Source organism: Mesorhizobium sp. C395A (assembly GCF_030323205.1).
GTDB lineage: Bacteria > Pseudomonadota > Alphaproteobacteria > Rhizobiales > Rhizobiaceae > Mesorhizobium.
On record NZ_CP100473.1, the window covers coordinates 4416720 to 4474390 of the forward strand.

52 protein-coding genes and 1 tRNA gene (2 of these 53 cut by a window edge) are annotated in these 57671 nt (G+C 63.9%); 22 read left to right on the plus strand and 31 right to left on the minus strand.

Annotated elements, in window-relative coordinates:
• Positions 1–491 carry the 5' portion of a LemA family protein gene (locus NLY37_RS21590; RefSeq protein WP_023742186.1) on the minus strand. It extends 142 nt beyond the left edge of the window, so the window shows 491 of its 633 coding nt (coding positions 1–491); its start codon is at positions 489–491; the stop codon falls past the left edge of the window.
• A gap of 162 nt (positions 492–653) precedes the next feature.
• On the opposite strand from NLY37_RS21590, the gene NLY37_RS21595 reads away from it, so the two are divergent.
• The 6 genes from NLY37_RS21595 to NLY37_RS21620 all read left to right on the plus strand — a co-directional run bounded on the left by NLY37_RS21595 (position 654) and on the right by NLY37_RS21620 (position 6102).
• On the plus strand, positions 654–905 hold the full coding sequence (locus NLY37_RS21595) for a hypothetical protein (RefSeq protein WP_023742185.1): 252 nt from the start codon (positions 654–656) through the stop codon (positions 903–905).
• Between the two features lie 133 nt (positions 906–1038).
• Complete coding sequence (pdxY, locus tag NLY37_RS21600) at positions 1039–1923, plus strand: pyridoxal kinase PdxY (RefSeq protein ID WP_023668615.1); 885 nt, start codon at positions 1039–1041, stop codon at positions 1921–1923.
• Positions 1920–2684: a DUF429 domain-containing protein gene (locus NLY37_RS21605; RefSeq protein WP_023742184.1), complete on the plus strand. Its 765-nt coding sequence runs from the start codon at positions 1920–1922 to the stop codon at positions 2682–2684. Before pdxY ends, NLY37_RS21605 begins: the two co-directional genes overlap by 4 nt.
• 149 nt (positions 2685–2833) lie before the next feature.
• Complete coding sequence (locus NLY37_RS21610) at positions 2834–3478, plus strand: carbonic anhydrase (RefSeq protein WP_023681438.1); 645 nt, start codon at positions 2834–2836, stop codon at positions 3476–3478.
• Positions 3479–3545: 67 nt separating this feature from the next.
• Positions 3546–3959: a hypothetical protein gene (locus NLY37_RS21615; RefSeq protein ID WP_023742183.1), complete on the plus strand. Its 414-nt coding sequence runs from the start codon at positions 3546–3548 to the stop codon at positions 3957–3959.
• Between the two features lie 88 nt (positions 3960–4047).
• Entirely contained in the window at positions 4048–6102 is a 2055-nt protein-coding gene (locus tag NLY37_RS21620; RefSeq protein WP_023742182.1) for a M3 family metallopeptidase, read from the plus strand.
• A gap of 160 nt (positions 6103–6262) precedes the next feature.
• On the opposite strand, the gene NLY37_RS21625 is transcribed toward NLY37_RS21620, so the two are convergent.
• The 4 genes from NLY37_RS21625 to NLY37_RS21640 form a co-directional block, all read right to left on the minus strand.
• Entirely contained in the window at positions 6263–7738 is a 1476-nt protein-coding gene (locus tag NLY37_RS21625) for a M81 family metallopeptidase (protein WP_023742181.1), read from the minus strand.
• 71 nt (positions 7739–7809) lie between these two features.
• Positions 7810–8634, minus strand: a complete 825-nt coding sequence (locus NLY37_RS21630) for a carbohydrate ABC transporter permease (protein ID WP_023668609.1) — start codon at positions 8632–8634, stop codon at positions 7810–7812.
• Positions 8631–9500, minus strand: a complete 870-nt coding sequence (locus NLY37_RS21635) for a carbohydrate ABC transporter permease (RefSeq protein WP_023742180.1) — start codon at positions 9498–9500, stop codon at positions 8631–8633. The genes NLY37_RS21630 and NLY37_RS21635 overlap by 4 nt, the downstream gene beginning before the upstream one ends.
• A gap of 421 nt (positions 9501–9921) precedes the next feature.
• Positions 9922–11154: an ABC transporter substrate-binding protein gene (locus NLY37_RS21640; RefSeq protein ID WP_023737939.1), complete on the minus strand. Its 1233-nt coding sequence runs from the start codon at positions 11152–11154 to the stop codon at positions 9922–9924.
• A 178-nt stretch (positions 11155–11332) separates the two neighbouring features.
• Between NLY37_RS21640 and NLY37_RS21645 the strand changes: the two genes are divergently transcribed.
• Genes NLY37_RS21645 through NLY37_RS21655 form a run of 3 tightly spaced genes read left to right on the plus strand, consistent with a single transcriptional unit; the run spans position 11333 to position 14103 of the window.
• Positions 11333–12103: an SDR family NAD(P)-dependent oxidoreductase gene (locus NLY37_RS21645; protein WP_023737940.1), complete on the plus strand. Its 771-nt coding sequence runs from the start codon at positions 11333–11335 to the stop codon at positions 12101–12103.
• A 2-nt stretch (positions 12104–12105) separates the two neighbouring features.
• A complete protein-coding gene (locus NLY37_RS21650) occupies positions 12106–13173 on the plus strand; it encodes an ABC transporter ATP-binding protein (RefSeq protein WP_023742179.1) in 1068 nt (355 codons plus the stop codon).
• Positions 13174–13221: 48 nt separating this feature from the next.
• Positions 13222–14103 (plus strand): MurR/RpiR family transcriptional regulator, encoded by an 882-nt coding sequence (locus NLY37_RS21655; protein WP_023737942.1) that lies wholly within the window; start codon positions 13222–13224, stop codon positions 14101–14103.
• 117 nt (positions 14104–14220) lie between these two features.
• On the opposite strand, the gene NLY37_RS21660 is transcribed toward NLY37_RS21655, so the two are convergent.
• Both NLY37_RS21660 and NLY37_RS21665 read right to left on the minus strand, forming a co-directional pair.
• On the minus strand, positions 14221–14532 hold the full coding sequence (locus tag NLY37_RS21660) for a DUF167 family protein (protein WP_023742178.1): 312 nt from the start codon (positions 14530–14532) through the stop codon (positions 14221–14223).
• A gap of 13 nt (positions 14533–14545) precedes the next feature.
• Positions 14546–14836, minus strand: coding sequence for a YggT family protein (locus NLY37_RS21665; RefSeq protein WP_023668602.1), 291 nt, complete (start codon positions 14834–14836; stop codon positions 14546–14548).
• A gap of 148 nt (positions 14837–14984) precedes the next feature.
• Here NLY37_RS21665 and NLY37_RS21670 point away from each other — a divergent pair.
• Positions 14985–15060 (plus strand) — tRNA-Ala (locus tag NLY37_RS21670).
• A gap of 47 nt (positions 15061–15107) precedes the next feature.
• On the opposite strand, the gene NLY37_RS21675 is transcribed toward NLY37_RS21670, so the two are convergent.
• Positions 15108–17069 (minus strand): acyltransferase family protein, encoded by a 1962-nt coding sequence (locus NLY37_RS21675; RefSeq protein WP_084558987.1) that lies wholly within the window; start codon positions 17067–17069, stop codon positions 15108–15110.
• Between the two features lie 104 nt (positions 17070–17173).
• The gene (locus NLY37_RS21680) at positions 17174–17782 is read right to left on the minus strand and encodes a TetR/AcrR family transcriptional regulator (RefSeq protein ID WP_023742176.1); all 609 of its coding nucleotides are present in this window, start codon (positions 17780–17782) and stop codon (positions 17174–17176) included.
• Between the two features lie 107 nt (positions 17783–17889).
• On the opposite strand from NLY37_RS21680, the gene NLY37_RS21685 reads away from it, so the two are divergent.
• From NLY37_RS21685 to NLY37_RS21695, 3 genes are all read left to right on the plus strand, one after another.
• On the plus strand, positions 17890–18576 hold the full coding sequence (locus tag NLY37_RS21685; RefSeq protein ID WP_023742175.1) for a PspA/IM30 family protein: 687 nt from the start codon (positions 17890–17892) through the stop codon (positions 18574–18576).
• Between the two features lie 111 nt (positions 18577–18687).
• Positions 18688–18975, plus strand: coding sequence for a YiaA/YiaB family inner membrane protein (locus NLY37_RS21690; RefSeq protein ID WP_023668598.1), 288 nt, complete (start codon positions 18688–18690; stop codon positions 18973–18975).
• 91 nt (positions 18976–19066) lie between these two features.
• Positions 19067–22492: an acyl-[ACP]--phospholipid O-acyltransferase gene (locus NLY37_RS21695; protein WP_023742174.1), complete on the plus strand. Its 3426-nt coding sequence runs from the start codon at positions 19067–19069 to the stop codon at positions 22490–22492.
• A gap of 48 nt (positions 22493–22540) precedes the next feature.
• Here NLY37_RS21695 and NLY37_RS21700 read toward each other — a convergent pair whose 3' ends face one another.
• From NLY37_RS21700 to exbB, 12 genes are all read right to left on the minus strand, one after another.
• A complete protein-coding gene (locus NLY37_RS21700) occupies positions 22541–23755 on the minus strand; it encodes a hypothetical protein (RefSeq protein WP_023742173.1) in 1215 nt (404 codons plus the stop codon).
• Between the two features lie 52 nt (positions 23756–23807).
• Entirely contained in the window at positions 23808–24758 is a 951-nt protein-coding gene (locus tag NLY37_RS21705; RefSeq protein ID WP_031246270.1) for a hypothetical protein, read from the minus strand.
• Positions 24759–24886: 128 nt separating this feature from the next.
• Positions 24887–26668 (minus strand): ABC transporter ATP-binding protein, encoded by a 1782-nt coding sequence (locus NLY37_RS21710; protein ID WP_023742171.1) that lies wholly within the window; start codon positions 26666–26668, stop codon positions 24887–24889.
• A 187-nt stretch (positions 26669–26855) separates the two neighbouring features.
• A complete protein-coding gene (locus NLY37_RS21715; protein WP_023742170.1) occupies positions 26856–27800 on the minus strand; it encodes an acetamidase/formamidase family protein in 945 nt (314 codons plus the stop codon).
• Positions 27790–29385, minus strand: a complete 1596-nt coding sequence (locus tag NLY37_RS21720) for an ABC transporter substrate-binding protein (RefSeq protein ID WP_444849001.1) — start codon at positions 29383–29385, stop codon at positions 27790–27792. The genes NLY37_RS21715 and NLY37_RS21720 overlap by 11 nt, the downstream gene beginning before the upstream one ends.
• A 76-nt stretch (positions 29386–29461) precedes the next feature.
• Entirely contained in the window at positions 29462–30382 is a 921-nt protein-coding gene (locus NLY37_RS21725) for an ABC transporter permease (protein WP_023742169.1), read from the minus strand.
• 13 nt (positions 30383–30395) lie between these two features.
• The gene (locus NLY37_RS21730) at positions 30396–31298 is read right to left on the minus strand and encodes an ABC transporter permease (protein ID WP_023742168.1); all 903 of its coding nucleotides are present in this window, start codon (positions 31296–31298) and stop codon (positions 30396–30398) included.
• Positions 31276–31890, minus strand: coding sequence for an ANTAR domain-containing response regulator (locus NLY37_RS21735; RefSeq protein WP_023668589.1), 615 nt, complete (start codon positions 31888–31890; stop codon positions 31276–31278). Before NLY37_RS21735 ends, NLY37_RS21730 begins: the two co-directional genes overlap by 23 nt.
• Positions 31887–32981 (minus strand): transporter substrate-binding protein, encoded by a 1095-nt coding sequence (locus tag NLY37_RS21740; RefSeq protein ID WP_023742167.1) that lies wholly within the window; start codon positions 32979–32981, stop codon positions 31887–31889. The genes NLY37_RS21735 and NLY37_RS21740 overlap by 4 nt, the downstream gene beginning before the upstream one ends.
• A gap of 171 nt (positions 32982–33152) precedes the next feature.
• Positions 33153–34109 (minus strand): energy transducer TonB, encoded by a 957-nt coding sequence (locus NLY37_RS21745; protein WP_023742166.1) that lies wholly within the window; start codon positions 34107–34109, stop codon positions 33153–33155.
• Positions 34106–34564 (minus strand): TonB system transport protein ExbD, encoded by a 459-nt coding sequence (gene exbD / locus NLY37_RS21750; RefSeq protein WP_023742165.1) that lies wholly within the window; start codon positions 34562–34564, stop codon positions 34106–34108. Before exbD ends, NLY37_RS21745 begins: the two co-directional genes overlap by 4 nt.
• Before the next feature lie 6 nt (positions 34565–34570).
• A complete protein-coding gene (gene exbB / locus NLY37_RS21755) occupies positions 34571–35548 on the minus strand; it encodes a tonB-system energizer ExbB (protein ID WP_286440188.1) in 978 nt (325 codons plus the stop codon).
• Positions 35549–35891: 343 nt separating this feature from the next.
• On the opposite strand from exbB, the gene NLY37_RS21760 reads away from it, so the two are divergent.
• On the plus strand, positions 35892–36560 hold the full coding sequence (locus NLY37_RS21760; RefSeq protein WP_023742164.1) for a cysteine hydrolase family protein: 669 nt from the start codon (positions 35892–35894) through the stop codon (positions 36558–36560).
• An 88-nt stretch (positions 36561–36648) separates the two neighbouring features.
• On the opposite strand, the gene NLY37_RS21765 is transcribed toward NLY37_RS21760, so the two are convergent.
• On the minus strand, positions 36649–37605 hold the full coding sequence (locus tag NLY37_RS21765) for an LLM class flavin-dependent oxidoreductase (protein ID WP_023742163.1): 957 nt from the start codon (positions 37603–37605) through the stop codon (positions 36649–36651).
• Positions 37606–37763: 158 nt separating this feature from the next.
• Positions 37764–37919, minus strand: a complete 156-nt coding sequence (locus NLY37_RS21770) for a hypothetical protein (RefSeq protein ID WP_023670454.1) — start codon at positions 37917–37919, stop codon at positions 37764–37766.
• 233 nt (positions 37920–38152) lie between these two features.
• On the opposite strand from NLY37_RS21770, the gene NLY37_RS21775 reads away from it, so the two are divergent.
• Entirely contained in the window at positions 38153–38920 is a 768-nt protein-coding gene (locus tag NLY37_RS21775) for an SDR family NAD(P)-dependent oxidoreductase (protein ID WP_023686096.1), read from the plus strand.
• A 210-nt stretch (positions 38921–39130) separates the two neighbouring features.
• On the opposite strand, the gene NLY37_RS21780 is transcribed toward NLY37_RS21775, so the two are convergent.
• The 8 genes from NLY37_RS21780 to NLY37_RS21815 all read right to left on the minus strand — a co-directional run bounded on the left by NLY37_RS21780 (position 39131) and on the right by NLY37_RS21815 (position 48747).
• Positions 39131–40075: an ABC transporter permease gene (locus NLY37_RS21780; RefSeq protein WP_023687753.1), complete on the minus strand. Its 945-nt coding sequence runs from the start codon at positions 40073–40075 to the stop codon at positions 39131–39133.
• A complete protein-coding gene (locus tag NLY37_RS21785) occupies positions 40072–41127 on the minus strand; it encodes an ABC transporter permease (protein WP_023683937.1) in 1056 nt (351 codons plus the stop codon). The genes NLY37_RS21780 and NLY37_RS21785 overlap by 4 nt, the downstream gene beginning before the upstream one ends.
• 281 nt (positions 41128–41408) lie before the next feature.
• On the minus strand, positions 41409–42920 hold the full coding sequence (locus NLY37_RS21790; RefSeq protein ID WP_023742161.1) for an ABC transporter ATP-binding protein: 1512 nt from the start codon (positions 42918–42920) through the stop codon (positions 41409–41411).
• 172 nt (positions 42921–43092) lie between these two features.
• Entirely contained in the window at positions 43093–44118 is a 1026-nt protein-coding gene (locus NLY37_RS21795; RefSeq protein WP_023742160.1) for a BMP family protein, read from the minus strand.
• Positions 44119–44244: 126 nt separating this feature from the next.
• Complete coding sequence (locus NLY37_RS21800) at positions 44245–45192, minus strand: ABC transporter permease (RefSeq protein ID WP_023698400.1); 948 nt, start codon at positions 45190–45192, stop codon at positions 44245–44247.
• 2 nt (positions 45193–45194) lie between these two features.
• The gene (locus NLY37_RS21805) at positions 45195–46166 is read right to left on the minus strand and encodes an ABC transporter permease (RefSeq protein ID WP_023670462.1); all 972 of its coding nucleotides are present in this window, start codon (positions 46164–46166) and stop codon (positions 45195–45197) included.
• A gap of 1 nt (position 46167) precedes the next feature.
• On the minus strand, positions 46168–47685 hold the full coding sequence (locus tag NLY37_RS21810) for a sugar ABC transporter ATP-binding protein (RefSeq protein ID WP_023732918.1): 1518 nt from the start codon (positions 47683–47685) through the stop codon (positions 46168–46170).
• A gap of 48 nt (positions 47686–47733) precedes the next feature.
• On the minus strand, positions 47734–48747 hold the full coding sequence (locus NLY37_RS21815) for an ABC transporter substrate-binding protein (RefSeq protein WP_023670464.1): 1014 nt from the start codon (positions 48745–48747) through the stop codon (positions 47734–47736).
• Between the two features lie 204 nt (positions 48748–48951).
• Here NLY37_RS21815 and NLY37_RS21820 point away from each other — a divergent pair, with 204 nt between their 5' ends.
• From NLY37_RS21820 to NLY37_RS21850, 7 genes are all read left to right on the plus strand, one after another.
• Entirely contained in the window at positions 48952–51372 is a 2421-nt protein-coding gene (locus tag NLY37_RS21820) for a glucan 1,4-alpha-glucosidase (RefSeq protein ID WP_031246267.1), read from the plus strand.
• Positions 51373–51413: 41 nt separating this feature from the next.
• A complete protein-coding gene (gene gnd, locus NLY37_RS21825; RefSeq protein ID WP_023742158.1) occupies positions 51414–52427 on the plus strand; it encodes a phosphogluconate dehydrogenase (NAD(+)-dependent, decarboxylating) in 1014 nt (337 codons plus the stop codon).
• Positions 52428–52450: 23 nt separating this feature from the next.
• Positions 52451–53824, plus strand: a complete 1374-nt coding sequence (gene zwf, locus NLY37_RS21830) for a glucose-6-phosphate dehydrogenase (protein ID WP_023687745.1) — start codon at positions 52451–52453, stop codon at positions 53822–53824.
• 119 nt (positions 53825–53943) lie between these two features.
• Positions 53944–54648, plus strand: a complete 705-nt coding sequence (locus NLY37_RS21835; RefSeq protein WP_023704998.1) for an ROK family protein — start codon at positions 53944–53946, stop codon at positions 54646–54648.
• Between the two features lie 214 nt (positions 54649–54862).
• Entirely contained in the window at positions 54863–55327 is a 465-nt protein-coding gene (locus NLY37_RS21840) for a Ros/MucR family transcriptional regulator (RefSeq protein ID WP_023687743.1), read from the plus strand.
• A 133-nt stretch (positions 55328–55460) separates the two neighbouring features.
• Complete coding sequence (locus NLY37_RS21845) at positions 55461–56561, plus strand: pyridoxal phosphate-dependent aminotransferase (protein WP_023742156.1); 1101 nt, start codon at positions 55461–55463, stop codon at positions 56559–56561.
• A 158-nt stretch (positions 56562–56719) separates the two neighbouring features.
• Positions 56720–57671: the 5' portion of an MFS transporter gene (locus tag NLY37_RS21850; RefSeq protein WP_023730214.1), read on the plus strand. The gene runs 290 nt beyond the window's last position; only the first 952 of its 1242 coding nucleotides appear in the window; the start codon lies at positions 56720–56722; its stop codon lies beyond the right edge, outside the window.

Here is a 57671-nt window from a genome sequence, read left to right on the forward strand (position 1 = left end):
TAATCCTTGACCGCCAGGATGTAGTCGCGCCGCGCCACGGCGATACGGTTCTCGGTGCCTTCGAGTTGCGCCTGCAGCGCCAGGAAATTCTGGTTGGCCTTGAGGTCGGGATAGGCCTCCGACACCGCGATCAGCCGCGACAGCGCGCTGGTCAGCCCTGATTGCGCATCCTGGAACTTCTTGAGCGCTTCGGGGTCCTTCAGCGTTTCCGGCGTCACCGTGATCTGCGTCGCCTTGGCGCGCGCTTCGACCACCGCATTGAGCGTGTCCTTTTCATGCGAGGCATAGCCCTTCACCGTCTCGACCAAATTGGGAATGAGGTCGGACCGACGCTGATACTGGTTCAGCACCTCGCTCCATGCCGCCTTGGCGTTTTCCTCCGCCGTCGGGATGGTGTTGAAGCCGCAGCCGGCGAGCAGAGGCAGCACGACGGCCATCATCAGCACGGCCGGCAGACTGCGGAAAGGGAAGGCAAGGCGCTGGGCAAACATGGTGAGGTCCCTCGACAGAAGTTGCATGCGAAGCATTAGCACAATCCGCGCTCAAGAAAATGTCTGCCGCTGGCGCGCATTCCTGGCGCGCATTCATGCGCCGGCGAGGCCTGTGATTGATCGCGCGAACACGGTATGGTTGCCGGCAAACAGGACAGGATCATGGCGGAAGGCCGCGACGATGACAGCGAATCGCGCCGCATTATCGAGCGCGTGGCGAACGAGGGCGGCGTTGGCAGCGCATCGCTGGTGTCACGGGCAGCGAAAGGCGCGCGCGATCATGTTACCGCAGCCGAGGCCGACCGATCCGATCCGATCGAGGTCTGGGGCACCCGCATCGGTCGCGCACTTGGGCTCATCGTCGCCCTCGGCCTTTTGATCTGGCTCGTGTACTACGTCTCCCGGGGCAGCTAGAGCATGATCCTGAAAAGTGGGAACCGGTTTTCTCGGACAAACGGGAACCGTTTTGTCCGGAGATCATGCTCCAACCAAAGAGATAGATCAGGATGACGATTCAACGAAAAATTATCCGTATCTAGGATTTTCCATGAACAGCGAAAAAGCCGACGCGCCGCGCGCGGTCATCGTCATTTCCAGCCATGTCGCCCGCGGCTCGGTCGGTAACCGCGCCGCCGTGTTTGCGCTGGAGACGCTGGGCTTTCCGGTGTGGGCGGTACCGACGGTCATCTTGCCCTGGCATCCGGGCCACGGTCGCGCCACGCGCATCGTGCCGCCGCTCGACCAGTTCAAGGCGCTGATGGCCGATCTCGAGCGCGCGCCCTGGCTGGGCGAGGTGGGCGCGGTGCTGTCGGGCTATCTCGGCGAGGCCGGCCAGGCCGAGGCCGTCGCCTCGCTGGTTGCGGCGGTCAAGGCCAAGACGCCGGACGCGATCTATATATGCGATCCGGTGATGGGCGATTCCGGCGGGCTCTATGTGCCCGAGCCGACGGCCGCCGCGATGCGCGACCGGCTGATGCCGATCGCCGACATCGCCACCCCCAACCGCTATGAGCTGGAATGGATGGCCGGTGCGCCTTTGCCCGATCTGAAATCGGTGATCTCGGCCGCCCTCCATGCCGGACCGTCAACAATGCTGGTGACGTCGGCACAGTCGATGATGACCGGCGGCACCGGCAATCTGCTGCTTGACGGCACCCAGGCGCTGCTGGCCGAACACCGCCTCATCGACAAGCCGCCGAATGGCCTCGGCGACCTGACTGCGGCCGTCTACCTCGCCCGCATCCTGTCGGGGCAGCCGCCGATCAAGGCGCTGCAATCGACCACCGCCGCCGTCTACGAAATCCTGGCGCGAACCGCCAAGCGTGGCGGCGACGAGCTGCAGCTTGAAACCGATGCCCAGAGCCTGTCGCACCCGATGGCGATGGTGCAGCTGCGCCACCTCACGCATCCGGGGCGGGACCGCCGGGCGTGACGTCGACCGTGGTCGTCGGCGCCGACGGCTGCAAGGCCGGCTGGATCGCCGTCCGCCGCGATCTGGATGCCGCGCCGTCAGTCCGCGTCTTTCCCAGCTTTGCGGCCCTGCTCGACGCCTTGCCCGCCGATGCGACAGTGGCCGTCGACATGCCGATCGGCCTGCCGGACGTCTCGCAAAGAGGCGGGCGCGGGCCGGAGACCTTGGTACGGCCAATGCTCGGAGCACGGCAATCCAGCGTCTTCTCTATCCCGTCCCGCGCGGCCCTCTACGCCGACATCAGCGGCTTCACCACGGTCGAGGCCTGGTATGAGGCGCATCGGCGCGCCAGCGAGGTGGCCAAGGCGACCTCCGATCCGCCACGCGGCGTCTCGATCCAGGCCTTCGGCATCTTTGCCAAGATACGCGAGATCGACGCGCTGCTGATCGCACGTCCGCAACTGCGCCGCCGCGTCTTCGAATCGCACCCCGAAGTGGCCTTCTGCCGGCTGAACGGCGAAAAACCGATGACGCTGCCGAAGAAGATCAAGGGCGCAGTCAATCCTGCCGGGATGGAAGAGCGCAAGGCACTGCTCTGCCGGCACGGCTATACCAGAGCTTTCCTCGACCAGCCGCCGCCACGCGGTGCTGCCGCCGACGATTTCCTCGACGCAGCGGTGATGATGCTGATGGCCGGGCGCATCGCCGGCGGCGAGGCAAAGCCGTTTCCCGACCCGCCGCTTGCCGACCGTTTGGGCATTCCCCTGGCGATCTGGGCGTGAGGCAAGCGGCGAGCCATGCGTGCGGCATGGCGATTTGCGACGAAGCCATCCGCAATTCGGCATTGCCCGCGACGGGCATTTGCCGTTAGAGCCTTTCTAACTTGAAATGAGCTGCCGTCGCTAACCCCGAAAGGCTTCATCCCTAGCCCATGCCCCATCTCCCCGAACATCTTTGGACCGGCTACCGCAACTTCATGAATGGCCGCTATCTCACCGAGAGCGGACGCTATCGCGAGCTCGCCCGCGAAGGGCAGGCGCCCGAAACCATGATCGTTGCCTGCTGCGATTCCCGCTCTGCCCCCGAGGCGATCTTCGACGCCGGTCCGGGCGAACTGTTCGTCCTGCGCAATGTCGGCAATCTGGTGCCGCCCTATGCGCCGGACGGCGAGTTCCACTCGACCTCGGCCGCGCTCGAATTCGCCGTGCAGAGCCTGAAGGTGAAAAACATCGTGGTGATGGGCCATGGCCGCTGCGGCGGCATCCGCGCCGCGCTCGACACCAATTCGGCGCCGCTGTCGCCCGGCGACTTCATCGGCAAATGGATGAGCCTGATCGCGCCGGCGGCCGAAACCGTTTCGTCCAGCACGTTCATGACGGCAACCGAACGGCAGACGGCGCTGGAGCGTATTTCCATCCGCTATTCGATCGCCAATCTCAGGACCTTCCCTTGCGTCTCCATCCTCGAAGGCAAGGGGCGGCTGTCGCTGCATGGCGCCTGGTTCGACATCTCGACCGGCGAGCTCTGGGTGATGAACAAGGACACTGGCGACTTCGAGCGGCCGGATTTGACGTAGACCCATGATCCCGAAAAGTGGGAACCGGTTTTCGGATAAGGGCATGGTCAAACAAGAGGAGTCAAGAATGCGGGTTTGGCGTGCGATCGCTTTCGCCGTAGCGGCGCTGCTGATTTCGCTCGTCCCTGCCCGCTCCGATGACGGCGCCATTATCGACCGCTGGTATTCGGCGCTGCTGGTCGCCGATCGCACCGAATTGTCGGACCTGCTCGCCGACTATGTCCGCATCAAGCTCGACGATCTCGGCGTCGTGCAGTCGAAGCAGGAGTTCATCGCGTCGATCGACGAATGGAAGGGCGCGGTCGCCGGCGCCGCAATCCGGCATCGCGTCGAAAAGAGCGAGGCCGGCGTCACAACTGTCATCGCCTGCTATGATTTCCCCAACAATGACATGCTGATGCAGGAGACGTTCGCCGTCACCGGCAACCGCATCACCGCCAGTTCGCAAGCGGCGATCGCGGAAAATTGCGACGGCTTCTGACGCGGGCTTGAACGGCCGCGCTGTTGCGCCGCGCCAGTCATCGCCCTACATCGGTCAGCAAGCTCCGCCAATCATCGAAAGATCCCCCATGCCGTCCACGAAAACCGTCGATCTCGCCGCCCATCCGCTGACCAAATGGCAAGGGCCGCTCGGCCTGCCGGATTTTGCCAGCATCGGCGACGACGATTTCTCCTCGGTGTTCGACGCGGCGCTGAAGGCACATGAGGCCGAAATCGATGCGATCGCCGGCAACAAGGATGCGCCGACCATCGAGAATACGCTGGCAGCCCTCGAGCTCGCCGGTGAGCCGCTCGACCATGTCTCGTCGATCTTCTGGTGCCGGGCCGGCGCCCACACCAACGATGCGATCCAGGCGCTGGAACGCGATATCTCGCCGAAGATGTCGCGGCATTTCTCGGCGATCTCGATGAACGAGAAACTGTTTGCCCGCATCGACGACCTCTACCAGCGCCGGGAGACGCTAAAACTCGACGCCGAGACGCTGCGGGTGCTGGAGAAGACCTGGAAAGGCTTTGTGCGATCGGGCGCAAAACTCGACGCCGACGGCAAGAAGCGGCTGGCCAACATCAGCGAGGAACTGTCCTCGCTCGGCACCACTTTCGGCCAGAACGTGCTGGCCGACGAGCGCGACTGGGCGCTGTTCCTCGACGAGGCTGATCTTGCCGGCCTTCCGGACTTCGTGAAGAGTTCGATGGCCGAAGCCGCCGAGACGCGCGGCCAGAAGGGCCGCTACGCCGTCACTTTGTCGCGCTCAATCTATGAGCCGTTCACGACCTTTTCTGAACGCCGCGATCTGCGCGAGACCGCTTTCCGCGCCTTCACCATGCGCGGCCAGAATGGCGGCGCCAGCGACAACACCGCAGTGGTGCGCGACATGCTGAAATTGCGCGCCGAAAAGGCCAGGCTGCTCGGCTATGCCTCGTTCGCCGCGCTGAAGCTCGACGACACCATGGCCAAGACGCCGAAGGCGGTGCACGACCTCCTCGACCCGGTCTGGGAGAAAGCGCTGGAGAAGGCCGCCGCCGACCAGAAGGAGCTGGAGCGGCTGGCGACCAAGGCAGGCAGCAACGAAAAATTCGCCGCCTGGGACTGGCGCTTCTACCAGGAGAAATTGCGCGCCGAAAAATTCGCCTTCGACGAGGCGGAGCTGAAACCCTATCTGCAGCTCGACCGCATTATCGACGCCTGTTTCGACGTCGCCACCAAACTGTTCGGCATCACTTTCGAGGAGAAGAAGGGCATCGCCGCCTGGCATCCCGACGCGCGCGTCTTCGTGGTGAAGAACGCCGATGGCAGCGAGCGCGGCCTGTTCCTCGCCGACTATTTCGCCCGATCCTCGAAGCGCTCCGGCGCCTGGATGAGCGCGCTGAAGTCTGGCTACAAGCTTGGGGATGGCTCAAAGCCGGTGATCTACAACATCATGAACTTCGCCAAGCCGCCGGCCGGGGAAGCAGCGCTGCTGTCGGTCGATGAGGCCAAGACCCTGTTCCACGAGTTCGGCCATGCTTTGCACGGCATGCTGACCGACGTCACCTGGCCGTCGGTGGCGGGCACGTCGGTTTCCCGCGATTTCGTCGAACTGCCTTCGCAGCTCTACGAGCACTGGCTGACGGTGCCCGCAGTGCTGGAAAAGCATGCGCTGCATGTCAAGACCGGCAAGCCGATGCCGAAGTCGCTGCTCGACAAGATGCTGGCCGCCCGCACGTTCGGCGCCGGTTTCGCCACGGTCGAGTTCACAGCGTCGGCGCTGATCGACATGGCGTATCACGCGCGGCCGGATGCGCCGGCGGAACCGCTGCGTTTCGAAGCCGAAACGCTGGAAAAGCTTGATATGCCCGACACCATCGCCATGCGTCATCGCACCCCGCATTTCGGCCATATCTTCTCCGGCGACGGCTATTCAGCCGGCTACTATTCCTACATGTGGTCCGAAGTGCTCGACGCCGACGCCTTCGCCGCCTTCGAGGAGACCGGCGATCCATTCAACCCGGCGCTGGCGCAACGGCTTCGGAAGAATATCTATGCCGCCGGCGGGTCGAAGGATCCGGAGGAGCTGTACACGGCGTTCCGCGGCAAGATGCCTTCGCCTGAGGCGATGATGGTGAAGCGGGGACTGGTGTAGCGCCGGCTTATCTCCCCCCTCGAGGAGGAGATGGCCGCAAAGCGGCCAGAGGGGGTCGGTCCGACTGGGCTCGACCCGCTGCGGCAGATGAAGGTCGGCGCTTCACGCGCGAGGACCCCCTCTGTCGCCTTTGGCGACATCTCCCCCTCAAGTGGGGAGATCAATAGCGCCAAGGATCCGCCACCCGTGGCCACACCGGCCGCGTCAGCTTCCTGTAATCCGTTACCGCCGGATTGCTCGGATACGAACTCGGCGCCGAGACATAGATGATCTCCGCCGCGATCGGTTCAAAGCCGGCGTAGAAATGATTGGTCGACTTGATCAGCAATATGTCCTTCGACAACGGATCGACGCCGATGTTGGAGAAAATATCCGGCTCGAAGGTCTGCGTGCGGTTGGTGTTGAGGATGATGTCGATTTCGGTGCCTTCGAGCCGCACCAGCGCCGTCGGCCCGAGCGTCACCCGGCTTGGCCCGAAGCTCTGCCAGCCCTCGGGGACGGCTTTCAACACCTTGACGCGCGCATCGATCGGTTCGCCGGCCAGCGGCCCGGCCTTGCCGCCGAAGCGCAGGTCGATGACGGCGCCTTCGCCTGCCGCCTGGCAAAATGTGACGGCGATCGGGTCCCAGATCGTCGCCACGCCAAAATTGTCAACGCCCTGTTCCAACATGGCGCGCAGCACAACGGTACCGTCGCCGGCGACGCCACCGCCGGGATTGTCCCAGATGTCGGCAATCACAACCGGCTTGCCGGGGTTTCCCTTGCGCACGGCCAGTGCCCGCGCGATGCCATCCTCGGTGTTCAGCATCGTCATCGCCGTCCTTTCGCGTATGGCGTAAAGCTCGCGCCCGAGCCTCTCCGCCAGCGCATCGCCCTTGGCCTTGTCATTGTCGGTCACGACCAGGATGCGCGTGCCCATTTCCGGCACGTCCGCCGCCATGAAGCCGTGAATGACCGAGACCGACAGCACGCCGTCCTTGCCGTGCAGCGCCTTGATGCGGTCGACGAAGGAGCGCATCGGCTCGCGGCTGGTCGGCAGCACCTGGATCATGCGGCAGTCGAAGGTCGAGATCACCGGCTTGATCTCGTCGCGCGCCGCCGCCAATCCAAGCTCGACGACATGTTCGCCGCGCTCATAGAAGTCGGTGTGCGGGAATTCGAGGAAATAGGCCATGACATTGCATGCCGCGACGCGCTTTGGGGTCAGATGACTGTGCGGATCGAGCTCCACCGCGATCACCACGTCGGGCCCGACGATTGCGCGAACCCGTTCCAGCAGATCGCCTTCGCAATCGTCATAGCCTTGCGCCACCATGGCGCCGTGCAGGCCGAGGATGACGGCGTCGACCGGCAAGGCTGCCTTCAACTGGCCGAGAATCTCGTCGCGCAACGCCTCATAGGTCTGCCGCTGCACCAGCCCTCCCGGCTCTGCCCAGGTGGCGGTGCCTTCGACGACGGTCAGCCCTTCGGCAGCCGCGCGCCGGCGCAAGGCGACCATCGGCGAGGAGCACAAGGTCGGTGTGTCAGGATGCTTGCCCGGCCCGGCATAGAACGCCATCTCGAACGACGCCCGGTCGGTCGGCACCGGCGAGAAGGTGTTGGTTTCGGTCGCCAGCGAGGCGGTGAAGACGCGCATGAAAACTCCGTACGGCTATTTGTTTTTCGCAATTCCGGACGGAAAACCGCTCCACACTTTTCCTGGAATTGCTATTTTACGGCCCCGAGCGCCAGCCCGCGGACGAGATAGCGCTGCAGCCAGATGAACAGAATCGCCACCGGCAGCGTCGCCAGCAGCGTCGCCGCCATTACATGGTGCCATTCGATCGTGTAGCGGCCGGCGACCAGCGAGAACACCTGGATCGGCAGCGTGTAACTTTCCTGGCTGCGCAGCATTGTGAGCGCAACGACGAACTCATTCCATGCGTTGATGAAGGTGAAGATGGCGGTCACCGCGATTGCCGGCAGGCAAAGCGGCAGAAACACTTTTCGCAAGGTCAGCCAGCGGCCGGCGCCTTCCATCCACGCTGCTTCCTCGAGATCGCGCGGGATGGTGTCGAAATAGCTTTGCAGCATCCACACGGTGAAGGCGACGTTGAAAGCCATGTAGATGACGCCGAGCGCGGTCGTGGATTCGATCAGACCCCAGGCCGCCATCAGCCGGAACAGGCCGAGCACCAGCACGATCGGCGAGATCATCTGCGAGATCAGCAGGAACTGGCGGAAGGCGCCATAGCCGGCAAAGCGAAACCGCGACATGGCATAGGCGGCCGGCACCGAGATCAGGATGGCGCCGACGGTGGCGATAACAGAGACATAGAGCGAATTGGCCAGCGCCTGGCCAAAGCCGGTCGCCACCCACATGTCGGCAAAATTCGACCAGTGGAATTCGCTTGGCCACCAGGTCGGCGACAGCACCTCCTGCCGCGGCTTGACCGCGGTCAAAAACATTACCGCGAAGGGGAAGATCGTCACCACGAGCAGCGGCGAAAGCAGCAGCCAGGCGATGATCGTACGCTTCAGCTTGGGCGTCATGTGCGCTGCTCCCGCATGGCAAGCCGCACATAGATCATGGTGAAGATCAAAAGGATGGCGAACATCAGCAGCGACACCGCCGATGCTTCACCCAGTTTGCCGATGCGGAAGGCCAGCTTGTAGAGATGGGTGACCAATATGTCGGTCGAGTTGGCCGGCCCGCCCTGCGTCATCACCCAGATGATCGGGAAGGAATTGAAGACGTAGATGGTGTTGAGCACGATGGCGATGTTGATGAACGGCTTCAGCAGCGGAAAGGTGATCTCGCGGAACTGCTGCAGCGGCGTCGCCCCCTCCAGGGCCGCCGCCTCGTAGAGGTCGTCGGGGATCGACGACAGGCCGCCGAGGAAGATGGTCGTGGTGAACGGTACCGTCACCAATATGCCGATCAGCACCTGCATCGGGAATGCCGTCTCGGCGCGCGCCAGCCACTGGATGTTTTCATGGATCAGGCCGAGCCCGATCAGCGCCGAGTTCAGCATCCCGCTTTCGCCGTTGAGCGCCCAGCGCCAGACCACCGCCGTCATCGTCAGCGACACCGCCCAGGGCAGCATGATGATGACGCGGGCAATGCCGCGGCCGTAGAAATCGGTGTTGAGGATCATCGCCACGGGGACGGACAACAGCAGCGCGCCGCCGACCACCAGCACGGTCCACAGGCCGGTGCGCCAGAGTGCCGCCAGGAAATCGGGATCGGCGAGGAAGGCGAAATAATTGGCGAAATCGTTAAAGTCCCGCAGCTGCCCAAAACGGCTGACATCATGCGTCGATATCTGGATCAGGTCCCAGACCGGCCAGAAGATGACGACTGCGGCCAGAAACAGGCTGGGGAAGGTCAATAAATAGGGCAGGTAACGATTTTGCATCGGCCGGATTCGTACCGTGTTGGACATAAGTGGCGCTGGCGCGCCAGCTCGGATCAATCTCGCATATCGGTCTAAGGCAGCGCTTCAGGGTTTGAATCTCCTGCGGACGTTTGCGCTGCCCCTCACCTGCCTGCCCATCCTCCGCAGCGGTTGCGGAAGGGAGCCCTTCCTCTCCCCCGTTGATCGGGGGAGAGGTGTCGAGCGAAGCTCGACGGAGTGGGGGTCGACGGAGTGGATGTCGACCCTTGGGGCGCAAGGCGAGGTGATGTTTGCCCCTATTGCCCTTCCTATGTCCGTTCGCGGCGGTTGCCAGGTGGTTCCCCCACTCCGTCTCGGCTTCGCCGAGCCACCTCTCCCCCCTCCGGAGGGAGAGGAAGTGTGGCGCGCCCCGTGGGGCGCGCCGGGCGCAGGGAGATACGCCCTATTTCTTGATCACGGCGTTGGCCTTGCCAGCCGCTTCCTTCAAGCCTGCCTCGGGGTCGCCGCCGAGATAGATCTTCTGCATGGCATCCGAGGTGATCTGGGCGACTTCTTCCCAGCCGGGGATGACCGGTGCAAAGCGGGCGTCGGGCAGCAGCGCGGTGAACGCTGCCAGATCGGCATTGTTGACGTAATAGTCCATCTTGGCCTCTTCCTTGTTCACCGGCAGGAAGCCTTCCCCTTGCGTGAACTTGGCGCGCTGTTCGGTGGTGAACAGGAAGTCGAGCAGCTTCCAGGCCTCATCCTTGTTCTTGGAATTCTTGAACATGATGATGGAATCGGTGACGCCGTACGTGCCGCGCGCGCCGGTCGGTCCGGCGGGGATAGCGGCCACGCCATATTTCAGGTTCGGCGCCTCGTCCTTGATCTGGTTGGACAGGAAGGGCGCGGTGATCATCATGCCGACCTTGCCCTGCTTGAACAGGTTCTGGACGTCCTCGCGGTTGTTGGAGGTGACGCCGGGTTCCGTCAGGCCTTCGTCGATCATCGACTTGTAGAGCTTGGCGGCTTCGAGCGCGCCCGGCGTGCCGAGGCCCGACGTGCCATCCTTGTTGAGAATCTCGGTGCCTTGCGACCACATCGCATAGTAGTAATAGACGTCGGTCTCGATCTCCTTGCCCTGCAGGCCGAAGCCGAACGTGCCGGTGCCCAGCGCCTTGATCTTGCGCGCATCCTCCTGCAACTCGGTCCAGGTTGCCGGCGGGTTGGCGATTCCGGCCTTCTCGAACAATTCCTTGTTGTAGTACATGGCGCGCGCCGAAGCCGCGATCGGCAGGCCATAGGTCTTGCCCTCCATGATCGACGGCGACAGGAAGGTGTCGATGAAGCGGTCCTTGAAGTCTGGCTTGATGTAGGCGTCGAGCGGCTCGGCGACATCCTGCTGGACGAAATCGATCAGCCAGCGGGTGCCGATGATCGACAGGTCGGCATTGGTGCCGGCGGTGATGTCGGTGGTCAGCTTCTGCAGCAGCACGTCCCACGGCACAACTTCGAACTTGACGGTGATACCCGGGTTGGCTGCCTCGAATTCCTTTTTCACCGCTTCGAAATACGGGCCGGTCTTGGCGCTGTATTCGGCGACGGTTACGCGCACCTCGCCGGCATCTGCTTGGGCGGCCAGGGCGAGCAGGCTCATTCCGGCCATCAGGCCGACAGTCCATTTTGCAAGCTTCATTCGATCTCTCCCATTTGATTGGCGCTGCGCTCTTGCGGCTTTCAGGCGGCCATGGCTTTATGTGACTTTCCTACATTATCCTTCATTTCACGCCGTGCAAGCGGATTATCCTGTTGCTTAATTACATTTCCTAAAATAGCGTTTTCCGACTATCGTGGATCCCAGGGAGGCGCGCAGGGTGGTTTCAACGGCCGAATTCGCGGGCAAGACCGTGCTGGTGACCGGCGCCGGCGGCGGGCTCGGCTCGGCTATTGTGGCGCTGCTGGCCCAACGAGGCGCGCGGGTCGTCGGCTGCGACCAGTCGCAAGATGCGTTGCGCAGCCCACACCTGGCGTCGCGTCACGCCTTCGACCTCCTCGACCGGGCTTCCATCGAGGCGGCGATACCAGCGATCCTTGAGAAAGATGGCGTTCCCGACATGCTGATCAACAATGCCGGCTGGACGCGCGCAGAGACGCTTGCCGCATTGACACCCGATAAGATTGAGCACGAGCTCGACCTCAATCTGACCGGGGTGATGCTGTTCGCCGATCCACTGATCAAGGCGATGGCCGCGCGCGGTTCGGGCAGCGTCGTCTTCATCTCTTCCGTCAACGCCATCGCCCACTTCGGCAACCCGGCCTATGCCGCAGCCAAGGCCGGCATCAATGCCTATGCCAAAGCGATCGCTGTGGAACTCGGCCGCAACGGGCTGCGCGCCAATGTCGTCTGCCCCGGCTCGATCCGCACCGCCGCATGGGACCATCGGCTGGCCAAGAACCCGGATGTTCTCGGCAAGCTCAAGCGGCTCTATCCGCTCGGCCGCATCGTCGACGCCACGGAAGTGGCCGAAGCGGTGGCCTTCCTTGTTTCGGATCGCGCATCGGGGATAACCGGCGCGGTGGTGCCGGTCGACGCCGGACTGACCGCCGGCTTCCTGCCCTTCATCGACGACATATTGGGAGCCTGACCATGACCGATGTCGAGTTCCGCGACCTGTCGAAATCTTTCGGACGCCATAAGATCCTCGAAAACATCAGCCTCGACATCAAGAGCGGCGAGTTCGTCGTGCTGGTCGGCCCTTCCGGCTGCGGCAAGTCGACCTTGCTGCGCATGCTGGCCGGGCTGGAGCCGATCACCTCAGGCGACCTCTTGATCGGCGGCGTGCGCGCCAACGATTTGCCGCCGCAACAGCGTAACATCGCGATGGTCTTCCAGTCCTATGCTCTGTTTCCGCACCTGAAAGCGGCCGACAATATCGGCTTTGGTCCCAAGATTCGCGGCGAAAGCCGCACGGCAATCGACGACAAGGTGAAAAAGGCGTCCGGCGTCCTCAACCTGTTCTCCTATCTCGACCGCTATCCCCGGGAACTGTCGGGCGGCCAGCGCCAGCGCGTCGCCATGGGCCGCGCCATCGTGCGCGAACCCTCGGTGTTCCTGTTCGACGAGCCGCTCAGCAATCTCGACGCGCAATTGCGCGTGCAGATGCGCACCGAGATCAAGGCGCTGCACCAGCGGCTGAAATCGACCATCGTCTACGTCACCCACGACCAGATCGAGGCCATGACCATGGCCGACCGCATCGTGGTGATGGACCGCGGCAAGATCCAGCAGGTCGGCGCACCGCTGGAACTCTACGACCGTCCCGCCAACAAATTCGTCGCCTCCTTCATCGGCTCGCCGTCGATGAGTTTTGTCTCCGGCGCCCTGAAGACGACGCCCGAGAAAAGCTGGTTCGAATCGGCCGGCGGAGGGCGACTGGCGCTCGGCAGCAAGACGGTGCCGGCTGGCAGCACGGTCGAGGCCGGCATACGGCCCGAACACTTCGTCATCGGCGAGGCTGTCGACGCGATGGCGATCAAGGTCGATGTCGTCGAGCCGACCGGCTCGGAAACCCATGTCTATGGCGCCATCGGCGCTGACACGGTGCGCGCCGTATTCCGCGACCGGGTTCAGGTCAAGCCGGGTGAACTGCTGCCGGTCTCGGTAGCGCCGGGCAACATCCATCTGTTCGACACGGCGACAGGCCTGCCGCTATGAGCGCCGGCATGAAAACGAAAATACGACGATGAAGACGACAACCCAGAAATGAAAACGCCGGCCGACATCATCACGCGCCTGCAGCTGATGTCGCAGGACGGCACCAAATCGGACCGCCGCCTGGCCGGTCTCGTGCTCACCGATCTCGACTTTGCCTCCAAGGCGGCAATCTCGGAAATTGCCGCGCGCGTCGGCGTCAGCGAGCCGACAGTCACCCGTTTCTGCCGCAATCTCGGCTGCGAGGGTCTGCGCGATTTCAAATTCTACCTGGCGCAGGCGATCGCCATTGGCGGCCAGTATCTATCGCCCGAACCGCTGAACCGGGACGCGCGCGAGCAGCGCATTGCGTCGGCCATCACCGAAGCGGCAATCGCCGCCATCCAGCGCGCCAGCGAAAACCTCGACATGAAGACGCTGGTGGGCGTGGCCGCGCGCATCGTCAGTTCGGGCAATGTGCTGTGCATCGGCTCCGGCGGCATTTCCTCGATGATGGCGACCGAGATGCAGAACCGGCTGTTTAGGCTGGGCGTGCCGGTGCTGGCGCAGATCGACGGGCAGTTGCAGCGCATGTATGCCGCGGTCGCTACGTCGGAGACGACGTTGATCGCGTTCTCGGTGTCCGGCTATGCTCGCTCGGTGATCGACGCCGTGCAGGTTGCCCAGCAATATGGCGCCACCACAATCGCCATCACCCCGCCGGAGTCAGCGCTCGCCAAGGCCGCCGACACTGTCGTCCAGTTCCAGTCGCTGGAGGACGGCAACATCTACAAGCCGACCTCGTCGCGCTATGCTCTGCTGTCGATCATCGACATGATCGTCACCTCCGTGGCCGAAACGCGCGGACCCAGGGTTCTCGAAAACCTGCGCCGCATCAAGCAGAGCGTGAACACGCTGAAGGTCGACGATCCGAAGTTGCCGCTGGGGGATTGAGAGTGGGGCGGAAACTGCCAATCTCCCCCCTCGTGGGGGAGATGTCCGGCAGGACAGAGGGGGGCGCTGTTCCGCCGACAGATCAAGGGGCTGCATGCCGCAACGCTGGATCTTCGATCAGCCGCTGAGCGCCCCGATACGCTGCGCCAGCACCGCCGGATCACCCCCGACACGCACGGTCTTCAGCCGCGCCGTGCCGCCTGCAATGACCGACACGACCGATGCCGGAACGCCCAGCGCCTTGGCCACCAGCCGTTCCAGCGCCGCATTGGCCGCGCCATTCTCCGGCACGGCGCGCACGCGCGCCTTCAAATGGCTGCGCCCGCCGACGGAGGTTTCGACGGCTTCGAGCCTGTCCACCGAAGACTTGGGTGTCAGCCGGATAAACAGGTCGATGCCGTCGGCGCGCAAGCGGAATGGCGCGCTCATGCCATCGTCAGGCTCACAGGACCAGCGGCGCTATCGTGGTGAGAATGAGCTGCCTGAGAAAGAACAGGAGCAGAAGCAGGATGATCGGCGAAATGTCGACGCCGCCGAGGTCGGGCATGAACCGACGGATCGGCCGCAGCGCCGGCTCGGTCAGCCGGTAGAGCATGTTGCCGATGCTGCCGACAAATTGATTGCGCGAGTTGACGACGTTGAACGCATAGAGCCAGGAAAAGATCGCCGAGGCGATGATGACCCACCAGTACAGGTCCAGCGCCATGACGATTGTTTGAATGAGGGCGAGCATGCCGGTCTCCGATTGTTGCCGACATGTAGCCATTGCGCGCCAAACCGGCAAGGGCCGGTCGCCTATAAGCACCGGGCACAAGGGATTTCGGCAAAACCCCGCCTTGACAGGAAACCGCCGCCTTCGATAAATGCGCCATCCGCTGGACGGGGCTGTAGCTCAGCTGGGAGAGCGCGTCGTTCGCAATGACGAGGTCAGGAGTTCGATCCTCCTCAGCTCCACCAGCGGATTTTTCCTGCCTGTCGACACATCTAACTTCCGAGACGTCTCGTCAAAGCCCCGCCTTCGCTGCGAGATAGGGTGCCAGGGCAAGCGAGTAGCTGGCGGTCAGATGATGACTGTCCCGCCAAACGATGATGTTGCCGACAACTGCCGGGCATAGTTGCGGTCCGCAAATGGCATCGACCATATCGATAGCGCGCACATTTTTCTGTCCCTCCGCGGCCAGCGCCAACACGTTGCTCCGCTCTATATCGCTCAGTTTGGTGACGCATTTCGTTGGCGTCGAACTCAGGCAATCGCCCGGGTCGAATTTCATATAGGGCGTGTTGCGGATGGCAACGATTTGCGAGCCGGCGTCCGTCAGCCCGCCCCAGAGACTTCGCAGCCCCTCGATCATCACGTCTTGCTGAACCGCTCCGTAATTGGACTGGCTGGTGAAGATCAGATCCGGTTTCAGCTTTAGGATCTCGGCCAGCACCTTTTCGTGCCACTGCGCGCATATGACGTTGGGTTTGCCATCCGCCGTGATGGCCACGCGGGTGAATGGGCAGGCGGATTTTGTAAAGGTAACCAGTTTGAAGTTGCGGTCCTTTGAGATCTTGTCCAGTGCCGGCACCCACTGGGCTGCATGAGAATCTCCCACCAGAACCATTGTTTTCGCACCCGTGGGATCGCCTAGAGAGCATCGTTTGGGCTCCGAGCTTTCCTCCTGGTGGCACTTCCTTGCATACACGACCGGCACGTCCCGCCTCAGCCGGGCCAGCGGCGGCAGAAGGTTCACACCGTCCGGGACCACGGCGCCGGAGACGAGAGCGGCGGGCCCAGGGTAGGAAGGCGTGCCGATCAGCGCGGTGTCGATGCGTTCGGTCTTCAGAAAGAGCAGCAGGCTGCCGGATGCGGCCACGCATGTGAGAACCGCCGCGGTGCCGTATCCCAGCGGCTTCCACCAGGCGCCGCCCCGAGCTTGCCGGTAGCGCTGCTCAACATATCGATAGGACAGATCCGATAGAAGCAGGGTCGCCGCAATCAGGCCGAAACCGCCGGCAAGGGTCAGCGAATGACCCTGCGCCTGGAAGATGGTGATCAGCGGCCAATGCCATAGATAGACCGAGTAGGAGCGATCGCCGATGAAACGAAGTAGCAAGGAATCGAGCCCACGAAACCGGCCGACTTCAACCTCGCCAGCCAGGATGACAAGCACGGTGGCCAAGGTCGGCAACAACGCACTGACACCGGGAAATGGAGTTGCAGCGGAAAACAGCAAGGCGGACGAAACGATACCCAGGATGCCGGCAATCGCCAGCCACTGTCTAGTGAGTGCCGCCAGTCGAAACCGGTGTTCGGTCAGCACCAGCAGACCACCCAACGCCAATTCCCACAGGCGGGTATGGCTGACGAAATAGGCCTGGGCCGGACACGTTGCCGTCAAAACGACAGAGGCGACAAGCGATGCCGCGAAAATGAGCGACATCGCCCCGATCAGGCAGGCCCTCAGCGGAAGGTCACGGCGGCGCGCCAGCCAGATCACGCCGATCATGAGCACCGGCCAGACGATGTAGAACTGCTCTTCGATGGAAAGCGACCAGTAATGTTGCACCGGGCTCGGCAAGGTGTCGGCCTCGAGATAGCTGACCGCAATCGAGGCCAGCCGCCAGTTCTCGACATAAAGAGCGCTCGCCACGATCTGGTTGCCTATTTCCTCCCAGCGCGCCTTTGAGATGAAAAGCAGCGTGCCCAGCAATGCGACCAGCAGCACCAGGGTTGCTGCCGGCAACAACCGTCGCACCCGTCGCGAGTAGAATTCGATCAGTGAGACGCGACCGTCGCGCAGCGCCATCTGTGCCAGCAGGCCGGTGATCAGATAGCCAGAGATGACGAAAAAGACGTCGACGCCGACATATCCGCCAGGCAGCACAGCCGGCCATATGTGATAGACCACGACAAGAGCGACGGCCAGTCCGCGCAACCCCTGTATTTCGGGCCGAAACCGGCGGTCCTGATCGATTGTCACCGGGTATCCCCCAACAGTCTCAGCCGGCCTGGATCAACCGGCCAGTCCCCGCCACGATCTTCATAAGGGCAGAGTGCCGTGAGGCAAGAGCCGATCGCAGCAGTTCATTCCCTTTCCGTCTCCAGCCCGCTCACCAGCGTGTCGACGAAACCCAGCAGCTCACCTTCGAGATCAGTCGGCGCCAGGCCGATGAAACGGTCTTCGAGCGAGATGGCGACGATCCCATGCACGGCGGAGAACAGCGTGCGCGCGCGGGCCAAAAGCTCCGGCGTTGCCGCCGCCGGGAGCAGCGCCGCCAGCGGCTCGACCAGATGCTGGATCAGCACCGCATGTTCGGCCAGATGCCATTCGGGCACCGCCACGCCTGGCGCCATACGGTGCTCGAACAGCGCCTTCCACGCCATGCGGTTGTCGCGGGCGAAGCCGAGATAGGCCTTGGCCAGCGCCTTCAGCCTTGCCCTAGGCTCGGCGACGCCGGTCGCCTCTTGCTGCAGGGCCGCCCCCAGCCTGGCCAGTGTGATCGAATTGACGTGCAGGATGAGCTCGTCCAGGTCGGCGAAGGCGGTGTAGAGCGCGCCCAGCGCGCAGCCGGCATCGGCCGTGATGTCGCGCGCACGCAGACCGGCGAGCCCCGAGGACTGGATGCGCGCTTGCGCGGCCTCGATCAGCCTGCCTTTGAGGTCCTCGCGTTTGGCGTCCCGTTTTGCGGTCATTAACCTTCTCTTATGCGCAATCATGAACACCGTTCATTTTCTCCTTGAACGCCGTTCACAATGTGCTACTTTGCCTCATGAACAACGTTCATAGAGGAGAAACGGAAATGTTGAAACAGTTTTTTGCTCTCGTTCGCGGCCGAAGCTACGAAGCCGCCGAGGCGGTCGTCGACCGCAACGCGCTGATAATCCTGCGCCAGCAGATCCGCGATTGCGCCGACGCTATCGCGGCCGCCCGCCGGGCGGTTGCAATTGCCATCGCCCAGAACGAACAGGAAGTCGCGCAGTTCAAGAAGCTTGTCCTCCGCATCGACGATTTGGAGAAGCGCACGATCGCCGCGATCGAGCAGGGACAGAATGAACTGGCCCGCGAAGCCGCCGAAACCATCGCCATGCTGGAAGCCGAACGCGACGCCTCCGCCGAGGCGCAGAAAAGCTTCGGCACCGAGATCGAGCGTCTCAAGCGGATCATCCGCGTCTCCGAAATGCGCCTGCGCGAATTGCAGCGCGGCCAGCGCATCGTTGCCGCAGTCGACTCGACCCAGCGCCTGCGAGAAAGCGCGCCCGGCTCCAGCCTGTCGGCACTCAAGGACGCAGAGGAGACGCTGCTGCGCCTGCGCACCAGGCAAAAGCAGATCGACGCCACCGCGGCCGCCATGACCGAGATGGAACAGTCGGGCGATCCTGCCGCGGTCTCAGAGAAGCTTGCGGCCGCCGGCTGCGGTGCGCCGCTGAGAAGCAGCGCCGACGCCGTGCTCGAACGGCTCACGAAGACCATGACCAAGCCGGCCTGATCGTACCCGGCCTGATTGTTATCCAGTCTGATTGTATCCAGCCTGATTGTATCCAGCCTGAAACAGACCCACGCCCAACCAACCTAACCTTGAAACGAAAGGACCATATCGATGACCCCGAACACCTATTCCCCCAAGGACTCAAGCGCCTGGAAGACCTTCACCATGGCCAGTTTCGCCGTTGCCGCCACGATGATGGCCGGCGGCATCTACTTCATGGAGGCGAGCTTCGCCGCCAAGGGGTTTTATGCCATGGCCGCCATCATGCTCGTGCACACCTCGATCACCATCACCAAGACGCTGCGCGACTCGGAAGAGGCAAGCCGCTTCATCAACCGGCTGGAAGACGCCAAGACCGAGAAGTTGCTGATGGAAGTCAGCCGCAGTAACGAAGTGTAACCGGGTTCCCGCTAAACAAGGCTCAACGCGCAAGACCGCTGATCAATCCAGCCAGGATTTTAATCGGTCTTGCCCAATGGAAGTCGCCGCCATGGAAATCGCCCCGATCAACCGACCGACAGCTCATCTGATGACCTCCAGGCGCTTTGCGCCCTTGTTCTGGACGCAGTTCCTGTCCGCCTTCAACGATAATTTCCTCAAGAACACGCTGGTGTTCCTTATTCTGTTCACGCTGGCGGCGGACCAGGCGGCATCACTGGTCACCTTGGCGGGCGCCGTCTTCATGGCCCCCTTCCTGCTCCTGTCGGCGCTCGGCGGCGAGATCGCCGACCGCTTCGACAAGGCGCTCATAGCCAAGCGTCTGAAATTCGCCGAGATCGCCGCGGCGGGTGTCTCCGTCGTCGGCATCGCCCTGTCGTCCATTCCCGTGCTGATGACGGCGCTGTTGATGTTCGGCATCATCTCGGCGCTGTTCGGACCGATCAAATACGGCATCCTGCCCGATCACCTCGAACGCAAGGAACTGCCCAAGGCCAACGCCTGGATCGAGTCAGCTACGTTTGCCGCGATTCTCGGCGGCACCATAGCCGGCGGCGTCGTTTCCGCCGATGGCATCGGCGTCGCGGTGTTCGGACCGATCATGATGGCGCTCGCCGTCGGTTGCTGGCTCGTCAGCCGCTACATCCCGTCCACCGGTCCGGCGGCGCCCGACCTTGTCATCGACAAGAACATCTTCCGCTCGACCTGGCGCCAGGTCACCGAATTGCGCACCGACACGCGCATCTGGCGCGCCGGCCTGATGACGTCGTGGTTCTGGCTGATCGGCGCCATCGTGCTCTCGCTCCTGCCGGTCCTGATCAAGGATTCGCTCGGCGGCAACGAAATGGCCGTCACCGTCTACCTCGCCGTGTTCGCCGTCTCGATCGCCATCGGTTCGGCCATCGCCGCCTGGATGTCGCAGGGCCGCATCGTGCTGTTGCCGGCACCGGTCGGCACGGCGCTGCTCGCGCTGTTCGGCCTGCATCTCGCCTGGACCATCTCCGGCATGACGCCGTCGCCCCAGGCGGAAACCCTTGGCGCATTCTTCGCCGGCCCAAACACGATCCGCGTCGCCATCGACCTCGCCGGGATGGCCATTGCAGCCGCTTTCCTGGTGGTGCCGACCTTCGCCGCCGTGCAGGCCTGGTCGCCCGAAGCGCGGCGCGCCCGGGTCGTCGCCGCCGTCAGTATCGTCAATGCCGGCTTCATGACTGGCGGCGGCATCATCATGGCCCTGATCCAGACGAAGGTCTCGACCGGCGGCATCCTGTTCGGCCTCGTCGCGGCCAATGCGATTGCCGCCTGGCTGATGCTGAAATATTTGCCGACGAACCCCTTCCGTGACTTCGTCTCCATCCTGTTCCGCGCTTTCCTGCGCCTCGAAGTCGAGGGCATGGAAAACCTCAAGGCGGCCGGCAAGGCGCCGATCCTGGCGCTCAACCATGTCAGCTTCCTCGACGGTCCGCTCGCCTTGACGCTGACCGATGAGGAGCCGGTCTTTGCCATCGACTACACCATTGCCCAGGCCTGGTGGATGAAGCCGTTCATGAAACTTGCCCGCGCTTTGCCGCTCAACCCGGCCAAGCCGATGTCGACCCGCACGCTGATCAAGATCGTGCAGGGCGGCGACCCGCTGGTGATCTTCCCGGAGGGACGCATCACGGTGACCGGCGGCCTGATGAAGGTCTATGACGGCGCCGCCATGGTTGCCGACAAGACCGGCTCGATGGTTGTGCCGGTGCGCATCGACGGGCTGGAGAAGACCTACTTCTCGCGGCTGAGCTCGCAGCATGTGCGCCGCCGCCTGTTCCCGAAGGTCAAGGTGACCATTCTGGAGCCGGTCAAGCTCGAGGTGCCGCAGGAGCTGAAGGGCCGCAAGCGCCGCGCCGCGGCGGGTTCCGCGCTCTACCAGGTGATGTCGGATCTCGTTTTCCGCACCCAGGACATAGACAAGACCGTACTGGAAAAGATCATCGAGACGGCGAACGAACGCGGCATGAAACAGCTCGCAGTTCAGGATCCGGTCACCGGTTCTCTCAGCTACAGCAAGCTGCTCACGGCTGCCGCCGTGCTTGGTGAGAAGTTCCAGAACCTTTATGCCGACCAGCAGACGCTGGGCATCATGCTGCCCAACGCCAACGGCTCTTGCGCGACGCTGCTCGGCGTCATGTCCGCCGGCAAGGTTCCGGCGATGATGAACTTCACCGCAGGTGCTGCCAATATTCTGTCCGCCTGCAAGGCCGCCGAAGTCCGCACCGTGCTGACGTCCCGCGCGTTCGTCGAACAGGCAAAGCTCGGCGCTGTAGTCGAGGAACTCGGTCGCTCGGTCGACATCGTGTGGCTCGACGATCTCAGAAAGACCATCAGTCTCAAGGATAAGCTGCTCGGCTTGCTGCGCAAGTCGACGCCGCGCGCGAAACGCAAGCCCGGCGATGCGGCGGTGATCTTGTTCACCTCGGGTTCGGAAGGCACGCCGAAGGGCGTCGTTCTGACCCACCGCAACATCCTGGCCAACGCCGCCCAGGCGGCGTCGCGTATCGACTTCCATTCGGGCGACAAGGTGTTCAACGTGCTGCCGATCTTCCACTCCTTCGGCATGACCGCGGGCACGGTGCTGCCGTTGATCTCCGGCGTGCCGGTCTATTTCTACCCCTCGCCGCTGCACTACCGCCTCGTGCCGGAACTGATCTACGGCTCGAACGCGACGATCATCTTCGGCACCGACACCTTCCTCTCCGGCTATGCCCGCACCGCGCACCCCTACGACTTCCGCTCGATACGCTATTGTTTTGCCGGCGCGGAGCCGGTCAAGACAGCGACGCGCATGACCTATATGGAGAAGTTCGGCGTCCGCATACTCGAGGGCTATGGCGTCACCGAGACGGCGCCGGTGATCTCCATCAACACGCCGATGTACAATCGCTCTGGAACCGTCGGCAAGATCATGCCCGGCATGGAATATCGCCTCGATCCGGTCCCCGGCATCGACGAAGGCGGCCGGCTGTTCGTGCGCGGCCCCAATGTCATGGCCGGTTATCTCCGGGCCGAGAAGCCCGGCGTGCTCGAACCGCTGGAGGACGGCTGGCATGATACGGGCGACGTCGTCGCTATCGACGAAGGCGGCTTCATCACCATTCGCGGCCGCGCCAAGCGCTTCGCCAAGATCGGCGGCGAGATGATCTCGCTCGCCGCTGTCGAAGCGCTGGCCGGCGAATTGTGGAAGGGCTCGCTGTCGGCGGTCGCCACGGTGCCCGACGCGCGCAAGGGCGAAAAGCTGATCCTCATCACTGAGGCATCCGGCGCCACACGAGCGGAATTCCTCGGCTACGCCAAGGCCAACGGCGCCATGGACCTGATGGTCCCGGCCGAAGTGCGGGTGGTCTCAAAGGTACCGGTCCTTGGCTCCGGCAAGCTCGACTTCGCCGCCGTGACAAAAATGGTGCGCGACGAAGAGGCCTTGAAGACCAAGGCCGCCTGACCCGGCTACGGCAACGGGCCGACGCAAGAGCCGGCCCGTTCAGTATGATCAACCCTTCGCATGCCGCTGCGAGATCAGCATCGCCATGCGCTGGACTGCCCGCAGCTCCATTTCCACGCCCGGCGACGATGCCAGCGCCGGCATGTTGAGCGCCACCACGGTCAACGGCTCGAGCGTCGCAAGCAGCACATGGGTCGCCTCAAATTTCTCGAACAGCCAGGCCAGCTGCTCGCGTATATCCTGGTCGACTGGCGCCCCCGGCTGCGTATCGGCGAGCGAGCGCACGGGCTCCTGCTCTAGTGCACGGGCCAGCACCTTCAGGTCGAAATCACCGAGGTCGGCTGCCGGTAGGATCAGCGCACCGTCGACAAGAATATGGCTCTGCAGGCCGCGCAGGAAGCGCGCCGAATCGGTGAGGTCGCCCTCGGCCATATGCTTCAGCAACGAGTCGCGGCGCTTCTCCGCGGTGAGGCTGACGCTGTCATTGTAGATGACTGCCAGCAGCGTCGCCGACAGCACGATCACCACGCCCTGCACACTGCCGCGCCAGCCGAGATCGTCGATGCCGCCCAGCGCCAGCCCGGCGAAAACCGAGCTCAGCGTAATCACGGTAAAGGCGCCGATCGTGTCGCGATGGCCGAGGCTCGCGCGTCCAAGGCCGATCGTCAGCCAACACAGGAACAGGATGGCGATGCCGCCAAGCCGAACCGGCACTTCGAACAGGCCGGGCCGGTAGTCGGTGACCATGAACGGAATGATCAACAGCAGCGACAGCGCCATGCGCTCGACCGTGCGGTTTTCGGCCGCCGACAGGCTGTCGCGATCGCGCGTCATCACCAGCCAGCCGATGGCGAGAAAACCTCCGAACTGGAAGGCAAGTAGTACCGCCATTCGCCATGGTTCAGCGAAACGTGCCGGGATCGGCGCCAGAAGGAAGAACAGCAGGGCACCGCCGGCGGCGAACGATTTGAGAGCGAACGGCGCGTGCCGGCGCAGCAGGCCTTCGGTCAGCAGCAGTGCGGCCAGCGGCAGCAGACCCGCCGCCGTGATGGTGACGAACCGGAAAAAGGCAAGACCCGTGGTCCAGTCGAGGATGCGGCAGGCAAGCAGCACTGCCAGCACCTTGAGGCCGAATAGAAAGCGCCGCGACAGCGGATCGCCCGTGTCGCGCCCGCCTATGATCGATATCACGACAAGCAGGCCAACCAGCGCCGCTAGCGAGGTGATGGTGTCGGCGACGAGCGTGCCGTCGAGGTTCATCATCGGCCGGCTGCCATCAGCTTGCGGATAAACCGAGACGCCACGAATGAAGCCATCAGCGTGTCCATGGTCTCAGCACATTCCATTGGCGGGTGCTATCGGCCCAGTGAACCACCGGCAAAACCAGCCGCTGCAGCGTGGCCGCCGCACCTGCTACCGCAAGGGCGGCAAGTGAGCCGCGCGGAACGGTGTCGGCGAGATAGGTGCGCGCGGACTGGAAACTCATCTGGCCTATCTGCAGCACATCGTCGCCGCGCCCGTAGTCGAGTTCCTTGCGGCAGAACTCGTTAAAGGTCTCCTCGCGGTGCTTGGCCGCCTCATCGAAGGTTTTCTTCAGATCGTCCGAGCCGCCGGTATAGGCATTGGTGATGACAAAACGCTCTTCATCGAAACCGGCTTCCGGCCCGCCACCGAAGACATGGCGATGGCGTGCCATGATCTGCCGCGCCAAAAGCACATGGGTGAGCGAGCGCCGCGCGCCTGCATGCGGCCCCGGAAACACGTTGCTGAAGGCCTCGGCGACCATGCCGACGACGGCCGGCACTTGGGTGACGTTGGAAATCCAGATCGGCCGCAGCTGGTTGCGCAGGAACATCAGGAAGCAGGTCAGGCCGTAAAGGATCCAGCTCAGCCCGCGGCTGCGCTCGTCCGGATCGATCATGACCAGACCGAGGTGCAAGACTTCATAGGGCTTGCCGGCCAGCGAGATCTCCATCAGCGCCAGCGCGTTGAAGGCGATCGGTCGCCCGTCGCTGCGGCGATAGACAATGGTGATGATGGAATGCTCCAGCCGGGTGCGGTCGCCGGAAAACACGCCATAGGTCAGGCTGCCGGACTTCAGCGTCTTCGACGCCACCAGCCGCAGATCGCTGCTCAACTGCTCCAGCTCGGCCGCCTTCATCCAGCGCCCGGGCCGCTCCACGACACGCGTCTCGTAGTCGGCGGATACGCGCATGCGCACATCCATGAACCGACCCGGCAGCAGCTGCAGAACCGCCTTGAGCACTATTTTTCCCCGTGGCAAGAACGCCGACCGTATAGTGGCCGCCGTCCACCTAAGACGCGGTAAACCCGAGACGGCAGTTCTTGGTTGTACTCAACAAAGTAAAAGAACAGCTGCCAACCAGTGCGGGCTCAGCTTTCCGCAGCAACCAGATGGCCGCCTCCGACATCGTTCAGCGCCAGCTTCAGCGGCGCCTCCCCGACCCTGCGGGTGGCGCTCGGGATTTCCTGGTCGAGGCGCGCGAAGCGCGTTCTGCGCTGCGCCGGATCGGGCACCGGCACGGCGTCGATCAGCCGCCTGGTGTAGGGATGGCGCGGGTTGGAAAACACCTGGTCGCGCGTGCCCATCTCGACGATCTGGCCGAGATACATGACGGCAACGCGGTCGGAAATGTTCTCGACCACCGCCATGTCGTGCGAGATGAAGAGATAGGCGACGCCGAATTCGCGCTGCAATTCCTTCAGGAGATCGAGCACGCGCGCCTGCACCGAAACGTCGAGGGCCGAGACGCTTTCATCGGCGATGATCAGTTTTGGTCGGAGCGCCAGCGCCCGTGCAATGCAGACGCGCTGGCGCTGGCCGCCGGAGAATTCATGCGGATAGAGTTCCAACTGATCGGCCGACAGGCCGACGCGCTCGAACAGCGCCGCCACCCGTTCCCGGCGCTCGTCCTTCGAGGCGATGCCATGGATCACCAGCGGCTCGGCGACGAGGTCGCCGACGCGCATGCGCGGATCGAGCGAGGCGAAGGGATCCTGGAAAATCATCTGGACGTCACGGCGCACCGCCTTGCGTTCGTCGCGGCCAAGACCGGAGAGATTGCGCCCGCCAATGACGATGTCGCCGCTATACGGCGCCAGTCCGGCCAGCGCCTTGGCGGTGGTCGACTTGCCGCAGCCGGATTCGCCGACCAGAGCGAGCGTTTCGTTGGGCGCGATCGAGAAGCTGACGCCCTCGACGGCGTGGACGCGGCGGGTGACCTGGCCAAAGATGCCGCCACGCAGATCGAAGCGGACATGCAGGTCGTTGACCTCGGCGACATTGGCCGGTTTCAAGACGTCAATCGCATTCCTGGATTTCTGTCGACCGACACCACTGCCGATGCGCGGCACGGCAGCCAGCAGTTCGCGCGTATAGTCGGCCTGCGGCCGGGCAAAGATGTCCGATGTCGTGCCTTCTTCGACCATGCGGCCGTCGCGCATGACGATGACCCGGTCGGCCATTTCGGCAACCACGCCCATATCGTGGGTGATCAGGATGACGCTGGTGCCATGCTGGCGCTGCAGGTCGCGCAACAGCTCCAGCACTTCGCCTTGCACGGTGACGTCGAGCGCCGTCGTCGGCTCATCGGCGATCAGCACGTCGGGCTCGAGCGCCAGCGCCATGGCGATCATCACCCGCTGGCGCATGCCGCCGGAGAGTTCGTGCGGAAACTGCTTTAGCCGGCTTTCGGCCTCCGAAATGCGCACCGCCTTCAACGACTCGACGGCGCGCTGGCGGGCTTGCGCCGCCGACAGGCTGGTATGCGCTTCGATGGATTCGGTCAGTTGCCGGCCGATCGACAGCACCGGATTGAGCGAGGTCATCGGTTCCTGGAAAATCATGGCGATGCGGTCGCCGCGAATGCGCCGCATCTGGCGTTCGTCGAGGGTTGCTAGGTCGGTGTCGCCCCGATTCCCATCCCGAAGACGGATCATGCCTGACGATATGCGCGCCGCCGGCTGCGGCAAAAGCTGCATGATCGCCAGCGCGGTCATCGACTTGCCGGAGCCGGATTCGCCGGCAATGCAGAGCGTCTCGCCGCGCGCCAGCGTCAGCGACAGGTTGGAGACGACATCGCGCTCGCCGTCCTCGCCGCGCACGCTGACGGAGAGGTTGGCGATGGAGAGGATGGAGGTGTCGGCGAGGGTCATTGTGGGTGGAGCCCTGCGACGGATTGGTTCCGTCGCACCATTCGCACAAACCTTGGCGCTGACCCCCACCCGGACCTCCGGTCCGACCTCCCCACAAGGGGGAGGTAGGGCGGTAGCGCTTTACCCTCCCCCTTGTGGGGAGGGTCGCTGCGAAGCAGCGGGGTGGGGGTGCAGCGCCGACCTGACATCATTCGAACACGCAACGCGGAAAATAGAACGACACCACCCAGTTCGGCATGTCGACGATCTCGCTGATGCGCAGATCACCACACACCGAGGCCAGCATATAGGCCTCGACCGGATCGATCTGGTAACGCCCAGCGAGCAGATCGACCATCTGCGCCACCGCCTCCTTCGCGCCCGCCATCAGATCCGGCCCAATCCCCGTCGTCACCTCGTAACCCTTGGCGTCGAGATGGCGCGTCACCGGGCCCGACGTGGTGAAGCGCGGCGTCTTCAGCCTGGCGTCCTTGACCAGGTCGAGCTTGAGCACGACGTCCATCGGGCTTTCGATCGCCGTGCCGCACACCTCGCCATCGCCCTGTGCGGCGTGCGTATCGCCGACCGAAAACAGCGCCCCGGCTACCTCCACAGGCAGATAGAGCGTGGTGCCTGCGGCGAGGTCGCGGATGTCGAGATTGCCGCCGACCCGCCGTGGCGGCACCACCGAGTGAAGCCCCATCTCAGCCGGCGCATTGCCGATGGTGCCGGCGAACGGCTTCAGTGGCACGCGCGCGTTTTTCCCGAACAGCGCCGGTTCGAGCGCGGCTGCATCGTATTTCCAGATGTTCAGCGCCGGTTCCGTGAAGTCATCGGCGAGCAGGCCGAAACCGGGAATGTTCGCCGTCCAACCGAAGCCGGACGGTTTGAACATCTCGATCGTCACCTTGAGCGCGTCACCCGGCTCGGCGCCCTCGACGAAGATCGGCCCGGTCACCGGGTTGACCCCGGCGAAGTCGAGCTTGACGATTTCGGCGACCGTGCTGTCGGCGTTCAGCTGGCCGCCGGCGGCATCGAGGCACTGGAACTCGATGGTCGCGCCGGGCGCCACCCGCTCGGCCGGGACAAAGGAATTGTCCCAGCCGAAATGGTGATGGCGCCCATGGATGGTGTAGTCGCAGCTATTGCACATCTTTTACGTACACATTGTCATAGTTGATCGGGATATGGACCGGGTCGACATAGAGGTTGTCGGCCCCGCCCATTCGGGCGGATTTCATGGTGAAGCGCTGTTCGTTGAAGACCGGCGCCCAGGGCGCGTCTTCCATCACCTTGTCGTAGATGGCGCTCCACATCTTGTCGCGTTCGCCGGCCTTTGCCGGGTCGACCACAGAATCCGCCTCGGCCGCCTTGGCGTCGAGGTCCTTATTGCAGTACCACGACCAGTTCCAGCCGCCCGGCACCGCGCCGGCGCAGCCGAGGATCGGGCCGTAGAAATTCGACGGATCGGGGAAGTCGGCGATCCAGGCCATGCCGCCCGACCAGATCATCGGCGCGCCGGCCTTGTCACCGCCGGCGGCGATGACATTGGCCTGCGCCAGCGACTGGATGCTGGCCTTGATGCCGATGGCCGCCAGGTCCTGCTGGATCGCCTGGGCAATGCGCGGGTTGGGATCGGTGTTCATGGCGAACAGCTGCGTGTCGAAACCATCGGGATGACCGGCCTCGGCCAGCAGCGCCTTGGCCTTGGCTACGTCATAGGGATAACCTTTGTATTCCTTGTCGTAGCCCGGCATCGACGGCGGCAGCGGCTGGTTGGCCGGCACGGCGCGGCCGTTGATGATCTGGATGATGCGCGCCTTGTTGAGCGCCATGTTGACGGCCTGACGCACCTTCACATTGTCGAACGGCGCCATGGTGGTGTTCATGGTGACGTAGCCGGTGTGCAGCTGACCGCCTTCGACGACACGCGCCTTCTGCTCGGGATCGGCCATCACCTCCTGGAACTTGGCCGGCGGAATGCCGTCGCCGGGCACGTCGATCTCGCCCTTCTGCAGGCGCAGCAGCGCCACGATCGGCTCCTGGCCGATCTCGAAGGTGATCTTGTCAAGATGCGGCAGGCCCTTGTGCCAGTAATCCGCATTGCGTTCGAAGACGATGCGCTGGCCCAGCGTCCACTCGGCGAGCTTGAAGGCGCCGGTGCCGACCGGATGCTTGCCGAAATCGGCGCCATATTTCTCGACCTCTTCCTTCGGCACGACATGGGCGAAATTGATGGCCATGACATGCAGGAAGGTGGCGTCGGGCCGGGTCAGCTCGAACTTCACCGTGTAGGGATCGACGACGGTGACGCCGGAAAGGCCTTCGGCCTTGCCGGCGGCGACATCGTCATAGCCCTTGATCGAGCCGAAGAAGCCGGCGCCGGGGCTCTGCGTCTTCGGATTGGTGACGCGGTCGAGCGAATATTTCACGTCGTCGGCCGTCATCTCGCGGCCATTGTGGAATTTCACGCCATGGCGCAGCTTGAAGGTAAAGGTCTGGCCGTCGGGCGAAATCTCGTAGCTTTCGGCGAGGTCGGGCTTCAAATTGGTGGTGCCCGGCTCGTAATCCATCAGCCCATCGAACAGGCTCTTGATCATCGACCAGTTCTGCCAGTCATAGCCGATCGCCGGATCGAGGGTCGCAACATCGTCCTTGTAGGTGATGGTGATGGCGCCGCCTTGCTTGGCGTTGGGATCGACCGTGTCTTCGGCGCGGACGCTTGTCATGCCGAGCATGAGGGCCAAGGCCGATGCCGCGACTGTGGATGCGAGAAACTTTTTCATTGTTGTGTTCCCTTTCTCTGTTTCATTTTCATCTGAGCTTGATGCGGGGATCGATGAACGGCGCGATGATGTCGGCGAGCAGATTGCCAAGCACGATGGCGAAGGCCGACACCAGCGTGACGCCCATGATGATCGGAATGTCGACGCGCTGGATCGCCTGCCACGCCAACTGACCGATGCCGGGCCAGCCGAACACGCTTTCGACGACGACGATGCCGCCCATGAAGATGCCGATGTCGATGCCGATCATGGCGATGACCGGCAGGATGGCGTTGGGCAAGGCATGGCGGAATATGATGGCGCTGCGCGCCAGGCCCTTGGCCCGCGCCGTGCGGACATAATCCTGGCGCAGCACGTCGATCATCGACGAGCGCATCATGCGCGCATACCAGCCGGCGCCGAGTACGCCCATCGTCAGCGACGGCAGCACCAGATGGCGCCATGTGCCGTAGCCGCCGATCGGAAACCAGCTCAGCCGCACGGCAAAGACGTAGAGCAGCAATAAGCCGACGACGAATTGCGGCGCCGAGACGCCAACGAAGGAGGCCACCATCAGGGTCTGGTCGGTGGCGGTGCCGCGCTTGACGGCGGCGATCAGGCCCATGGAGAGCCCGATCAGCAGTTCGCACAGGATGGCGCCTACCATCAAAAGCAGGCTGGCCGGCAGCCGCGAGACGATGAGCTCGGTAACCTCCGAGCGCTGTATGTAGGAGCGGCCAAGATCGCCGCTGACGAGCTTCGTCAGGTAGTGCCAATACTGGACCACGAAAGGCTGGTCGAGGCCGAGTTGCTGGCGGATGTTTTCCACCGTCTGCGGCGTGGCACTGCGGCCGGCAATCTGCCGCACCGGGTCGGCCGGCAAGAGGTAGAGCAGCGCAAAAGTGATCAGCGAGACGCCAAGCAGGATGAGCAGCGACTGGATCAGCCGGCGGCCGAGATAGGCGATCATGACCGGCCCCCCATTATTCCCGGCCCCTTTGCGTCGGATCGAGGATGTCGCGCAATGCGTCGCCGATCAGGTTGAAGGCCAGCGCCAACGCCAGGATTGCGGCGCCGGGGAAGAACACCAGCCAGGGCGCGGCCTGGAAATAGGTCTGGTTCTCGAAAATGATGTTGCCCCACGACGCCGTCGGCGGCTGCACGCCGATGCCGAGAAAGGAAAGCGTCGCCTCCAGCAGCACCGTGGTGGAAATGCCGAGCGTGCCCCAGACGATGATGGTGGGCAGGAGATGCGGCAGGATGTGGCGAAACAGGATGCGCGGCGCGCCGGCGCCGATGCTGCGCTCGGCATCGATGAACTCGCGTTCGGCCAGCGACGATGTCTCGGTGTAGATGACACGCGCCGTCTGCACCCAGTTGACCAGCGCGATGACCATGGCGACGATCCAGAGACTCGGCTGAAACACTGCCGCCAGGCAGATGGCGAGCAGCAGCGCCGGGAACGCCATCATCAGATCGGTGAAGCGCATCAGCGCGCTGCCGATCCAGCCGCGGAAATAGCCTGCGGTGACGCCCACCAAAGTGCCGATCAAAAGCGCCACGCCATTGGCGACGATGCCGATGATGAGCGAGGTGCGGGCGCCGTAGAGGATGCGGGTCAAGAGGTCACGTCCGAGCAGGTCGGTGCCGAGCCAGTACTGGGCGCTGGGCGGCAGCGGCGAGCCCTCGATGGTCAGGCCGTCGAACATCTGCTCGTTGGGGTCATAGCCGGTCAGCCGGGGCGCCAGCACAGCGCCGGCAAGGACAATGGCGACGATGACCAGGCCGAGCAGCGCCAGGCGGCGTTTCACCAGCCGGCGCCAGACACCGGCGCGCGGCTTGACCGGCATGCGCACCGGTAGATCAGGCGCGATGGGACTGGTCATCGCCGCCTTCTTCCCCCGTTGCTTCCTCGCTTGTCATTGCCACGATGCGACGCGCGGCATCCTCGACGCTGATCTGCCAGCTCATCGCCAGCGATCGCAGTTGTGCATAGGCACGCTCGTCATCGCTGCCTTTCGACAGCGCCGTCACCGCGCGCACAATGGTCTGGCGCTCGGCGACGCGCTGGCGCAGCGACGCTATCTCGCCGGCTAAATGTTTTCGGGCCTCGAAACTCTGTCTCGCGATTAGCAATGCGCTGTACACACCGGCATTGCCGACCGGCTTCAGCAGCTGCGCATCGGCCTTGTGCGACAGCGCCCATTCGATACGCCCCGGCGCCTCGGAACCGATCAGCGCCACGAGCGGCATCGGCGCCTCGCCCGGCTTCCACGGGAATTGCTCGTCGAAACCGAGATCGGCATCGAAGAAGACGAAATCGGCCGCGAGAGCTTCCGGCGGCAATTCCGGCCAGCAGTCGATCGTAGCCAGGCCGATGGCCGACAATTGCCTGGTGATGGCCTGCACCGTCGGATGCGGGCGATGCAGGATGAAAGCCCGCGCGCCGCCGAGATTGGGGATGCGCGTCCGGGTCATGACACCACTCTCAGACGCGGACGGCCGAATGTCTTGGCGGGGTCGTAGCGCGACAGATATGGATCCGGCGCGACCTCATCCTCCTGGCTGACGACCTCGAAGAAGCCATCGGCGATCCGGCCGATGATCACCGGCAGCGTCGCGTGCTGGGAATGTGCGTCGATGGCGATCGGCCCGAGCCGGGTCGAGAAGCGCCGCTCGGCGAAGGCTTTGGAAAATTCCGCCGGACCGGCATCGGCATCGCGCGATAGCACGTCGGCCATCACCTGCACCGAGGCATAGGCGGAGGCCTCGAAGGACGAAGCGAAGGCAGCCGGCCGGGGCGCGAAATAGGGCCCGACCGACAGATGCCCTTTCCCTGTCTCGCCGATCGCCGGCAACTCGCCTTCGGTGAGGTTGCAGGAGATGACGGGGCAGTTTTCCGGCCTGAATGCCGCATCCTTATCGCCCAACTCGCGGTAAGCCGCCAGGAAGGCATACGACGAGGTGCCGATCAGATTGTTGAGGATGAAGCTCGGCCTCGTCGCCCGGATTTCCGCGATGAGCCGCGACACGTCAGTCTCGCCGATGCGCAGATAGCGCTCGCCCAGCACTTTGCCGCCGGCATCCGCGATCAGGTCGCGCGCCACGCGGTTCATCTCCCAGCCCCAAATGTAGTTCGAGCCGAGCAGGAAGCCGTTGGCGCCGAAACGCGGCACGACATGCGCCATCAGCGGAACCAGATGCTGGTTGGGGCAGGCGTGCATGTAAACGACATGCTCGTTGGCCTCGAACCCTTCATAGGGGCAGGCATACCAGAGCATGCCGCCGGCCTTCTCCAGCACCGGGATGGTTTCCTTGCGGCTCCACGAGGTGACGCAACCGACGACATGGCGCGCGCTGCTGGTCCTGAAAATGTCCTCGCACAAAGTCGCGTAGCGATCGGCATTACTTTGCGGATCGCGCTCGACCGGAACCAGTTCGATGCCATAGCTCCGATCGGCATTGATGTCGGCGATGGCGCGCATGGCGCCCATCCGGCACGCATCGGAGACCAGCTGGTAGCTGCCCGAACGGGAATACAGGATGCCGATCTCGATACGCCGTTTCAAACCGATCCTCAGAAATGACAATGCCCCGCAGCCAGCGCCGGAGGGCGAGGCATACGAGGCATATTTGCCGCCCGGCGACCAAGGCCGGTATTTTGCGCTAGCGTATTCGGTCCGGCGGGTCAGTCAAGCGGGAAAGTACGTGGTCATGGGATCGGCCTTGTCCGGCTGCTTCTAGTTCCGCAGCGTGAACATCAAAGGCGCCACGACAGCCGTACCGGCCTTCTCAGGCGGTGGCGCGGGCACCGTCGCACCCTGCAGAATGCCGAGCGCGGCGCGATCGAGATCGGCGTCCCCCGAAGATCGTGTCAGCCGGACGGAGGTCACCTTGCCCGAAGCGCTGACGACGAAGGTCACATTTGCGGTACCCACGGCGCGCCGCGACCTTGCCGCGCTCGGGTAGCGCTTGTGCCGATTGATCCATCCGATCAGCTGGGAGTTCCATTTGCTTGCACTGACTGATGATCCTCTCGATTGCGAAGCCTTCGGCGCCGACGCCTTCGCCGCTGCCTTTTGATCGACACTGGCGGTCACGACCGCTTTCGCCGGCGCGGCCTTTTCCTTCTTCTCTTTCGGTTTCGGCTTGGGTTTTTCGGCAGCCTTCTTCGGCTTCTCGATCGGCTTGGCCTCCACCGGCTTGGTCTCCGCCGGCTTGGTCTGGGGCAGCGGAATGACCACATCCGGCGCTATGGTGGGGACGATGTCGGGCACCACCTCATCCAGCGGCGGCGCTTGATCGGGCTGCTCGGCCGCTGCCGTCTCGATCGGAGCGGCGGGTTGAACCGCTTCCGTCTTCTCGGTGACCGGCTCCGGCTGACCGGGCTCGGGCTCTACGACGGGCTTCAGTTCGGCACCCGCCTCCTCGATCTGGTTCGGCGGCTCGGGCGTCACCACGTCGGCCGCTGAGTCCACCCGCACCGCCGGCGCCACCATCATCGGCGACAGCTCGATAGCCACAGCCGGCGGCGGGCCGCCATCGGCCATGTTGGCTAGGCTGAAGCTCTGCACGGCATAGGCGATCGCGACATGCGCGCCGACAATGACAATGGCCGCAGCCGCCCACAAACCGATCTCGCGCGCGCCGGCGCCCGGCGGGTCGGCGGTGGGAACGGCCGCGGCCAGTTGCGTCATGGGGCGGCGCCCGGGTGCGGCGGGGATGCGTCCGCTGGCACCCTCTCCAGCCCGACCAGCGCGATCTTCAGATAACCGGCGCCGCGCAGCAGGTTCATCACCTCCATCAACTCGCCATAGCCGACCGCCTTGTCGGCACGCAGGAAGATGCGGGTCTGCTTATCGCCCTTGGTTCTGCCGTCGAGCACGGAGGCAAAAGCCTGGCGCGGCACGCTGTCATTGCCGATCGCCAGCGTCAGATCGTCCTTCAGCGTCAGGAACAGCGGCGTTTCCGGCCGCGGCGCCGGTGTCGCGGTCGAACCCGGCAGATCGACATTGACGTCGACTGTCGCCAACGGGGCAGCGACCATGAAGATGATCAGCAGCACCAGGATGACGTCGATGAACGGCGTCACGTTGATCTCGTGGCTTTCCTCGAGATCGCCGTCGATAGTCTCGCGAATACTAGCCGCCATGGCCCATCACTCCGCCGCCAGCGCGGGCGCCTGCGGCACCGTGCGGAAATCGAGATCGCGGCTGACCAGCCGTTCGACCCCGGCCGAGGCATCGGCAAGAATCTGCCGGTAGCCCGCTATCGACCTTGCAAAGAGGTTGTAGATGACCACTGCGGGAATAGCCGCGACCAGGCCCATCGCCGTGGCGAGCAGCGCCTCGGCGATGCCGGGCGCGACGACCGCGAGGTTGGTGGTCTGCGCCTGCGAGATGCCGATGAAGGCGTTCATGATGCCCCAGACGGTGCCGAACAAGCCCACGAAGGGCGCCGTCGAGCCGATCGTCGCCAGCACGCCGGTGCCGCGCGACATGCGCCGCGCCGCCGCCGCCTCGATGCGCGACAGGCGCGACGTCACGCGTTCCTTCAGCCCGTCGCCGGTAACATGGCCGAGCGCACCGGCCGAAAGGGCAGTCTCTTCCTCGGCCGCCCGCACCAAAAGCGCACCGGGGCCGCCACTGTCGCCAAGCGCGCGCCCGGCCTGGCGCAGCGTGGCGGCATTGCCGATGGCGCGCGCAGCGCGCCGGGCGCCGAGCTTGCCGAAGAGAATCTCCAGCGATTTGGCCAGCCACACCGTCCAGGTGACCAGCGAGGCGAAGGCCAACCCGATCATCACCGCCTTGACGATGATGTCGGCGGCCATGAACATGCCCCAGGGCGACAGATCGTGCGGCAGCGTCAGCGATATTGCCGAAGGCTCGGCCTGCGCGGATGCACCGGGCTGGGTTGCCGGCTGTGGCGCGGTCGGCGCCGCCTGCCCGGCAGTTGGCGGAGCCGGCGGGACAGGCGCAGCCGGTGCGGGCTGTTCGACTACATTTGGCGCCGACTGGGGATCTGCAGCGGGCACCGTCGTCACCCTGGGCTGCGTGTTTGGCCGCTCTTGCGCAGCAGCGCTGCCGGCCGACAGCATGACCGCGGCCAGCGCCGCCAACAAACCATTTCTGGACACGCTTCGTCCTCGCTTCGTCATTGCAAACCGATCGGCTGGCCGGTGACGGGATGCGGGAACACCCCGATCTCGACCCCGAAAACTCCAGCCACGGATTCTGGCTTCTCTCAAACGCGGCACAGCCGCTGGAAAACAATTCAGGCGGCCGAGTGCCCCTGCTTGACTATAAAACATGAGTTTAGTAGTCAACAAACAAGATGGCTTTTTTGGCCAACGATTGTGGGCGCGATGTCTCAACGGCACATCGTCCTGGGATCGGTCTACCTGGTGTCGTCGCACTGAGGGATGGACGGCCGCAGGGTTGCTGGGCCACGATACCGGGCAGCAATTGAGGCAGGCTGCGATGATCAAGGCGATACCGTTCGATTTCCCCTATGACGGCCGGCTGGTGCCGGCAAACACCGCGCTGCTGGTCATCGACCTGCAGGAGGATTTCCTCTCGCCGACCGGCTATTTCGCCAGGAAGGGTTATGACCCCGCGCCGCTGCGCGCCATCCTGCCGACAGTCAACCGACTGATATCAGCGGCACGCGCGGTCGGCCTCACCATCATTCACACCAGGCAGGGATATCGCGGCGACATAGCCGACATGACGCCGTACGAGAGATGGCGCCGCAAGCGGGCGGGTCTCGAAGGCACCGACGTGCTGCTGCGCTCCGGCCCCGGCTTTCAGATCGTCGCCGACATCGACGTCGCGCCGCACGACATCATCGTCGACAAGACCTGCAACAGCGCCTTCACCTACACCGACCTGGAACTTGTGCTGCGCGCACGCGGCATCACCCATCTGATCTTTTCCGGCTGCACGACCGATGTCTGCGTGCACACGACGCTGCGCGAGGCCTGCGACCTCAATTTCCAGTGCCTGACCATCGCCGACGCCTGCGCCAGCGGCGACCAATACGCGCATGACGCGGCGCTGCATATGGTGACGGTGGAGGACGGGGTGTTTGGTGCGCTGACGGAATCTGGCGCGGTGCTGGAGGCGCTGGCAGTGCTGAGTGGTGATTAGACGCTGGCGGGACAGCACCCCTCTGCCCGGCAGGGCAGAGGGGGGTGTGAAGGAACGCTACGAAATAGCGTTCATTCCACCCGCAAATTCACCCTGCGTGAATATCCGACCCGCCCCGCGAGGCAAACGCGCCGGGCTGCGGCACCTCCGCCTCCCGGCGTGCCAGCGAGTTGCGCAAGAGCGCGATCGTCTCGCGGCCGACGCTGGCGATCTCGCGCGGCCGGTCGACACCGACGATCATGAACTCGCTGATGCCCAGCGCCGCATAGGGCAGCAGCGACAGGGCGATCTGCGCCGGTGGTCCGGAAAGTTCGACCGCCTTGTGGCCGACGGTAGAGGCGCCACCCTCCGAGCGGACCCGGACCGGAAGCGCAAAACGCAGCTTGCCGGCGCGGCCATGCTCGGCGGCGGCGCTGCGCGCCCGTTCCATCAGCTGGCGGATCTCGTCGAGCGAACCAGCCGTGAGTTCAAACACGTCGGCATGGCGGCCGGCGACCTTGAGCGCGGTGCCGGACTGGCCACCCATGCGGATGATCACGTCGACGCCATGCGGCCCCTTGCGCGGCACAAAGCCACCCTTGATGCTGTAGAATGCACCTTCATGGTCGAAGGGCCGGTCGTTCGACCACAGCCGCTTCAGCAGCACCAGATATTCGTCGATGCGCTGCCAGACCACGGTGTGGCCAACCGGACGCATCTCGGCATCGTCGTCATCCAGCGGCTCGCTCAGCATCCTCAGCGCCAGCCGGCCGCCGCTCCTGGCGTCGAGCGCCGCCAGTTGCCGCGCCGCAACGGCTGGCGCGATCACGCCGGCCCAGTGCGTCAGCACCACTTCCAGCGACGAGGTGCGGTCCAGCGCCTGGGCGGCGATGTCCATATTGGTCAACAGCCCGGCCGGGTCGTCGACGACGATGTTCTGGAAGCCGGAATCCTCGATCAGCGACAGCTTGGTCGCCGTCTCGACGAAATCATAGAAGAACGGTACGGCCGAACCGGCATCGGCGGCGTGCGTTTTACCGGGAACATGCGTGAACTCGATCGGCATTGCCATCTCCTCCATCACGTTGGATGTATGTCGCCCCCGGTTTTGAGACGACGACATGCGTAAAAACAAGCATCAGCGCCAAAGCGCGTCCGCGTTCGGTTCATCAACTCCGGTCACTCACTGAAAGCGCTAGGTCGCCACCCTTTCGGCCTGATCGGTCAGGGAATCAAGCCGAGCACGACTGCCCCGGTGAACACGAACGCAAGGGCAAAGACGAGATAGGCGAAAGCGCCGGCATAGGCCGGGCGGAAAGCCTGGCTATTGGCCAGCCTCTGGCTGGTGCGGTCCGTCTCGGCGTTCTGGATATAGGACATATCGACCTCCGTCTTGCGGATTAATCTATAAAATCAGTAGACTTTGTCGATTGCTATTTTTTGGCGATATGTAGAACGATTTTCTCAGTATTCCTTATTATTTGGCTTGGGATTGCTGGGGGACCCCTGTTGGCGACAAGCGAGCGACAAGCTTGGCCGACGTCTGCATAGGCGATAGCATCGCCATTCCGGCGTAAATGCGGATTATTTCGATCGGGAACGGGGAACAGAACATGGGTACAAGACTAGCCGGCAAGATTGCAATCATCTCGGGCGGCGCGACCGGAATGGGCGGAGCGGCCTCGGAATTGTTCGCCGCCGAAGGCGCCAAGGTCGCGATCATTGACCGCAATGGCGAGGCGGCGGCAGCCACTGCGGCGGCGATACGCGCGCGGGGACATATCGCCGAACACTGGGTGGCCGACGTCTCGGACGAGGCGCAGGTCGAGGCCGCAGTGAAGGCGGCGACTGCCAGGCTCGGCCCGGCCACGGTGTTGTTCAACCATGCCGGCACCATCGTGATAAAGCCGTTCCTGGAGACGACAGTGCAGGAATGGGACTGGCTGCATGCGGTCAATGTCCGCTCGATGTTCCTGATGACGCGCGCCGTGTTGCCGGGCATGATCGCTGCCGGTGGCGGTTCGATCGTCTGCACCTCGTCGATCTCGGCTGTGGCGGCCACACCCATGGAGGTGCTCTACGACACCACCAAGGGCGCCTGCCACATGTTCGCGCGCGCCATCGCAGTCGAATTCCGCGACCGCAACATACGCTGCAACGCCGTCTGTCCCGGCTTCATCCGCACGCCGCACGGCCTGCGCGAGGTCGCCGATCTCGGCAAGCTCGGCGTCGACGTGTCGGACGCCGCATTGGCCGCACAGCAGGGCCGCATCGGTGAGCCGGAGGAAGTGGCCAAGGCAGCGCTGTACCTCGCCAGCGATGAGTCCAGCTTCGTCAATGGCACGCATCTGTTTGTCGATAATGGTTTTACGGCGATGTGAGTATCCCAGGCTTGGCGCCCTTCCTCTCCCCCGTCGATCGGGGGAGAGGTGTCGAGCGCAGCTCGACGGAGTGGGGGTCGACCCTTGGCGCAAGGAAGATTCATGCGCACCCGTTGGCAACAGTGGCGAGGTGGTTCCCCGCTCCGTCGCTGCTTCGCAGCGCCACCTCTTCCCCCGGAGGGAGAGGAAGGGCGCCAAGTCCTACTCGCCTTACCGCTCTTCTCGTCGAAACGGCTTCAGCAGCGCCGACGGCGCAACCGCGTTGCGTGACATCACGGCCATCGCGACGATGGTGAAAATAAAGGGCAGCATCAAGAACGCCTCGTAGGGAATATGCCCGAGGCCGCTCGCCTGCATGCGCAATTGTAGCGCATCGACGAAGGCGAACAGCAGCGCCGCGCCCGCAGAGCGCCACGGGTCCCAGCGGCCGAACACGACCAGCGCGATCGCCACCCAGCCACGGCCCGACACCACACCAAAGGTGAAGGCGTTGAACTGTGCCATGGTGAGGAAGGCGCCCGCAAGCCCCATCAGCGCACCGCCGAGGATGACCGCCTGGAAGCGCGTGGCGATGACGCTGACCCCAGCGGAATCAGCGGCGCGCGGGTTCTCGCCGACCATCCGCACCGACAGCCCCCAAGGCGTGCGGTAGAGCACGAAAGCAGCGAGCGGGATGGCAATGATTGCCAAGTAGACCAGCGCAAACTGGTTGAAAACCGCTGACCCCAGAACCGGAATATCCGACAGCAGCGGGATCGGCACCGTCTGAAAACCCTTGATGCTGGGCGGCACCGATTGCTGGCCGAAGGTCAGACGGTAGAGGAAATAGGCAAGGCCCGACGAGAACAAAGTAACGCCGATGCCGCAGACATGCTGGCTGAGGCCGAGCGCCACGGTGAACAGCGCATGCAGCGCGCTCATCGCCATGCCGGTCAACACCGCGGCCAGCACGCCGAGCCACAGGCTGCCGCTGAGGCTGGCGGCGGTGAAGCCGGTCATCGCGCAGAGCAGCATGATGCCTTCGATACCGAGATTGAGCACGCCGGCCCGCTCGGAGAACATCTCGCCCAGCGTGGCAAATGCCAGCGGCGTGGCGATGCGGATAATGGCGGCGAGGAAGCCGACCTGAAAGATCTGTTCGAACACCGCGCTCATAAGGCGGCACCGACGCGGCGGATGCGATAGGCCGTGAACAGCAGCGCCACCAGCATGGCGAGCAGCGCCGTGCCCTGGATAACATCGCTGAGGAACGCCGGCACGCCGGTGGCGCGCGACATCGCTTCGGCGCCGGTCATCACGGCGGCCAGGAAGATCGCCGCCGGTACGACGCCGAGCGGATTGAGCCTGGCCAGCATGGCAACGACGATGCCGGAATAGCCATAGCCCGGCGAAATGTCGCTCATCACCTGGAAATGCACGCCGCCGACCTCGCCTACGCCGGCAAGCCCGGCCAGCGCGCCCGACAGCAGCGCCGTCGAAATCAGCACCCGCTCGACGTGGATGCCGCCATAGCGGGCGGCTTCCGGGCTTTCGCCGGTGACCCTGATCCGGAAGCCGAGCGTGGTCCGCACGATCAGGAACCAGATCAACGGTGCTGCGATCAACGCGGCGATGACACCCAGATGCAGCCTTGTGCCTTCGAGCAGCACCGGGAAATTCGCCGAATCCTCGATCGGCGGCGAGATCGGATAGCCGCTGAACGAGTCCTTCCACGGCCCCTCGATCAGCGCCATCAGCGCATAGTAGATGACCGAGTTGAGCAGCAGCGAGCTGACGACGTCATCCACCTTGAATTTGACCCTGAGCGTCGCGGGCACCAGCGCTACCGCGGCACCGGCAGCAGCGCCCGCCAGCGCCATCGACAGGATCGCCAGCGCGCCCGGCATTGGGATGGCGCCGACGAAGCAGCTGGCCACGGCGCCGGCCAGCAATTGGCCCTCGGCGCCGATGTTCCAGAATTTGGCCCGGAAGGCGACGGCCACAGCCAGCCCGGTGAAGATCATCGGGGCGGCGCGCACCAGCGTTTCGGTGATGGCATAGCTGTCGCCGAACGAGGCCGACAGCATCACGCCATAGGCCTCAAGCACGCCGGCGCCGGCCAGCGCGATGAGGCCGCTGCACAGGACCAGCGCTGCGCCGATGGCCAGCAGCGGCAAAGCGAGATTGAACCAGGCGGGGGTGGAACTGCGGGCTTCGAGGCGGAACATCAGCTATGCCCCTCCGCCGCCCAGACGGTCGCGCCGCCCTTCATCCGCCTGCCGGCACCTTCTCCCCGTATAGACACGGGGAGAAGGGATCTGGGCCCTATGCAACTCCCCTCTTGCAGCTGTGGTGATTGGCGAAACCATGGGTGAGAGCCCCTCTCCCCGTCTCTATACGGGGAGAGGATGCCGGCAGGCAGGTGAGGGGCAGCGCTGACGCTTAAAGTCAGCCAAAAGCGGGCAGTATTATTTGAGGTTTCTGCGAGGAACCGAGTGAGAAAGTCCATCTAGGCTCTGCCCTCCGCCCCGGTCATCAGCAGCCCAAGCCGCGCGATGGTCGCATCGGCGCTGTCCAGCGTGCCGGCGATGCGGCCCTCATACATCACCGCGATGCGGTCGCAGAGCACCAGCAGCTCTTCGAGATCCTCGCCGATGACGATGATCCCGCAGCCCTTGGCACGCATGTCGAGGAATTTTTCGTGGATGAAGCGGGCGGCACCGATGTCGAGGCCGCGCGTCGGCTGCGAGACGATCAGCACCTTCGGGTCGAAAGCCAGTTCGCGCGCCAGCAGCGCCTTCTGCAGATTGCCGCCCGACAGCGCGCCGGCGCGGGTCATCGGCCCGGGGCACCTGATGTCATAGGTCTTGATCTGTTCTTCGGCGAAGGCGCGGATCGCATCTGGCTTGAGCAGGCCCCGGCTGCTGAAAGCCGCAGTACCAATGCGCGGCAACACCATGGAATCGGCGAGCGGCAGATTGGTGACCAGCCCGGTCGTCATACGGTCTTCCGGGATGCGGCCAAGGCCGAGCGCCTGCACCTCGCGCGGCGAGAACCGCGTAACAGGTTTGCCGGCTATCGTCATCGCGCCGGCGTCGGGCGCGCGCGTGCCGGAAATCACCTCGGCCAGCGCCCGCTGGCCATTGCCGGAAACCCCGGCAATGCCGAGGATTTCGCCCGCGCGAACGGCAAGCGATACATCGCGCAGCGGCGTCCCCGAATGCCGTGAGGTGGAAATACCGTCGAGCGTCAGCACCGCCGCGCCTGGGGTCGAAGGTCCTCTTGCCGGCGGCACGATCTCATGGCCGCACATCAGCTGCGCCATTTCTGCCGATGTCGTGTTCGCCGGATCGTCGACACGGCCGGCGACGCGGCCGTGCCGCAATACGGTGCAGCGATGGGTGAGCGCCCGCACCTCGTTCAATTTATGCGAGATGAAGATGATGCCGAGCCCCTGCGCCGCCATCGAGCGCAGCGCCGAAAACAGCCGGTCGACCTCGCTCGGCGCCAACACCGCCGTCGGCTCGTCGAGGATTAACAGCTTGGCGCCGCGAAACAGCGCCTTGACGATTTCGAGCCGCTGCTGCTCGTCGACCGACAGCGCGGAGACAGGCAGGTTGGGGTCCAGCGTCAGCCCATGCTGACGGCTGATGTCGGACAACCGGGCAAGTCCGCCGGCGCGGTCGATGCGGCCGGATTTGCCGGGAATGCCAATCAGAAGGTTTTCCAGGACCGTCAGCCTTGGCGCCAAATGAAAATGCTGGTGCACCATGCCGATGCCGGCGGCCAGCGCATCGGCCGAACTGGTGATCCGCACGGTCTTGCCCTGGATAAGAATTTCGCCGGCATCCGGCGCATAGGCGCCGAACAGCACATTCATCAGCGTCGTCTTGCCGGCGCCGTTTTCGCCCAGCAGGCCGAGGATCTCACCTGGGGCGACGCTTAGATCGACAGCCTCATTCGCCTTGACGGCGCCGAAGCTCTTGGTGATGGCGCGCATTTCGATGAGAGGGGCGGACAAAGGTGCTCCTGCGGAGATACCCCTCCCCTCGAGGGGAGGGTGCCGAGCGAAGCGAGGCGGGTGGGGTCACCTCAACTGCCTCAACCTATGACTTAGCAGGATGGAGCACTTCGCGGAGGACCCCACCCGGCCCTGCGGGCCACCCTCCCCTCAAGGGGAGGGGTACGCCGAGCTAATCCGAAACCGGCGTGTTCTCGTCGACATCCACCCGGAAATTGCCTTCCAGGATCTCGGCCTTCTTCTTCTCGACCAGATCCTTCACATCCGCCGGCAGCGTCTTGTCGAATTTATGGTAGGGCGCCAGGAACGACCCGCCCTTGGCCATGCGCGAGAAATCGCCATAGTCCTGCGCGGTGAAGACACCGGCCTTGACCAGCTTGATCGCCTGCTCGACCGTCGGATACATGTCCCAGACCGGCCCGGTTATGACCGTGTCGGGGCCGAGGCTCGACTGGTCGGACATGTTGGAGATGGCGAGGATCTTCTTGTCCACCGCTGCCTCGATGACGCCGAAGCGCTCGGCATAGATGACATCGACGCCGGCATCGATCTGGGCGACGGCCGCTTCCTTGGCCTTGGGCGGATCGAAGAACGAGCCGATGAAGGCGACCTTCTTCTTGATGTTGGGATTGACCTCCTTGGCGCCGGCAAAGAAGGCGTTGACCAGCCGGTTCACTTCCGGAATGCCCATCGCCGCCACCGCGCCGATCGTGCCCGACTTCGACATCTTGCCGGCGATCATGCCGGAGAGATAGGCCGGCTCGTGGATCCAGTTGTCGAAGACGCCGAAATTGGGTTCGGCCGGCCCGGCGCCGGAGCCAAACAGGAAAGCGGTCTTCGGGAACTGCTTTGCCGTGCGGCGCGATTCACGCTCGGCGGCGAAGGCGTCGCCCAGCACCAGCTGATACCCGCCTTGCGCATATTCGCGCATGACGCGGCTGAAATCGGCGGTCTGCACCTTTTCCGACCATTTGTATTCGATGCCGAGTTCCTTCTCGGCCTTCTGCAGGGCGACGTGGATCTGGTTGTCCCACGGCTCCTCGATCGGCGTGGCGAAGATCGCCGCCACCTTCAGCTTCTTGTCCTTGGCGAAGGCTGCACCCGGCAGCATGGCTGCGGCCAGGCCAAGTGCGCCGAGTTCCAGCACGTCGCGCCGCGACAGGCCGGTCGATTGCGATTTGTTTTTCCGGTTTTCCATCTAGTGCCCCTCTGTTTGACAGCCGTGTCGAGCCGGCTGTTCCGAAATCAGACGCGGAACTATGGAACGGGTGCGGACTTTTGTCCACATGGTCAAATTTGGCGGTGTCGCTGGCAGGAGCCGGCGCTAGCGTACCGCCTTCTCGCCACCGGCTACGGTGATGACGCCGACGATGATCAGCCCGGTCAGCAACAGCCGAACGCCGGCACTGACGCCGAACGTGTTGAGCATGGTCAGAAGCAGCACCAGGAACAGCGCCGCGCCCCAGACACCGGGAACATTGGCCTTGCCGCCGGCGACCGAGGTGCCGCCGATGACGACGACGGCGATCGAGGCCAGCAGGTACTCGTTGCCGATATCGACATTTGCGCCGCGGAAATAGCCGGCGAGCAGCGCCCCGTCCATGCCGCCGAGCGCGCCCGACAGCGTGTAAGTGAGGAAGCGGGTGCGGCCGACATTGACGCCGGCAAGCCACGCGGCGCGGATGTTCTGGCCGATCGCCAGCACCGAGCGGCCATAGATCATGCGCTGCAAGGCGATGGCCGCACCGATGGTGAACAATACGGTAAGGATCGCCAGCACTGGAATGCCCAGGATTTGCCAGTTGGCAAAATCGGCAAAGCCGGGCGGCGGCTTGATCTGCAGGCCACGCCCATAGCTGATGTCGATCGACTGGATGATGAAACTGGCCGACAGAGTGGCGATGATCGGCGGGATCCTCAGCGCCCAGATCAGGAGATAGTTGACGGCACCGATGGCAGCGCCGCAGGCGAGCGCGGCGAGCAGCCCGACCACGATCATGGAATCGCTGCCGCCCATGACCTTCATGGCGACGGCGCTGGCGAGCCCGATATTGGCCGGCAGCGACAGGTCGACATTGCCTGGCCCGAGCGTGATGACGAACATTTGGCCGACGCCGACGATGACGGTGAACACGGCAAGCGAAAGTGCCGCCGTGATCATGCCGCCGCCGCCATAGCCGCCGGTGAAAGCGATGGTCGCCAGCCAGACGAACATCGCGCCGATAAACGACCAGATCCAGGGTTTGGCGACAAGCGATTTAACCAATGTCATCGCTACCTCTCCCTGCGGCTGATCAGGACGCGGGCTGCCAGCACGATGATCAGGATGGCGCCGTTGGCGGCGACCTGCCAATCCGGCGGAATGTGCATGAAGGTGAGCAGAGGCGATGCCGCCAGCGCCAGTGTCAGCGCGCCGAGCACGGTGCCGATCGGCGACACCCGGCCGCCGACGAACTCGCCGCCGCCGAGAATGACGCCGGCGATCGCCAGCAGCGTGTAGCCATTGCCGATATTAGCGTCGGCCGAGGTGGTGATGCCGATCAGCGCCATGCCGGACAGAACGCCGAATAGGCCGGTCAGCGCAAACAGCACGATCTTGGTTCGAAGCAGCGACCAGCCAGCGCGCCTGAGCGCCGCCGGATTGCCGCCGGATCCCCGCAGGATGACGCCATAGGAGGTGCGCATCAGCCCAAAATGCACCACCGCTGCGATCGCCAGCGCGGCGATGATAGGGAACGGAATGAAGGGCGGCTTGAAGGCCATCAGCGACAAGAGCCAGTCCGGCGCCTTGCCACCGGGCTTGGGCAGCACCAGAATGGCAAGCCCCTGCCAGACGAAGCTCATGCCCAGCGTCACCACGATCGACGGCAGATTGCGCAGATGGATCAGTGCGCCGAGCAGCGCATAAACGCCTATGGAGCCGAGCAGGATGATCACGCCGAGCAGCGGCGCGTCCTTCAGCCAGGTCGCGGTGACGCAGCCGACAAAGCCGACAAAGGTGCCGATCGACAGATCGAGCTCATTGCCGGCGATGACGAACATCTGGGCGATCGTCGCCAGCGCGATCGGAATAGCGAGGTTCAACATCAGGCTGAAGCCGAAATAGCTGATGGCGCGTGGGTTGAGCCAGGCGATGGCGATAACCACCAGCGCCAGCGACAGCGCCGGCAACAGGCTGCGCAGCAGGCGCGCGCGGGCCGCGCTGCTGCGCGGCGAGGACGTAGGGCCGAGAGCGACTGCCGTCATCTCAGGCCGCGTCGCCGAATGAGGACTGGATGATCTTTTCCTCGGTCAGCTCGTCGCGCGTGAGATTGGCGACGATGCGGCCGTTCTTGAAGACATGGATGTGGTCGCAATTGTCGAGCTCTTCGGTCTCGGTGGTGTACCAGAGGAAGGTCCGGCCCTTGGCCGCCTCCTCGCGCACGAGATCGTAGACCTCAAGCTTGGTGCCGATGTCCACGCCGCGCATCGGATCGTCCATCAGCACGATCTGCGCATCGGAACCCAGTGCGCGGGCAAACAGCGCCTTCTGCTGGTTGCCGCCGGACAGCGAGAAGATGTTGTTGGTCATGTCAGGCGTGCGGATGCCGATCTTCTGCTTCCAAAACTCAGCAAGCTCGGCCTCGCGCTGCGGCGAGATCAGCAACCCTTTGCGCAGCCGCGCCAGCGAGCGGATGCCGATGTTTTCGGCAATAGACCATTGCGGGAAAATGCCGTCCGATTGGCGGTCTCCGGCCACCAGCGCCACCGGGGCGGTCACCTCGATATCAAGCCTTCTACGCGTCGCGGCGGCAAAGATCGCCAGCAACAGGTCGGTCTGGCCATGGCCGGCAAGCCCGGCAAGCCCGATGATCTCGCCGGCGCGAGCGACAAGCTCCTTGCCGTCCTGCTGCCGCTCGGGCCGCGCCCGCACCCTGAGCGGGCCCGCCGCCGGCCTGGCGGCGATCTCCGCCGCGATCTTCTCGCGCGCTTCCGCGCCGCCCATGGTGGCCACCAGCCGGTCGCGGTCGAACGCTTTTGCAACGTCCGTGGCGACCACCTTGCCGTCGCGCATGACCACGATGCGGTCGGCATTCTGCAGCACCTCGCCCAGCACATGCGAGATCAGGATGCAGCTGCCCCCGGTGGCTACGAAACGGCGCACGAAGGCAAGCAGCTGGCCCGCAGTATGCGCGTCCAGCGAAGAGGTCGGCTCGTCGAGAATGACCAAGTCGAGCGGATCGCGCGTCACCGTGAAGGCGCGCGCCACCTCGACCATCTGCCGCCGGCCGATGGAGAGATCGCCGGCAATGTCGTCTGCCGAGATGCCGTGATCCGGAAAGATTTCGTCCAGCTTGGCGGCAATGAGAGCAGCCGCCTTGCGTCGCCAGCCGAAGCCGGTGAGCGCCGGATGGTTGATGCGCGTATTCTCCGCGATACTGAGGTTAGGGCAGAGCGACAGTTCCTGGAACACGCAGCGTATGCCGAGTTTCAGCGCGCGCGCCACCGAGTAGTCGGTTTCGGCATTGCCACGCACCGCGATCTCACCTCCATCGGGCTGCAGCGTACCGGCCACCATATGCATCAGCGTCGATTTGCCGGCTCCGTTATGGCCGACCAGCCCGACGCATTCGCCTGATACAACATGGAAGTCGACGCCGTTAAGCGCCCGAACGGCGCCGAAATGTTTTTCGGCGCCGTTCAGCCTGATGATGTCCAAATGGGCGGCGCCGAAATGTTTTTCGGCGCCGCCCAGTCTGATGATGTCCGTATTGGCCTCAGGCATGCTCAACGATATCCGGTCGGTCATGCCGCTGGCAATGAATGCAATGCATCACTTGATATTGGCTTTGATCGCCGCGATTGCGTCTTCCTGGCTGTATTCGTGGGTGGCGACGCCGCCCTCCTTGATTTTCGGCAGCTCGGTCTCGAAATTGTCCTGGGTAAAGGCGAGATACGGCACCAAAAGGTCATGCGGAATGTCGGTGCGGCCGTCGAGCACCTGCTGCGCCACCCAGAAGGCCAGCGACGACACGCCGGGCGCGATCGAGGCCGACCAGGTCTGGTAGCCATCCTTGTCCTTCTGCTCCTTCCACCATTTCAGCTCGTCCTGGCGGTTGCCCATGATGATGGTCGGACGCGGCTTGCCTGCGGCGGCAAAGGCTTGTGCCGCGCCATAACCGTCACCGCCCTGGTCGACGATGCCGACGATGTCGGGCAACGAAGGCAGGATCGTCGCGACCGCCTTCTGCGCCGTCGTCTGGTCCCAGTCGCCGGTCACCGAACCGACGATCTTGAACTCGGGATGGGCGGCGACGCCTTCCAAGATACCGGCATGGATGGCATCGTCGATCGAGGTGCCGGCAAGGCCGCGGATTTCCAGCAAATTGCCGCCCTTGGGCTGGAACTTGGCCATCTGCTCGACTTCCTGCTTGCCCATGTCCTTGAAGTCGACGACGACGCGGTAGGCGCAAGGTTCGGTGACGGTCCCGTCGAAGGAGACGACGACGATGCCGGCATCGCAGGCCTGCTTGATGGCGCCGTTCAGCGCATCCGGCGATGCGGCATTGATGACGATGGCGTCATAACCCTGCAGGATCAGGTTCTGCACCTGGGCAGCCTGGGTCGGCACTTCCTTGTCGGCGGTGGTGAAGATGTCGGCGGCGCCGACGATCTTATCCTCCACCGCCTTCTTGGTGACGATGCCGTAGCTGTCGAGCATCGCCTGGCGCCACGAATTGCCGGCGTAATTGTTGGAGAAGGCGATCTTCTTGCCGCTGGTGTCGGCAAGCGCCGTGCCCGAGGCGAGCATCGCCGCCAGAGCGCTCAGGACGAGCAGTGTCTTCATGTCATAATCCTCCCATAGATTGTCGGCCCCGCCGACTGTTGCAGATGGTTTTGGCGTTGTCTGCCTGTTTTTTATCTATTGTCAGACAAATTCAGATACGCCCGCTTGTCAACTGCGATCGATCACGCTTGGACGATCAACTTCAGGTGCGGCGGTTGAAAAGCCTTCGCGTGCTGGTCTAGGGAAGGGTCCAGGAGACCATGCATGGCAGCGATGCCGCCGACCCTTCCCCCCAGTGCACCCAAAAGAATGGGCGCCCCCGGAATTCCGGCGCGCTGGACGTCAAGCGCCAAGAGCGGCGTAGGTGCCGCGCTTTCGCCGGCGAGCCGCGTCTGGTTCACGCTCAGCCATGGCATCGTAAACGAGGTCTATTATCCCGGCCTCGACAGCGCCTGCACGCGCGACATGGGACTGCTGGTCACCGGTCCCGGCGGCTGGTTCTCCGAGGAGAAGCGTGACGCCACGCATGCCATCGAGCCGTTCGAGGACGGCGTGCCCGCCTACCGGCTGATCAACGCGACGGCGCGTTACCAGATCGAAAAGCGCATCCTGGCGGATCCGGCGCGCCCGGCCTTGCTGCAGGAAACCAGCTTCACGGCACTCGAGGGCGTGGCCACGGACTACCGCGTCTACGCCCTGCTGGCGCCGCATCTGGTCAGTGCCGGCATGGGCAACACCGCCTGGACCGACGAGCACAAGGGGAGGCCGATGCTGTTCGCGTCCGGGCGCGGCACCTGCCTGGCGCTTGCATCCTCGCTGCCCTGGGGTGATTGCTCGGCCGGCTATGCAGGCTTTTCCGACGGCTGGCAGCAACTCAGCCGCGCCGGCCGGCTCGATCCGGCCTGCCAAAGGGCGGAGGACGGCAATGTCGCGCTGACCGGCGAGATCGGCTTTTCCTTACGCAACAGCAAAGCCTTGCTTGCGCTTGGGTTTGGGGCAACGCCGGATGAAGCGGCCGAAAACGCCGCCGCCAGCCTGAAACGCGGTTTTGAGCCGGCGGCAAAGGCCTATGTCGCGAAATGGCGGAAATGGCAGGCAGGCCTGACGGCGCTCGACCACCATGATGCATCCGGCCTCAACACCTACCGCGTCAGCACAGCGGTGCTGGCGACACACCTGTCGCTGGCGAGGCCCGGTGCGGCCGTCGCCAGCCTGTCGATCCCCTGGGGGTTCAGCAAGGGCGACGACGACCTTGGCGGCTATCATCTGGTCTGGCCGCGCGACCTTGTGGAAACCGCGGGCGGCTTCCTCGCCGCCGGCGATCCGGCGCAGGCGCTTGAGATCCTCGCCTATCTCTGTTCCATCCAGCAGCCGGACGGCCACTGGCCACAAAATATGTGGCTCGACGGCTCGCTCTATTGGCCGGGCATCCAGATGGACGAATGCGCCTTCCCGCTGCTGCTTGCCGATGCGCTGCACCGCGCCGGCCACCTGCCGCGCGCCAAGCTCGCCGCCTTCATGCCGATGATCGAGAAGGCCGCGTCCTATGTCGTGCGCAATGGTCCCGTCACCGGGCAGGACCGCTGGGAAGAGGATGCCGGCTACAGCCCATTCACGCTCGCCGTCGAAATATCGGCACTGCTTGGCGCCGCCGATCTGTTCGACGTTGACGGCAAACCGGAACCGGCTAACTATTTGCGCGAGGTCGCGGATTGCTGGAACGACCAGATCGAGCGCTGGACCTATGTCAACGGCACACCGCAGTGCCACGAGGCTGGCGTCGACGGCTACTACATCCGCATCGCGCCGGCCGACGGTTCAGGCGCCGCATCGCCGAAGGACGGCTTCGTACCGATCAAGAACCGTCCGCCGGGCGATACCGACAAGCCGGCCGAAGCGATTGTCAGCCCGGACGCGCTGGCGCTGGTCCGCTTCGGCCTCAGGGCCGCGGACGATCCGCGCATCGTCGGCACGGTCAAGATCATCGACGCGCAACTGCGCTGCGACCTGCCGCAAGGGCCTCTATGGTACCGCTACACCAGCGACGGTTATGGCGAACACGCCGACGGCGCCCCCTTCGACGGCAACGGCCAGGGCCGACCCTGGCCGTTGCTGGCCGGCGAACGCGCCCACTACGAGCTGGCCGCCGGTAACAAGGACAAGGCGGCAAGCCTGCTCAGGACATTCGAGGCTTCGGCTGGTGTGGGCGGTCTGCTGCCGGAACAGGTCTGGGACGGCGCCGACATACCGGAGCGCGAATTGTGGCTGGGCAGGCCGTCGGGCAGCGCCATGCCGCTGGTCTGGGCGCATTCGGAACACATCAAGCTGTTGCGCTCGCTCCGCGACGGCGCCGTCTTCGACATGCCGCCGCAAGGCGTCAAGCGCTATGTCAGGGACAAGACCGGCTCGCCGCTGAGGATATGGCGCTTCAACAACAGGCTGCGCACCATGGAAGCCGGCAAGACGCTGCGGGTTGAACTGCTGCAGCCGGCACTGATCCGCTGGAGCGGCGACCAGTGGCAGACCAGCCATGAAATCAATACGTCCGTGAATGTCTTTGGCGTCCATATGGCGGATCTGCCGGTGACCGATATTCCGCGAGGTAATACGATCGTCTTCACTTTTTTCTGGCCCGACGGCGACCGTTGGGAGAATGTCGACTTCACCGTCGGCATTGAGAACTAACTCGCCAGCAATTTCTTTCCTCAAGCGACTAGGACAAGACCATGCAGATCGGAATGATGGGACTGGGCAGGATGGGCGCCAACATGGTGCGCCGCCTGATGCGCGACGGCCATGAATGCGTCGTCTACGACATCAACCCGGCAAGCGTTGCCGCCCTGGTTGCCGATGGCGCCATCGGCGCCGCATCGACGGAGGAGTTCGTCGGCAAGCTTTCCAAGCCGCGCAGCGCCTGGCTGATGCTGCCGGCGGCGATCACCGGCAAGATCGCCGACCAGGTGGCAGCATTGATGGAGCCCGGCGACATCATTATCGACGGCGGCAATTCCTATTATCACGACGCTGTCGACCAGGCGGCCGAGCTTGCGGCCAAGGGCCTGCACTATGTCGATGTCGGCACCAGCGGCGGCGTCTGGGGCTTGGAGCGCGGCTATTGCCTGATGATCGGCGGCCCCGATACGGCGGTTAAACACCTCGATCCGATCTTCGCCACGCTGGCGCCCGGCGCCGATGCCGGCGCCACGCCCGACAAGGCGGGGGGAACCGCACCCTTTGGCTACCTGCATTGCGGACCGAGCGGCGCCGGTCATTTCGTCAAGATGATCCACAACGGCATCGAATATGGCGTCATGGCCGCCTACGCCGAAGGCATGAACATCCTGAAATCGGCCAATGCCGGCAAAAGACAGCGCACTGCCGACGCCGAGACCAGCCCTTTGGAAAACCCGCAATACTATCAGTTCGACATCGACCTGCCGCAGGTGGCCGAGGTCTGGCGCCATGGCAGTGTGATCGGCTCCTGGCTGCTCGACCTCACCGCCGGCGCTCTGAAGAGCGACCCGGCATTGGCCCAGTTCGGCGGCCGCGTCTCCGATTCCGGTGAAGGCCGCTGGACGCTGAAGGCGGCGATCGACACCGGCGTGCCGGCGCCGGTTCTGTCCTCGGCTTTGTTCGACCGCTTCTCCTCGCAGGGCGAATCCGAATTCGCCGACAAGCTGCTGTCGGCCATGCGCTATGCCTTTGGCGGCCATGTCGAAAAGCCGAAGGCCGGCAAGTGAAGGCCGCAGGGGAGACGCGCAAGATGAGCCCGGAACGGTCCGACACGCTGGTGCTCTTCGGAGCAACCGGCGACCTTGCCCACAAGAAGATATTTCCGGCCCTCTACCAGATGGTAGCCAAGGGGACGCTGACCGAGCCGGTGATCGGCGTCGCCTTCGATGCCTGGGACATCAACCAATTGCAGGCGAGGGCCCGCGACGGCATCGTCAACGCTCTCGGCAAGATCGACGAAAAGATCTTCGCCAAATTCGCCAGTCTGCTGCGCTATGTCAGCGGCGACTACCGCGACGGCGCGACCTTCGAGAAGCTGAAGACGGCGCTCGGCTCGGCGCAGCGGCCTCTGCACTATATGGCGGTGCCGCCGACCATGTTCGAGACCGTCGTCCAGGGGCTGGAGCAATCCGGTACCGCGCATGGCGCGCGGCTGATGGTGGAAAAGCCGTTCGGCCACGATCTCCAATCGGCGCGCTGGCTGAACCGCGTGCTGCATCTGGTGTTCGAAGAGCAGTCGATCTTCCGCATCGACCACTATCTCGGCAAGGAGGCGATCCAGAACCTGCTCTATTTCCGCTTTGCCAATTCCTTTCTCGAGCCGATCTGGAACCGCAACTTCGTCGAAAGCGTACAGATCACCATGGCCGAGGACTTCGGCGTCGAAGGCCGTGGCAAATTCTATGACGATGTCGGCGCTATCCGCGATGTGATCGAGAACCATCTGCTCAACATCCTTTTGCTGCTCGCCATGGAACCGCCGGTCGGCCGCTCGGCCGACGATCTGATCGACGAGAAGGTGCAGGTGCTGCGCGCCATCCGCACGCTGACCAAGGACGACGTCGTGCGCGGCCAGTTCACAGGCTATCTCGCTGAACCCGGCGTGAAGCCGAACTCGCCGGTCGAAACCTTTGCCGCCGTGCGCTTCATGGTCGACACCTGGCGCTGGCAGGACGTGCCCTTCTTCATCCGCACCGGCAAGAACATGCCGGTGCATGTGACCGAAGTGATCGTGCGGCTGAAGCGGCCGCCGCTGGACGTCTTCGATCCGATCAAGCCCAGCGACGCCAATTACGTGCGCTTCCGCATCGACCCGCAGGTGGCGATCTCGATCGGCGCGCAACGCAAGGCACCCGGCGACGACATGGTCGGCGAGCAGGTCGAGCTCACCGCGCTCGACGATTCGAAGGGCGACATGCCGCCCTATGAGCGGCTGATCGGCGATGCCATGAACGGCAATGGCCAATTGTTCACCCGCCAGGATGCCAGCGAGCTTGCCTGGCGCATTGTCGGCCCGGTGCTCGGCGACACCACGCCGCCGCATATGTATGAGCCGAAGACCTGGGGGCCTGCCGACGCCATGGCCAGCTTCGGGCCGCCCAACGGCTGGATCAATCCGAGTTGAGCAATTCCAGGAAAAGTGCGAGCGGTCTTTCCGTCCGAAATTGGGTAAAAACAAAGAGTTGGAGCATTCCCCCGTTTCCCTGAAACGCGGGAATGCGCCAAGTGAGCGGAGGAAACGACATGGCCAAGGCAGCCAGGCCCGCGAAGGCCAAGGCCGAACCGATCGTGCTGACGATCGATGTCGGCGGCTCGCATGTGAAAATCCTCACCAGCGCAGGCGGCGAGATGCGCCGCGCCGATTCCGGACCGGACCTGACGCCGCAGCAGATGGTCGCCACGGTGAAGACGCTGGCCGAAGGGCTGGCCTATGACCTGATCTCGATGGGCTATCCCGGCCCGGTCAGGCACAACAGGCCTTCGCTCGATCCCGCCAATCTCGGCAAGGGCTGGGACGGCTACGATTTTGCTGCCGCCTTCGGCAAGCCGGTCAAGGTCGTCAACGACGCGCTGCTGCAGGCGATCGGCAGCTACGATGGCGGGCGCATGCTGTTCCTCGGCCTCGGCACCGGCCTGGGCGCGGCGATGATCCTCAACAATGTCGGCCAGCCAATGGAACTGGCGCATCTGCCGTACCGCAAGGGCGGCAGTTTCGAAGATTATGTCGGCGAGCGCGGCCTGGAGAAATACGGCAAGAAAAAATGGCGCAAATACGTTTTCGACGTCGTCGAGCGGCTGCGTGCGGCGCTGCAGCCGGATTATGTCGTCATCGGCGGCGGCAATGTCGACAGACTGGATGAATTGCCCGCCACATCCAGGCGCGGCGACAATACGCGCGCTTTCGAGGGCGGTTTTCGACTATGGCGCGACAAGGCGCTGATCGTCTGATAGTATTAAAATTCAGTATAGTTATTCAAAATGACGTGTGGCGCGATACGAAGTCATTGCGTTACGCAGATTTGGCGATTAGATCGGTGGCACCGGATGGAATCATCTGGCGCAACCGCACATATGCGGCAAGACAAATGACTAGAGCGGATTTCCGGCTCCGCTGGGACCACTCTGGGAGTTTCCGCCACCCCCCTAGCGACGGAGAGATAAATTGGCCGACGACAGCAACGACTCTGACAAGGACATCGACCTGCTCGAGCTTACCGCCCATATCGTGTCCGCTTACGTCGAGAAGAACCGCTTGCCCGTTGCCGGCCTGAGCGATCTCATCGCCAGCGTTGCGGCGTCGATCGGAGGGCTCAGCCAGCCGCCGGCCCCAGTGGCGGCGCCGCAGATCCCGGCCGTCAATCCCAAGCGGTCGGTGACGCCGGATTACATCATCTGCCTCGAGGACGGCAAAAAATTCAAATCGCTGAAGCGCCATCTCGGCGTCCATTTCAACCTGACGCCGGAAGCCTATCGTACCAAATGGGGCCTGCCGGCCGACTATCCGATGGTTGCCCCCAACTACGCGGCGTCGCGCTCCGAGCTGGCCAAGTCGATCGGCCTCGGCCGCAAGGCTGCAGTGGCCGCGCCGGCGAAAGCCAAGGGTCGGAAGGCCAAAGTTCCGGCCTGAGTGGGATCAGCGCCTCGGCCCTGAGCCAATCGTTTGGACGACTGGAACAGAAGCCTGCCGGCGAATGAGCCTTGGCAGGCTTCGTGCTTTTATGGCTTGTACCTCTGAGTGTCAGGACTTTGGGGGAGCAGCCATGAACTACGCCAGAATGGTGATCGAGAAAGAGGCGCCGGAGGAATACGGCTACGATCGCATTCGGTTCAATCTCTCCGAAAGCTCGATCGCCGATCAGAAACTCTCCGACGTCGGCCTGTCGCTGCCGGATCTCACGCTGTTCTACGGCGAGCATCGCGGCGACAAGGAGTTGCGGGCGCTGATCGCGGCGCAGGATTCCGGCATTTCGCCTGACGATGTTCTTGTGACCGCCGGTGCGGCGGGCGCGCTCTTCATCATTTCGACCTCGCTTCTGTCGGAGCGCGACCACCTTGTCGTCGTCCGGCCGAACTACGCCACCAACATCGAGACCCCCAAGGCGATCGGCTGCGCCATCTCCTATGTCGATCTCGATTTCGACGCAGGCTTTGCCATCGATTTCGGCCGCGTCGCCGCCAGCATGCAACCGAACACCAAGCTGATCAGCGTCACCTGCCCGCACAACCCGACCGGCACGATGATGGGCCGGGCCGATCTCGACGCGCTGATTGCGCTGGCCGAAGCGAGCGGCTGCCATCTGCTGGTCGACGAGACCTATCGCGACCTCTCCTATGGACAGCGCCTGCCGGCGGCGGCTTCTCTCAGCCCCAAGGCGATCAGTGTCTCGTCGCTGTCGAAAGCCTTCGGCATTCCCGGCATCCGCATTGGCTGGCTGATCACCAGCGATGCTGAACTGCAGGAGCGCTTCCTCGCCGCCAAGGAGCAGATCGGCATTTGCGGCAGCGTCATCGACGAAGGCATTGCGCGCGGCATGCTGGAGCGCCGCGACGCTTTCTTGGCCGCGCTGCTGCCCGAGATGGCGAAACGCCGCGACATCGTGCAAGCCTGGATCGATCGCGAGCCGCTGGTCGACTGGGTGCGGCCACAAGGCGGCGTCGTCGGATTTCCAAGGCTCAATGTCAGTCCAGACTTCGACCTCGACCATTTCTACGTCAATCTCTTGGAAAACCACGGCACCTATGTCGGTCCCGGCCACTGGTTCGATATGCCCAAGCGCTTCTTCCGCGTCGGTTTCGGCTGGCCGAAAGAGGCGGAATTACAGGGCGGCCTCGACGCCATCACCGCCGCGCTGGGGCAGTAACGTCCGCGTGCAATCGGGCGAGCGGCTGGAAAACCGCTTGATCCAGGCCCGATTTTCACGCATACGCGCCCCGAACTTTGATAAGTTTCATTGGCCGGAACAGCGCCCATTTCCGGGAAGTGCCCCGCCGGCCAATGCAAGCAACGGGGCCTGCATCCATGACATCCCATTCCCATACACCGCCTGACCGGCGTTACGCCGCCTTCCGCCATCGCTCCTTCCTGAGCTATTGGGCGGCGCGTTTCCTGACCACCTTCGCCACCATGATCGTGTCCGTCGCCGTCGGCTGGCAGATCTATGATCTGACGCGCGATCCCTTCGATCTCGGCATTGTCGGCATCGTCCAGTTTCTGCCGTCGCTGCTGCTGGTGCTGGTCACCGGCGTTGTCGCCGACCGTTTCGGCCGCCGCCTGATCATGGCGCTGGCGACGGTAGTCGAGGCAGGTTGTGCGCTTGTCCTGTTGTACTTCACGCTGCGCGGTCTCGTCAGCCCGCTGCCGATCTTCATCGTGCTGGCTATGTTCGGCCTGGCGCGCGCTTTTTATGGGCCGGCCTCGTCGTCGCTGTTCGCCAACCTTGTTCCGCCGGAAGATTTCGGCAATGCGATCGCCTGGAACTCGTCCGCCTGGCAAACGGCGACCATTGTCGGCCCGGTCGCCGGCGGCCTGCTCTATGGCGTCTCGGCCGAAGCCGCTTACGCCGTTGCCTCCGTGCTGATGCTGGTGGCCGGTCTGCTGATCTTCACCATTCCGAAACCGGCCCAGCAGAGCGCCACCGACAAGCCGACGATGGAGACGCTGTTTGCCGGCTTCCGCTACATCTGGAGCGAGAAGATCGTGCTCGGCGCCATCTCGCTCGACCTCTTCGCCGTGCTTCTGTCCGGTGCCTCGGCGCTGCTGCCGGTCTATGCCCGCGATATTCTGGAACTCGGCCCGTGGGGCCTCGGCCTGCTGCGCTCGGCGCCCGGCATCGGCGCCATCTGTGTCGCGGTCTGGCTTGCCGGGCATCCGCTGCGCGACAATGCCGGCAAGATCATGCTCGGCTTCGTCGCCGGGTTCGGCGCCTTCACCGTGCTGTTCGGCGTCTCGACCATCACCTGGCTGTCGATCC

What these genes read in the sequence shown, in the direction of transcription:
- NLY37_RS21595 (WP_023742185.1), top strand. Translation starts at nt 654, where the DNA reads ATGGCGGAAGGCCGCGACGATGACAGCGAATCGCGCCGCATTATCGAG.
- pdxY (WP_023668615.1), top strand. Translation starts at nt 1,039, where the DNA reads ATGAACAGCGAAAAAGCCGACGCGCCGCGCGCGGTCATCGTCATTTCC.
- NLY37_RS21610 (WP_023681438.1), top strand. Translation starts at nt 2,834, where the DNA reads ATGCCCCATCTCCCCGAACATCTTTGGACCGGCTACCGCAACTTCATG.
- NLY37_RS21615 (WP_023742183.1), top strand. Translation starts at nt 3,546, where the DNA reads ATGCGGGTTTGGCGTGCGATCGCTTTCGCCGTAGCGGCGCTGCTGATT.
- NLY37_RS21620 (WP_023742182.1), top strand. Translation starts at nt 4,048, where the DNA reads ATGCCGTCCACGAAAACCGTCGATCTCGCCGCCCATCCGCTGACCAAA.
- NLY37_RS21625 (WP_023742181.1), bottom strand. Translation starts at nt 7,738, where the DNA reads ATGCGCGTCTTCACCGCCTCGCTGGCGACCGAAACCAACACCTTCTCG.
- NLY37_RS21630 (WP_023668609.1), bottom strand. Translation starts at nt 8,634, where the DNA reads ATGACGCCCAAGCTGAAGCGTACGATCATCGCCTGGCTGCTGCTTTCG.
- NLY37_RS21635 (WP_023742180.1), bottom strand. Translation starts at nt 9,500, where the DNA reads ATGCAAAATCGTTACCTGCCCTATTTATTGACCTTCCCCAGCCTGTTT.
- NLY37_RS21640 (WP_023737939.1), bottom strand. Translation starts at nt 11,154, where the DNA reads ATGAAGCTTGCAAAATGGACTGTCGGCCTGATGGCCGGAATGAGCCTG.
- NLY37_RS21650 (WP_023742179.1), top strand. Translation starts at nt 12,106, where the DNA reads ATGACCGATGTCGAGTTCCGCGACCTGTCGAAATCTTTCGGACGCCAT.
- NLY37_RS21655 (WP_023737942.1), top strand. Translation starts at nt 13,222, where the DNA reads ATGAAAACGCCGGCCGACATCATCACGCGCCTGCAGCTGATGTCGCAG.
- NLY37_RS21660 (WP_023742178.1), bottom strand. Translation starts at nt 14,532, where the DNA reads ATGAGCGCGCCATTCCGCTTGCGCGCCGACGGCATCGACCTGTTTATC.
- NLY37_RS21665 (WP_023668602.1), bottom strand. Translation starts at nt 14,836, where the DNA reads ATGCTCGCCCTCATTCAAACAATCGTCATGGCGCTGGACCTGTACTGG.
- NLY37_RS21680 (WP_023742176.1), bottom strand. Translation starts at nt 17,782, where the DNA reads ATGACCGCAAAACGGGACGCCAAACGCGAGGACCTCAAAGGCAGGCTG.
- NLY37_RS21685 (WP_023742175.1), top strand. Translation starts at nt 17,890, where the DNA reads ATGTTGAAACAGTTTTTTGCTCTCGTTCGCGGCCGAAGCTACGAAGCC.
- NLY37_RS21690 (WP_023668598.1), top strand. Translation starts at nt 18,688, where the DNA reads ATGACCCCGAACACCTATTCCCCCAAGGACTCAAGCGCCTGGAAGACC.
- NLY37_RS21695 (WP_023742174.1), top strand. Translation starts at nt 19,067, where the DNA reads ATGGAAATCGCCCCGATCAACCGACCGACAGCTCATCTGATGACCTCC.
- NLY37_RS21700 (WP_023742173.1), bottom strand. Translation starts at nt 23,755, where the DNA reads ATGATGAACCTCGACGGCACGCTCGTCGCCGACACCATCACCTCGCTA.
- NLY37_RS21710 (WP_023742171.1), bottom strand. Translation starts at nt 26,668, where the DNA reads ATGACCCTCGCCGACACCTCCATCCTCTCCATCGCCAACCTCTCCGTC.
- NLY37_RS21715 (WP_023742170.1), bottom strand. Translation starts at nt 27,800, where the DNA reads ATGTGCAATAGCTGCGACTACACCATCCATGGGCGCCATCACCATTTC.
- NLY37_RS21720 (WP_444849001.1), bottom strand. Translation starts at nt 29,385, where the DNA reads ATGCTCGGCATGACAAGCGTCCGCGCCGAAGACACGGTCGATCCCAAC.
- NLY37_RS21725 (WP_023742169.1), bottom strand. Translation starts at nt 30,382, where the DNA reads ATGATCGCCTATCTCGGCCGCCGGCTGATCCAGTCGCTGCTCATCCTG.
- NLY37_RS21730 (WP_023742168.1), bottom strand. Translation starts at nt 31,298, where the DNA reads ATGACCAGTCCCATCGCGCCTGATCTACCGGTGCGCATGCCGGTCAAG.
- NLY37_RS21735 (WP_023668589.1), bottom strand. Translation starts at nt 31,890, where the DNA reads ATGACCCGGACGCGCATCCCCAATCTCGGCGGCGCGCGGGCTTTCATC.
- NLY37_RS21745 (WP_023742166.1), bottom strand. Translation starts at nt 34,109, where the DNA reads ATGACGCAACTGGCCGCGGCCGTTCCCACCGCCGACCCGCCGGGCGCC.
- exbD (WP_023742165.1), bottom strand. Translation starts at nt 34,564, where the DNA reads ATGGCGGCTAGTATTCGCGAGACTATCGACGGCGATCTCGAGGAAAGC.
- NLY37_RS21760 (WP_023742164.1), top strand. Translation starts at nt 35,892, where the DNA reads ATGATCAAGGCGATACCGTTCGATTTCCCCTATGACGGCCGGCTGGTG.
- NLY37_RS21765 (WP_023742163.1), bottom strand. Translation starts at nt 37,605, where the DNA reads ATGCCGATCGAGTTCACGCATGTTCCCGGTAAAACGCACGCCGCCGAT.
- NLY37_RS21770 (WP_023670454.1), bottom strand. Translation starts at nt 37,919, where the DNA reads ATGTCCTATATCCAGAACGCCGAGACGGACCGCACCAGCCAGAGGCTG.
- NLY37_RS21775 (WP_023686096.1), top strand. Translation starts at nt 38,153, where the DNA reads ATGGGTACAAGACTAGCCGGCAAGATTGCAATCATCTCGGGCGGCGCG.
- NLY37_RS21780 (WP_023687753.1), bottom strand. Translation starts at nt 40,075, where the DNA reads ATGAGCGCGGTGTTCGAACAGATCTTTCAGGTCGGCTTCCTCGCCGCC.
- NLY37_RS21785 (WP_023683937.1), bottom strand. Translation starts at nt 41,127, where the DNA reads ATGTTCCGCCTCGAAGCCCGCAGTTCCACCCCCGCCTGGTTCAATCTC.
- NLY37_RS21795 (WP_023742160.1), bottom strand. Translation starts at nt 44,118, where the DNA reads ATGGAAAACCGGAAAAACAAATCGCAATCGACCGGCCTGTCGCGGCGC.
- NLY37_RS21800 (WP_023698400.1), bottom strand. Translation starts at nt 45,192, where the DNA reads ATGACATTGGTTAAATCGCTTGTCGCCAAACCCTGGATCTGGTCGTTT.
- NLY37_RS21805 (WP_023670462.1), bottom strand. Translation starts at nt 46,166, where the DNA reads ATGACGGCAGTCGCTCTCGGCCCTACGTCCTCGCCGCGCAGCAGCGCG.
- NLY37_RS21810 (WP_023732918.1), bottom strand. Translation starts at nt 47,685, where the DNA reads ATGCCTGAGGCCAATACGGACATCATCAGACTGGGCGGCGCCGAAAAA.
- NLY37_RS21815 (WP_023670464.1), bottom strand. Translation starts at nt 48,747, where the DNA reads ATGAAGACACTGCTCGTCCTGAGCGCTCTGGCGGCGATGCTCGCCTCG.
- NLY37_RS21820 (WP_031246267.1), top strand. Translation starts at nt 48,952, where the DNA reads ATGGCAGCGATGCCGCCGACCCTTCCCCCCAGTGCACCCAAAAGAATG.
- gnd (WP_023742158.1), top strand. Translation starts at nt 51,414, where the DNA reads ATGCAGATCGGAATGATGGGACTGGGCAGGATGGGCGCCAACATGGTG.
- zwf (WP_023687745.1), top strand. Translation starts at nt 52,451, where the DNA reads ATGAGCCCGGAACGGTCCGACACGCTGGTGCTCTTCGGAGCAACCGGC.
- NLY37_RS21835 (WP_023704998.1), top strand. Translation starts at nt 53,944, where the DNA reads ATGGCCAAGGCAGCCAGGCCCGCGAAGGCCAAGGCCGAACCGATCGTG.
- NLY37_RS21845 (WP_023742156.1), top strand. Translation starts at nt 55,461, where the DNA reads ATGAACTACGCCAGAATGGTGATCGAGAAAGAGGCGCCGGAGGAATAC.